Annotated in this window: 48 protein-coding genes, 3 tRNA genes, 1 rRNA gene, 2 pseudogenes and 1 riboswitch (1 of these 55 running past the window's edge); of the genes and pseudogenes, 35 read left to right on the forward strand and 19 right to left on the reverse strand. The window is 65.8% G+C overall.

Annotated elements, in window-relative coordinates:
* Window positions 1–81, forward strand: a 5S ribosomal RNA gene (gene rrf / locus E3O06_RS03855); the annotation flags it as partial.
* A 242-nt stretch (window positions 82–323) separates the two neighbouring features.
* Here rrf and E3O06_RS03860 read toward each other — a convergent pair.
* Genes E3O06_RS03860 through paaI form a run of 3 tightly spaced genes read right to left on the reverse strand, consistent with a single transcriptional unit; the run spans window position 324 to window position 2,730 of the window.
* A complete protein-coding gene (locus E3O06_RS03860; RefSeq protein ID WP_134501692.1) occupies window positions 324–923 on the reverse strand; it encodes a TetR/AcrR family transcriptional regulator in 600 nt (199 codons plus the stop codon).
* 41 nt (window positions 924–964) lie between these two features.
* Window positions 965–2,284 (reverse strand): phenylacetate--CoA ligase PaaK, encoded by a 1,320-nt coding sequence (gene paaK / locus E3O06_RS03865; RefSeq protein WP_134501693.1) that lies wholly within the window; start codon window positions 2,282–2,284, stop codon window positions 965–967.
* Between the two features lie 17 nt (window positions 2,285–2,301).
* Complete coding sequence (gene paaI, locus E3O06_RS03870) at window positions 2,302–2,730, reverse strand: hydroxyphenylacetyl-CoA thioesterase PaaI (RefSeq protein WP_134501694.1); 429 nt, start codon at window positions 2,728–2,730, stop codon at window positions 2,302–2,304.
* Between the two features lie 193 nt (window positions 2,731–2,923).
* Between paaI and paaA the strand changes: the two genes are divergently transcribed.
* Genes paaA through E3O06_RS03900 form a run of 6 tightly spaced genes read left to right on the forward strand, consistent with a single transcriptional unit; the run spans window position 2,924 to window position 7,613 of the window.
* Window positions 2,924–3,910 carry a 1,2-phenylacetyl-CoA epoxidase subunit PaaA gene (gene paaA, locus E3O06_RS03875; protein WP_134501695.1) on the forward strand — a complete coding sequence of 329 codons (987 nt, stop codon included), beginning with the start codon at window positions 2,924–2,926 and terminating at the stop codon, window positions 3,908–3,910.
* Window positions 3,907–4,212, forward strand: coding sequence for a 1,2-phenylacetyl-CoA epoxidase subunit PaaB (gene paaB / locus E3O06_RS03880; protein WP_092106867.1), 306 nt, complete (start codon window positions 3,907–3,909; stop codon window positions 4,210–4,212). The genes paaA and paaB overlap by 4 nt, the downstream gene beginning before the upstream one ends.
* Window positions 4,209–5,081 carry a 1,2-phenylacetyl-CoA epoxidase subunit PaaC gene (gene paaC / locus E3O06_RS03885; protein ID WP_134501696.1) on the forward strand — a complete coding sequence of 291 codons (873 nt, stop codon included), beginning with the start codon at window positions 4,209–4,211 and terminating at the stop codon, window positions 5,079–5,081. Before paaB ends, paaC begins: the two co-directional genes overlap by 4 nt.
* A 23-nt stretch (window positions 5,082–5,104) precedes the next feature.
* Complete coding sequence (paaD, locus tag E3O06_RS03890) at window positions 5,105–5,650, forward strand: 1,2-phenylacetyl-CoA epoxidase subunit PaaD (RefSeq protein ID WP_134501847.1); 546 nt, start codon at window positions 5,105–5,107, stop codon at window positions 5,648–5,650.
* Window positions 5,650–6,810, forward strand: a complete 1,161-nt coding sequence (gene paaE / locus E3O06_RS03895) for a 1,2-phenylacetyl-CoA epoxidase subunit PaaE (protein WP_134501697.1) — start codon at window positions 5,650–5,652, stop codon at window positions 6,808–6,810. Before paaD ends, paaE begins: the two co-directional genes overlap by 1 nt.
* Window positions 6,811–6,839: 29 nt before the next feature.
* Complete coding sequence (locus E3O06_RS03900; protein WP_134501698.1) at window positions 6,840–7,613, forward strand: enoyl-CoA hydratase/isomerase family protein; 774 nt, start codon at window positions 6,840–6,842, stop codon at window positions 7,611–7,613.
* Between the two features lie 18 nt (window positions 7,614–7,631).
* Here the strand turns inward: E3O06_RS03900 and E3O06_RS03905 are convergent, their stop codons facing one another.
* Window positions 7,632–8,582, reverse strand: a complete 951-nt coding sequence (locus E3O06_RS03905) for an EamA family transporter (RefSeq protein WP_134501699.1) — start codon at window positions 8,580–8,582, stop codon at window positions 7,632–7,634.
* Window positions 8,583–8,758: 176 nt separating this feature from the next.
* Here E3O06_RS03905 and E3O06_RS03910 point away from each other — a divergent pair, with 176 nt between their 5' ends.
* The 11 genes from E3O06_RS03910 to E3O06_RS03960 all read left to right on the forward strand — a co-directional run bounded on the left by E3O06_RS03910 (window position 8,759) and on the right by E3O06_RS03960 (window position 21,319).
* Window positions 8,759–9,385, forward strand: a complete 627-nt coding sequence (locus E3O06_RS03910; RefSeq protein ID WP_134501700.1) for a hypothetical protein — start codon at window positions 8,759–8,761, stop codon at window positions 9,383–9,385.
* A 101-nt stretch (window positions 9,386–9,486) separates the two neighbouring features.
* Window positions 9,487–10,212: a YcnI family copper-binding membrane protein gene (locus E3O06_RS03915; protein WP_134501701.1), complete on the forward strand. Its 726-nt coding sequence runs from the start codon at window positions 9,487–9,489 to the stop codon at window positions 10,210–10,212.
* Window positions 10,213–10,216: 4 nt separating this feature from the next.
* Complete coding sequence (locus E3O06_RS03920) at window positions 10,217–10,921, forward strand: copper resistance CopC family protein (protein ID WP_134501702.1); 705 nt, start codon at window positions 10,217–10,219, stop codon at window positions 10,919–10,921.
* Window positions 10,922–11,051: 130 nt separating this feature from the next.
* A complete protein-coding gene (gene recQ, locus E3O06_RS03925) occupies window positions 11,052–13,130 on the forward strand; it encodes a DNA helicase RecQ (protein ID WP_420898864.1) in 2,079 nt (692 codons plus the stop codon).
* Window positions 13,131–13,314: 184 nt separating this feature from the next.
* Window positions 13,315–15,435: an acyl-CoA dehydrogenase family protein gene (locus E3O06_RS03930; protein ID WP_134501703.1), complete on the forward strand. Its 2,121-nt coding sequence runs from the start codon at window positions 13,315–13,317 to the stop codon at window positions 15,433–15,435.
* Between the two features lie 148 nt (window positions 15,436–15,583).
* A complete protein-coding gene (locus E3O06_RS03935; RefSeq protein ID WP_134501704.1) occupies window positions 15,584–16,516 on the forward strand; it encodes an ABC transporter ATP-binding protein in 933 nt (310 codons plus the stop codon).
* Window positions 16,513–17,355: an ABC transporter permease gene (locus tag E3O06_RS03940; RefSeq protein WP_134501705.1), complete on the forward strand. Its 843-nt coding sequence runs from the start codon at window positions 16,513–16,515 to the stop codon at window positions 17,353–17,355. Before E3O06_RS03935 ends, E3O06_RS03940 begins: the two co-directional genes overlap by 4 nt.
* A gap of 16 nt (window positions 17,356–17,371) precedes the next feature.
* On the forward strand, window positions 17,372–18,613 hold the full coding sequence (locus E3O06_RS03945) for a sensor histidine kinase (RefSeq protein ID WP_134501706.1): 1,242 nt from the start codon (window positions 17,372–17,374) through the stop codon (window positions 18,611–18,613).
* Window positions 18,614–18,651: 38 nt separating this feature from the next.
* Entirely contained in the window at window positions 18,652–19,302 is a 651-nt protein-coding gene (locus E3O06_RS03950) for a response regulator (protein ID WP_134501849.1), read from the forward strand.
* Window positions 19,303–19,339: 37 nt separating this feature from the next.
* On the forward strand, window positions 19,340–20,323 hold the full coding sequence (gene pip / locus E3O06_RS03955) for a prolyl aminopeptidase (protein WP_134501707.1): 984 nt from the start codon (window positions 19,340–19,342) through the stop codon (window positions 20,321–20,323).
* A 42-nt stretch (window positions 20,324–20,365) separates the two neighbouring features.
* Window positions 20,366–21,319, forward strand: coding sequence for a glycosyltransferase family 2 protein (locus tag E3O06_RS03960; protein ID WP_134501708.1), 954 nt, complete (start codon window positions 20,366–20,368; stop codon window positions 21,317–21,319).
* Here E3O06_RS03960 and E3O06_RS03965 read toward each other — a convergent pair.
* Window positions 21,316–22,668, reverse strand: coding sequence for an oligosaccharide flippase family protein (locus E3O06_RS03965; RefSeq protein ID WP_166788092.1), 1,353 nt, complete (start codon window positions 22,666–22,668; stop codon window positions 21,316–21,318). The two genes, E3O06_RS03960 and E3O06_RS03965, sit on opposite strands and share 4 nt — an antisense overlap.
* A 16-nt stretch (window positions 22,669–22,684) precedes the next feature.
* Window positions 22,685–23,620: a hypothetical protein gene (locus E3O06_RS03970; protein ID WP_134501710.1), complete on the reverse strand. Its 936-nt coding sequence runs from the start codon at window positions 23,618–23,620 to the stop codon at window positions 22,685–22,687.
* A 206-nt stretch (window positions 23,621–23,826) separates the two neighbouring features.
* Between E3O06_RS03970 and E3O06_RS03975 the strand changes: the two genes are divergently transcribed.
* The 5 genes from E3O06_RS03975 (at window position 23,827) to E3O06_RS17430 (ending at window position 29,947) form a co-directional block, all read left to right on the forward strand.
* The gene (locus E3O06_RS03975; RefSeq protein WP_134501711.1) at window positions 23,827–25,188 is read left to right on the forward strand and encodes an O-antigen ligase family protein; all 1,362 of its coding nucleotides are present in this window, start codon (window positions 23,827–23,829) and stop codon (window positions 25,186–25,188) included.
* A complete protein-coding gene (locus E3O06_RS03980; protein ID WP_134501712.1) occupies window positions 25,185–26,270 on the forward strand; it encodes an acyltransferase family protein in 1,086 nt (361 codons plus the stop codon). The genes E3O06_RS03975 and E3O06_RS03980 overlap by 4 nt, the downstream gene beginning before the upstream one ends.
* Window positions 26,267–27,346 carry an acyltransferase family protein gene (locus E3O06_RS03985; protein ID WP_134501713.1) on the forward strand — a complete coding sequence of 360 codons (1,080 nt, stop codon included), beginning with the start codon at window positions 26,267–26,269 and terminating at the stop codon, window positions 27,344–27,346. The genes E3O06_RS03980 and E3O06_RS03985 overlap by 4 nt, the downstream gene beginning before the upstream one ends.
* A gap of 92 nt (window positions 27,347–27,438) precedes the next feature.
* Complete coding sequence (locus tag E3O06_RS03990; RefSeq protein WP_134501714.1) at window positions 27,439–28,500, forward strand: right-handed parallel beta-helix repeat-containing protein; 1,062 nt, start codon at window positions 27,439–27,441, stop codon at window positions 28,498–28,500.
* Between the two features lie 718 nt (window positions 28,501–29,218).
* The gene (locus E3O06_RS17430; protein WP_166788093.1) at window positions 29,219–29,947 is read left to right on the forward strand and encodes a right-handed parallel beta-helix repeat-containing protein; all 729 of its coding nucleotides are present in this window, start codon (window positions 29,219–29,221) and stop codon (window positions 29,945–29,947) included.
* A gap of 121 nt (window positions 29,948–30,068) precedes the next feature.
* Here the strand turns inward: E3O06_RS17430 and E3O06_RS04000 are convergent, their stop codons facing one another.
* Window positions 30,069–30,584 (reverse strand): FAD synthase family protein, encoded by a 516-nt coding sequence (locus tag E3O06_RS04000; RefSeq protein WP_134501716.1) that lies wholly within the window; start codon window positions 30,582–30,584, stop codon window positions 30,069–30,071.
* A gap of 274 nt (window positions 30,585–30,858) precedes the next feature.
* On the opposite strand from E3O06_RS04000, the gene E3O06_RS04005 reads away from it, so the two are divergent.
* Window positions 30,859–32,700 (forward strand): WD40 repeat domain-containing protein, encoded by a 1,842-nt coding sequence (locus E3O06_RS04005; RefSeq protein WP_134501717.1) that lies wholly within the window; start codon window positions 30,859–30,861, stop codon window positions 32,698–32,700.
* A gap of 96 nt (window positions 32,701–32,796) precedes the next feature.
* Here E3O06_RS04005 and E3O06_RS04010 read toward each other — a convergent pair whose 3' ends face one another.
* Window positions 32,797–33,870, reverse strand: a complete 1,074-nt coding sequence (locus tag E3O06_RS04010; protein WP_166788094.1) for a glycosyltransferase family 4 protein — start codon at window positions 33,868–33,870, stop codon at window positions 32,797–32,799.
* Window positions 33,871–34,093: 223 nt separating this feature from the next.
* Between E3O06_RS04010 and E3O06_RS04015 the strand changes: the two genes are divergently transcribed.
* From E3O06_RS04015 to E3O06_RS04030, 4 genes are all read left to right on the forward strand, one after another.
* Window positions 34,094–34,819, forward strand: coding sequence for a hypothetical protein (locus tag E3O06_RS04015; protein WP_134501719.1), 726 nt, complete (start codon window positions 34,094–34,096; stop codon window positions 34,817–34,819).
* Window positions 34,820–34,954: 135 nt separating this feature from the next.
* Window positions 34,955–38,542: a PKD domain-containing protein gene (locus E3O06_RS04020; protein ID WP_198415776.1), complete on the forward strand. Its 3,588-nt coding sequence runs from the start codon at window positions 34,955–34,957 to the stop codon at window positions 38,540–38,542.
* Between the two features lie 74 nt (window positions 38,543–38,616).
* The gene (locus E3O06_RS04025; protein WP_134501720.1) at window positions 38,617–39,585 is read left to right on the forward strand and encodes a glycosyltransferase family 2 protein; all 969 of its coding nucleotides are present in this window, start codon (window positions 38,617–38,619) and stop codon (window positions 39,583–39,585) included.
* Window positions 39,578–40,657 (forward strand): glycosyltransferase family 4 protein, encoded by a 1,080-nt coding sequence (locus E3O06_RS04030; protein ID WP_241979850.1) that lies wholly within the window; start codon window positions 39,578–39,580, stop codon window positions 40,655–40,657. The genes E3O06_RS04025 and E3O06_RS04030 overlap by 8 nt, the downstream gene beginning before the upstream one ends.
* Before the next feature lie 57 nt (window positions 40,658–40,714).
* On the opposite strand, the gene E3O06_RS04035 is transcribed toward E3O06_RS04030, so the two are convergent.
* The 5 genes from E3O06_RS04035 to E3O06_RS04055 form a co-directional block, all read right to left on the reverse strand.
* Window positions 40,715–41,713, reverse strand: a complete 999-nt coding sequence (locus tag E3O06_RS04035) for a glycosyltransferase (protein WP_134501721.1) — start codon at window positions 41,711–41,713, stop codon at window positions 40,715–40,717.
* Window positions 41,713–43,179: a tyrosine-protein kinase domain-containing protein gene (locus tag E3O06_RS04040; RefSeq protein WP_134501722.1), complete on the reverse strand. Its 1,467-nt coding sequence runs from the start codon at window positions 43,177–43,179 to the stop codon at window positions 41,713–41,715. The genes E3O06_RS04035 and E3O06_RS04040 overlap by 1 nt, the downstream gene beginning before the upstream one ends.
* 127 nt (window positions 43,180–43,306) lie before the next feature.
* Complete coding sequence (locus tag E3O06_RS04045) at window positions 43,307–44,080, reverse strand: CDP-alcohol phosphatidyltransferase family protein (protein WP_134501723.1); 774 nt, start codon at window positions 44,078–44,080, stop codon at window positions 43,307–43,309.
* Window positions 44,077–45,330: a DUF1972 domain-containing protein gene (locus E3O06_RS04050; RefSeq protein ID WP_241979851.1), complete on the reverse strand. Its 1,254-nt coding sequence runs from the start codon at window positions 45,328–45,330 to the stop codon at window positions 44,077–44,079. Before E3O06_RS04050 ends, E3O06_RS04045 begins: the two co-directional genes overlap by 4 nt.
* Window position 45,331: 1 nt before the next feature.
* The gene (locus E3O06_RS04055) at window positions 45,332–46,879 is read right to left on the reverse strand and encodes a sugar transferase (protein WP_134501725.1); all 1,548 of its coding nucleotides are present in this window, start codon (window positions 46,877–46,879) and stop codon (window positions 45,332–45,334) included.
* A 475-nt stretch (window positions 46,880–47,354) separates the two neighbouring features.
* Between E3O06_RS04055 and E3O06_RS04060 the strand changes: the two genes are divergently transcribed.
* On the forward strand, window positions 47,355–48,404 hold the full coding sequence (locus tag E3O06_RS04060; RefSeq protein WP_134501726.1) for a dipeptidase: 1,050 nt from the start codon (window positions 47,355–47,357) through the stop codon (window positions 48,402–48,404).
* Between the two features lie 92 nt (window positions 48,405–48,496).
* A riboswitch (guanidine-III (ykkC-III) riboswitch) is annotated at window positions 48,497–48,561 on the forward strand.
* An 839-nt stretch (window positions 48,562–49,400) separates the two neighbouring features.
* Here the strand turns inward: E3O06_RS04060 and E3O06_RS04065 are convergent.
* Both E3O06_RS04065 and E3O06_RS04070 read right to left on the reverse strand, forming a co-directional pair.
* Window positions 49,401–50,096, reverse strand: a complete 696-nt coding sequence (locus E3O06_RS04065; RefSeq protein ID WP_134501727.1) for a hypothetical protein — start codon at window positions 50,094–50,096, stop codon at window positions 49,401–49,403.
* Window positions 50,097–50,331: 235 nt separating this feature from the next.
* Window positions 50,332–50,460: pseudogene (locus tag E3O06_RS04070) on the reverse strand (helix-turn-helix domain-containing protein); the annotation flags it as partial.
* A gap of 179 nt (window positions 50,461–50,639) precedes the next feature.
* Between E3O06_RS04070 and E3O06_RS18505 the strand changes: the two are divergent.
* Window positions 50,640–50,852, forward strand: a pseudogene (locus tag E3O06_RS18505) (tyrosine-type recombinase/integrase); the annotation flags it as partial.
* 96 nt (window positions 50,853–50,948) lie between these two features.
* On the opposite strand, the gene E3O06_RS04080 reads toward E3O06_RS18505, so the two are convergent.
* The 3 genes from E3O06_RS04080 to E3O06_RS04090 form a co-directional block, all read right to left on the reverse strand.
* A tRNA-Phe gene (locus E3O06_RS04080) sits at window positions 50,949–51,021 on the reverse strand.
* A 69-nt stretch (window positions 51,022–51,090) separates the two neighbouring features.
* Window positions 51,091–51,164 (reverse strand) — tRNA-Asp (locus E3O06_RS04085).
* Between the two features lie 88 nt (window positions 51,165–51,252).
* Window positions 51,253–51,325: transfer RNA gene (locus E3O06_RS04090), tRNA-Glu, on the reverse strand.
* Window positions 51,326–51,591: 266 nt separating this feature from the next.
* Here E3O06_RS04090 and E3O06_RS04095 point away from each other — a divergent pair.
* Window positions 51,592–52,932: a M23 family metallopeptidase gene (locus tag E3O06_RS04095; RefSeq protein ID WP_241979852.1), complete on the forward strand. Its 1,341-nt coding sequence runs from the start codon at window positions 51,592–51,594 to the stop codon at window positions 52,930–52,932.
* On the forward strand, window positions 52,925–54,337 hold the full coding sequence (locus E3O06_RS04100) for a C40 family peptidase (RefSeq protein WP_241979853.1): 1,413 nt from the start codon (window positions 52,925–52,927) through the stop codon (window positions 54,335–54,337). The genes E3O06_RS04095 and E3O06_RS04100 overlap by 8 nt, the downstream gene beginning before the upstream one ends.
* A gap of 119 nt (window positions 54,338–54,456) precedes the next feature.
* Here E3O06_RS04100 and ppa read toward each other — a convergent pair whose 3' ends face one another.
* The gene (gene ppa / locus E3O06_RS04105; protein ID WP_134464679.1) at window positions 54,457–54,948 is read right to left on the reverse strand and encodes an inorganic diphosphatase; all 492 of its coding nucleotides are present in this window, start codon (window positions 54,946–54,948) and stop codon (window positions 54,457–54,459) included.
* A gap of 45 nt (window positions 54,949–54,993) precedes the next feature.
* Here ppa and tilS point away from each other — a divergent pair, with 45 nt between their 5' ends.
* From tilS to ftsH, 3 genes are all read left to right on the forward strand, one after another.
* Window positions 54,994–55,974 (forward strand): tRNA lysidine(34) synthetase TilS, encoded by a 981-nt coding sequence (gene tilS / locus E3O06_RS04110; protein WP_134501728.1) that lies wholly within the window; start codon window positions 54,994–54,996, stop codon window positions 55,972–55,974.
* Between the two features lie 22 nt (window positions 55,975–55,996).
* A complete protein-coding gene (gene hpt / locus E3O06_RS04115) occupies window positions 55,997–56,569 on the forward strand; it encodes a hypoxanthine phosphoribosyltransferase (protein WP_134501729.1) in 573 nt (190 codons plus the stop codon).
* Between the two features lie 84 nt (window positions 56,570–56,653).
* Window positions 56,654–57,671 carry the 5' portion of an ATP-dependent zinc metalloprotease FtsH gene (gene ftsH, locus E3O06_RS04120; protein WP_134501730.1) on the forward strand. It continues 992 nt past the right edge of the window, so the window shows 1,018 of its 2,010 coding nt (coding positions 1–1,018); its start codon is at window positions 56,654–56,656; its stop codon lies beyond the right edge, outside the window.

The raw sequence follows: 57,671 nt of genomic DNA on the forward strand, positions 1-57,671 counted from the left end.
ATTCCGAACCCGGAAGCTAAGACTCTCAGCGCCGATGGTACTGCAGGGGGGACCCTGTGGGAGAGTAGGACACCGCCGGACTTAACTTGAAACACCAGAAAGGCCACCCTCACGGGTGGCCTTTCTGCGTTAACGGCCACCCGCAAGGGTGGCCTTTTTTGCGTTAACCCCCACCGTCGTTGCTCCAAATTTCGACAAGCCCAGTCAGGCGGGAGCGCGCACTCCCGCTGGTCGAGGAGCGCGCATGCTTTTCGCGCGCGTCTCGAGACCGGTCACTTGGCCTCGAGACGCCGGCGGGCCGGCTCCTCGAACAACGAGGTCGGTCAGCGGCGGCGCAGGCCGTCCAGGGCTACGGCGAGCACGTCGTCGGCGAGCTGCGCGGCATCCTCTGGCCCCTCGGGGCGATACCACTCGGCGATGGAGTTGACCATGCCGAAGAGCAGGCGAGTCGCGACCCGGGGGTCGATGTCACTGCGCAACGAACCCTCATCACGTGCCTCGATAACCAGGGCGGAGACGGCGCGGTCGAAGGCGCGGCGGCGGGTCAGCGCCAGACGCTCGACGTCGGTGTTGCCGCGCACACGCAGGAGCAGGGTCACGTAGGGCAAGCGTGAGGTGAGAACCTGCACGGCCCCGCGGAGCACATAGGCCAGGCGGTCGATCGCGCTGCCCGTCACGGCACCGGACTCGAGCAACACGCCCTCCAGGCCGTTGAGGGCCTCGTCGAGGGCGAGCTGGAGAACTTCATCCTTGGATGTGAAGTGGTGGTAGATCGCCGCCTTCGAAAGCGCCAGACGTGCCGCAAGCACTCCCATGGATGTGGCGTCGTAGCCGAATTCATTGAACGCGGTCACGGCGATCTCGAGGATGGCCCGCTGGTCATAGCCGGGGCGTCCGCGTTTGGGAATGTGTACATCAGACATAGTTCTTGAGTCTCTCACGCGGGCGACCCGGCGACGACCGGTTAGCGCAGGTCGTAGACGCGTTTGTGCTTGCCGGTGCTGCGCTCGAGGGTGCCCGGTTCGACGATGAGCACATTGACGCTGGAGCCGATCCGGTCCTTGATCAGGTCGATGAGCAGTGCGCGAGCGACTGCTGAGGCCGCATCGTCGGAGTGCTCGTGTCGCTCGATGCGCACGGTGAGCTCGTCCATGCGCGACGGCCGGGTCAGTTCGAGCACGAAATGGGGGGAGAGGTGCTCGATGCCGAGCACGATCTCTTCGATCTGGGTCGGGAATAGGTTGACCCCACGCAAAATGATCATGTCGTCATTGCGACCGGTGATCTTCTCCATGCGGCGCATGCCGGGGCGTGCGGTGCCGGGAAGCAGGCGGGTCAGGTCGCGGGTGCGATAGCGGATGACCGGAAAGGCCTCCTTGGTGAGCGAGGTGAAGACGAGTTCACCGGTTTCGCCATCGGGCAGGGTGACGCCGGTGTCGCCGTTGATGATCTCGGGCAGAAAGTGGTCCTCCCAGAGATGTGGGCCGTCTTTCGACTCGATACACTCGTTGCCGACACCGGGGCCCATGACCTCGCTCAGGCCGTAGATGTCGAGGGCGTCGAAGTCGAGCCGGTCTTCAAGTTCGAGGCGCATCTGGTTGGTCCACGGCTCTGCTCCGAGCACTCCGGCTTTGAGACTCGAGCGGCGCGGGTCGATGCCGGCAGCGACCATGGCGTCGGTGATCGTCAGCAGGTAGCTCGGCGTTGACAGAATGACATCGGGCTCGAAGTCGGTGATCATCTGCACCTGCTTGTTGGTCTGGCCGCCCGACATGGGGATGGCGCAGGCGCCGAGCGCTTCGATTCCGGCGTGGGCACCGAGGCCCCCGGTGAACAGACCATAGCCGTAGGCGTTGTGAACTTTCATTCCGGGGCGCACGCCCGAAGCGCGCAGGCTTCGGGCCACCAGCCCGGACCACATGGCAAGGTCATTCTTGGTGTATCCGACCACGGTCGGAAGTCCGGTGGTGCCCGAGGACGTGTGGATGCGAGCGACCTGGTCCATCGGCACCGCGAACATGCCGAACGGGTAGGAGACCCGCAGGTCTTCCTTGGTGGTGAACGGCAGCAGCGCCACGTCTTCGAGGGTACGAATGTCGTCGGGGTGCACGCCGGCCGCATCGAATTTACGCGTATAGAGAGGGACGTTCTTGTAGGCGTGCCGCACGGTGTGCTGCAGGCGCCTGAGCTGCAGCGCTCGGATCTCGTCGCGGGACATCCGCTCGGCCGCGTCGAGCTCTTCGAGCGCTGGTGCGTGCAGACGGGTCTTGGTCAGCGTTGACATGAGGCCTTCCGGAAGGGTTAGAGATGGTTGCGGGCAGGGACGGGCAAATTGGTGGTGCGGCTGTGGCCCCGAAATTCGGCCACGGTGACATCGTCATCCACCGTGACGCGCACGTCGTAGATGCCGCTGCGGCCGCTCTTCACGCGCAACAGTGCGGTGGCGGTGAGGTTCTGACCGCTCGTGGTCGGCTTCAGAAAGGTGATGTCGGCGCCGGCGGCGAGGGTGACGTGGTGCGAATCATTGCAGGCAATCGCGAAAGCCGTATCGGCGAGGGCGAAGATGAACCCGCCGTGGGTCACATCGAAACCGTTGAGCATGTCGTCGCGCACGACCATGGAAACGACCGCGTGTCCCGGCTCGTTCCGGTGCACGATCATTCCGAGAGAAGCGGATGCCCGGTCGCGCTGCATCATGGCCTGGCTGCCGACGGGCAATGCTTCGGTCATTCAGATCTCCTCGTTGAGTTGCCGTGCGCGGTCGGGGTTGCCCGACCGATAATGTGACTATATACTAACTGAACGATCGGTCGGTAATAGATTTCGAATCCGTGCGCGAAATTGCCGACTTGCATCACCCTAGCGCCGCCCGCTTGTGCACGATAAAGATCCGACCACCACAGTCAACGCAGACCAGGAGCCGATGATGACAAGCACCATCACGCCCGATACGAGCGCAACCGCCGTTATCAGCGTCGAAGAGCAGCAGTTCAACGACTTGATCGAAGCGGACTCGCGCATTGAACCGCGCGACTGGATGCCCGAGGGATACCGTAAGTCGCTCGTGCGCCAGATTTCTCAGCACGCACACTCCGAGATCATCGGCATGCAGCCAGAGTCGAACTGGATCACGCGCGCCCCGAGTCTCAAGCGCAAGGCCATTCTCATCGCCAAGGTGCAGGACGAAGCCGGCCACGGCCTCTATCTCTATTCCGCCGCGCAAACCCTCGGCGCCACCCGCGACGACATGACGGATGCCCTCATCGCCGGCAAGGCCCGGTACTCCTCGATCTTCAACTACCCGACCCCGAGCTGGGCCGACATGGGCTCGATCGGCTGGCTCGTCGACGGCGCCGCCATCTGCAACCAGGTACCGCTCTGCCGCGCCTCCTACGGTCCCTACGGCCGCGCGATGGTGCGCATCTGCAAGGAAGAGTCCTTCCACCAGCGTCAGGGCTTCGAGATTCTGCTCGAGCTGATGGCCGGTACCGAGGAGCAGCGCCAGATGGCGCAGGACTCGGTCAACCGTTGGTACTGGCCCGCGCTCATGATGTTCGGCCCGCCCGACGACGACTCGCCCAACTCGGCGCAGTCCATGGCCTGGAAGATCAAGCGCCACTCCAACGACGAACTGCGCCAGCGCTTCGTGAACATGCTCGTTCCGCAAGCGGCCGTGCTCGGCGTCACCCTGCCCGACCCTGACCTGCACTTCAACGAGGAAACCCAGCAGTGGGATCTCGGCGAGATCGACTGGACCGAGTTTCACGAGGTGCTCGCCGGTCGCGGCCCGAACAACGCCCAGCGTCTGCAGCGTCGACGCGACGCCCACGAGGACGGCCGATGGGTGCGCGAAGCCGCCTCAGCCTATGCACGCAAACAGTCCGAACGATCTGAAATGGCAGCCTCATGACCACTCCCGGCGATTCCGCAGCTGAAATCTGGCCCCTCTGGGAGGTCTTCGTGCGCTCCAACCGCGGTCTCAGCCACGTGCACGTCGGCTCCCTGCACGCCCCCGACGAAACCCTCGCGGTGCGCAACGCCCGTGACCTGTATACCCGCCGCAGTGAGGGCGTCTCGGTCTGGGTCGTCCCCGCCGCCGCCATCACCACGAGTGACCCCGACGCCAAGGGCGCCTTCTTCGAATCGCCCGCCGGCAAGAACTACCGCCATGCGAGCTACTACTCCAAGAGCGAGGGCGTGAAGCACTTATGAGCAACTCCACTGTGAACAGTGACAGCGCCGAAGCGGATGCCCCCGCCGCTACCCCCGAAGACGCTCACGGCCACGTCGCGGTCGACGTCACCACCCTCGACGCCGAACTCATCGAGGGCCCGTCCTTCGCCACACCCGACGTGGCGGAGTATGCGCTGTGGCTCGGCGACGACTCGCTCATCCTCGCCCAGCAGCTCGGCGCCTGGATCTCCCGCGCACCCGAGCTCGAGGAAGACGTCGCCCTCGGCAACGTCGCCCTCGATCTGATCGGGCACGCCCGGTCCCTGCTGCACTACGCCGGCACCGCGTCGGACCGTACGGAGGACGACCTCGCCTACTGGCGCACCGAGCCCGATTTTCGCTCGCTGCACCTTGTCGAGCAGCCCAACGGTGACTTCGCCCACACGATCGCGCGCCAGTTCATCGTGGCCCACTACCTGTTCGAGCTGTATAGCCGGCTGCGGGCATCCGCTGATGCGACGCTCGCTGCGATCGCCGCCAAAGCGGTGAAGGAGGTCGACTACCACCGCGACCACTCCACCCAGTGGGTGCTGCGCCTCGCGCAGGGCACCGACGAATCGCGTCGTCGCATGATCACCGCATTCTCCGACCTGTGGCCGTACGTTGAAGAGGTCTTTCGCGACGATCCGCTCATCGACCGGCTCGAAGGAATCGCGGTTCGCCCGTCGAGTCTGCTCCCAGCCTTCGACGCTGCCATCGCACCGGTGCTCGCCGAGGCCGAACTCGAGGTCCCCTGCGGATTCGTCGCTTCCGGCGGCGGCCGCACCGGCAAGCACTCTGAGCATCTCGCTTTTCTCCTCGCCGAGATGCAGGTGCTCACCCGCGCGCACCCCGGAGCGTCCTGGTGACCATCGCGGACCGCACTTCTGAGATGCGTGAGGCCGTCGCCCGGCCGCGCCCCGCCGACGCCGCGTCGCTCGCCGCCTGGGCGATCGCGGCGCAGGTCGTCGACCCCGAGATCCCGGTCCTCACGATCGAAGACCTCGGTGTGCTGCGCTCGGTGAAAGTGACCGACGACGCCGTCGGTACCCATACAGTCGCCGTCACGCTCACCCCGACCTACAGCGGATGCCCCGCGATGGATGCCATGCGTGACGACGTTCTCGAGGCGCTCACGAGCGCCGGGTACGAGAACGTGTCGGTTCGGCTCGTGCTCAGCCCGGCCTGGACCACCGACTGGATGAGCGAGATCGGCAAGAACAAACTCCGCGAATACGGCATCGCCGCCCCCACCGGGCATTCGACCGTGCGGGGCTCCGGCCCGGCCGGTCCGATCCGCCTGGCCATGGCCGTGAAGTGCCCGCGCTGTTCCTCGCTCAACACCCGCGAGCTCGCGCACTTCGGTTCCACTTCCTGCAAGTCCCTCTACGAATGCCGAGACTGCCTCGAGCCGTTCGACTACTTCAAGGTGCTCTAATGGCTGCAACACGTCTCGAATCCACCGTCCAGGGTGGCACCACGCTGGCACCGGTCAAGCACCGGGCACGCTTCCACACCCTGACGGTGGCCGAAGTGCGCCAGCTCACCGCCGACAGCGTCGAGGTCACCTTCACCGTTCCTCCCAAACTGCAGGGCGCGTTCGACTACCTGCCCGGCCAGCACCTCGCCCTGCGCGCCACCATCGACGGCCAGGAGCTGCGCCGCAGCTACTCGATCTGCCGGCCGGCTGGCGCTAAAACCAGCACAGGCGGTTCAATCAGTGTCGCCATCAAGCGCGACCTCGGCGGCGCCTTCTCCACCTGGGCCAACAGCGAGCTGCACCCCGGCGACGAAATCGACGTGATGAGCCCGCAGGGCAGCTTCACCTCGGCGCTGAAGGACCTCGACCACAAGCACGTCGTTGGCGTTGCTGCCGGCTCGGGAATCACCCCGCTCATGGCCCTGGCACACACCGTGCTCGCTGCCTCCGAGACCTCAATGTTCACCCTCGTTTACACCAACCGCACGGCGCTCGACGTGATGTTCCTCGACGAACTCGCCGAGCTCAAGGACCGTTACCCGGCCCGTCTCGCGCTCTACCACGTGCTCTCCCGCGAGCAGCGCTCTTCCTCCTTGCTCTCCGGCCGCATCGACGAAGAGAAGTTTCGGCGCATGCTCGACACGATCCTGCGGCCGGCCACGGTCGATGAATGGTTCCTCTGCGGCCCGTTCGAACTCGTGCAGCTCTGCCGCGACACCCTCGAAAGCACCGGGGTGGAACGCTCCCACGTGCGCTTCGAGCTGTTCACCACCGGTGAGCCCTCGGCGGCGAGCGGCGATCGCGGCCGGCCCGTCATCATCGGCCAGGGCGACAAGACCTTCCAGATCGAATTCACGCTCGACGGCCAGAGCAACACGGTCACCACCCCGGTCAATGCGAACGAGAGCATCCTCAACGCCGCCCTGCGGGTTCGCCCCGACGTGCCGTTCGCGTGTGCCGGCGGCGTGTGCGGAACCTGCCGCGCCAAACTGGTCAGCGGTGACGTCACGATGACCGAGAACTACGCGCTCGAGCCCGAAGAACTCGCCCGCGGGTACGTGCTGACCTGTCAGTCCCACCCGACCACCGACACCGTCGTCGTCGACTATGACGTCTAACTCGTCAAGTACTCAAGAAAGCGGATGCCGTGATTGACCTCTCGATAGACAACGACGTCGCCCACGTGGTGCTGAACGCACCCGACAAGCTCAACGCCCTCGATGAGGCCGCAATCGTTGAACTCGACGCGGCCTACCAGACCGCCGAGCGGGCCGGTGTGCGCGCGTTGGTGCTGAGCGGCGAGGGCCGGGCGTTCTGCGCCGGCCGGGACATCTCCGCGGTCGATCCGCGCACCGACGACGTGCTCGGCTACCTCGGCGACCTCGTCACCCCGCTGCTGCAGCGGATGAGCCGGTTCCCGGCGCCGACCTTCGCCGCCGCCCACGGAGCCTGCCTCGGAGTGGGGCTCGGCCTGCTCATCGCCACCGACGTGGTTTACGTCGCCGACACCGCCAAGATCGGGTCGCCGTTTGCGAACCTCGGCGCCACCCTGGATTCGGGCGGGCATGCCCTGTTCGTGGAACGGCTGGGAGCGCACCGCACCCTCGACCTGATCTACAGCGGGCGGCTCATGTCTGGGGCTGAAGCCGTCGCCGGTGGCTTGTTCAGCCAGGTTTTTCCGGCCGCGGAACTGACCGACCTGACCGTGCAGGCGGCCGCGCGCGCGGCATCCGGAGCAACGCAGGCTTTTCTCGCGAGCAAGGCGCTCGTGCACTCGCTGCGCGACGAACGACTCGGCCTCTGGCAGAGCATGAGCGACGAGACCGCAGCCCAGGCAGCGCTCTGCGCCACCGGCGACTACCGCGAGGGCTTCGCCGCGTTCCAGGAGAAGCGCAAACCCACTTTCACTGGCCGCGCCTGACCGGACATGACGCCCTGTTCAGGCGATCGCGAGCATTCCGGCCGCGGCGAGGGCGAGCGCGAGCCCGAGCCACTGCACCGGTGCGATGCGTTCCTTGAGCACGACGGCGGCGAGCAGTATCGTGCCGGCCGGGTACATGGCCGTGAGCACGCTGACCACGCTCAGGTCGCCGAGACGCAGCCCGAGAAGCAGCAGAAAGTTGGCGCTCACGTCGATCACGCCGCAGGCGACAGCCAACTTCAGGCCGGTTCGGAGGGCCGAGCGGTCGGTGAAGGTGCGCGGCAGGTGTGACCTGCGCGCGGCATCCGCTGGAACCGAGGTGAAGCCGGACCCGATTAGCGCCGGCACGGCAGCCACGGCACGCCTTCGGTGCAGCGTGCGCAGGGCGATCAGCCCGACGACGGCGAACATGATGCTGCCGTTGACTGCACGGTTCATGACGAGCGGAACCAGCCCGCTGTCGGACGGAGTCTGGTCGATCAGAATCATGAAGGCGCCGATCATGGTGCCGGAGCCGATCGCCATGAAAATGCCCAGCAGACGCGGTCGAACGGCGCCGCGTTCCGGTACGAATCCGACCAGCACGACCGCGACCAGGGCCAGGCCGAGCGCCCAGTAGCCGATGGGCAGAAACCGCTCCCCGCCGAGCAGTCCGGCGGTCATCGGCACGATCGCTGAGACCACCGCGGTCAACGGCGAGAGGATGCTCATGGGTCCGATCGCGAGGCAGGCGTACAGCAACGAGATGGCCAGGGCCCCGGTGATCCCGGAGAGAGCGCCCCAGATCACGGCCGATGCCGACCAATCACCAGCGACGAAGGGCAGCCCGAGCAGCAAGACCACCAGCCCGGAGGTCGCCGCGACGGCCGTCACGAGCACGGCGCTGATGCGCTTGGCGGCGAGTCCGCCCAAAAAGTCTGCGGAGCCGAAAATCACGGCCCCGGTGAGTCCAAAGAACGCGGTCAGCATAGGCCATCAGCCTAGCGCTGCCCAGCGCACCCCTGCTGTCGCTCGCAGCGACCGGGTAATTACCGCAGCAGACTTTCCTTAGCCCATTCCGATCACACCACGACGACCGCTACGGTGCAGCGCCACTCTTTTGCAGGGTCGGTCAGTTACTCTGGGATGAGCCGGAGGGGGGCGTCATGCACACACGCTGGGCCCGCTTTGCCCGCGGCTGGATCGTTGCCGCGTTCTCGACCTTCGTCGCGGCACTGTCGCACACTCTCGGTGGCGCCTCGGCGCCCGGCCTGCTGGCAGTCGTCGTGTCGCTCGCCTTCGCCGGAATGGTCTGCGTGGCTCTCTCGGGCCGCACTCTGTCATTCTGGCGCGGTGCCACTTCGGTACTGATCAGCCAGTTCATCTTTCACGGTCTGTTCTCCGTGGGGGCACCGGGCGGCGCGCTCGGCGCCGAGGCCATTGCCGCGTCGGGGACCCACCAGCATGCGGCACTGCCCAGCCTGATCGACCCGATGGTTACGAGTTCGACCGCGCATGCAGCGCATAATGGCACGGTCATGTGGCTCGCCCACTTCGGCGCCGCGATCGTCACGATTCTCGCGCTGCGGTACGCGGAACGTGCGTTCTGGGGCCTCGTCGAGAACGTTCGCCTGGGCATCCGCACGCTGTTGATACCCGCCCAGCTCCTCGTGCCGGTCGCGGTTCCGCAGCGCATCGGGCACGAGGCGCCGGTGGTGACGCCGCGCGATCTCATTCTGGTGCTGTCCGCCCTGCGGCATCGTGGGCCGCCCGCTTTCGCGCTCGCCGCCTGACCCACAAACCAGACCGTTTTCCCGCCCGCACCGAACGAGTAGCAGAGGCTTCGCCCTGCACCGGTCGGTTGTGTCGGATACCCCACAGTTTAAGGACGATCATGAAGTTCACGACCCCCCTCATTGCCACCTCCGCCCTCGCTACGGGAGTGTTGCTTGCCCTCGCGGCGCCGCTCGCGGCCAGCGCTCACGTCTCCGTCACCCCCGACGCAACGGGGGCCGGGGCGTCCACCGTGCTCACGTTTTCGACCGCACACGGCTGCGAATGCTCGTCGACGACGACGATGACCATTGATATTCCCGAGAGCATCACGAGCGTCTCCCCGACCGTCAATCCGGGCTGGACCGTCGAGAAAGTCGCTGTCGACCTCGCCACGCCGATCGACGACGGCCACGGCAACGAGATCACGACCCGGGTCGGCCAGATCACCTATTCAGCCACGACCCCGCTTCCCGACGGGTTTCGCGACACGTTCGCGCTGAGCCTGCAGCTCCCCGCAGACGCCGAGGGCGAGACTCTCGAATTCCCCGTGCTGCAGACCTGCGAGATGGGCGAAACCAACTGGAACGAGACCACGGTCGACGGTGAAGACGAACCGGCGCTCCCCGCTCCGTTCGTCACGGTCACCGCCGCCACCGGCGATGCCCACGGACACAACGACGCCGGCGCCGAAACGGTCGCCACGCACGATGACGCAGCGGCCGTAACGGCCACATCCGCCTCCGCCGACGACGTGCTCGCCCGCGTTCTCGGTGCCGGCGGACTCGTCGTCGGCGCCGTCGGCATCGTGCTGGCCGTCACCGCCCGCCGCAAGCAGTCGGCCTAGCGGTATGCGCGGCAACACGACGTCTCGCGGCGCACTCGGCACTTCGGATGGCCTGATGGCCGGCCGGGTAGCTGGCCGTGCGAGCAAATCGGCCGCCCCGACGGCTCGCCGAGCGGCCAGGGCCGTTTTCGCGGTCATCGTCGTTGCCGCGGCCCTCGGCTGGAGCGCGGCCCCGGCATCCGCGCACAATTACGTCGTCGGCTCGTCGCCGTCCGCCGACGCGGTCGTGACCGAGCAGCCCGGCGTGTTCTCGGTCACCACCAACGACCAGCTGCTCGACCTGGGCGGAACCGGCTCGGGCAGCGCGATGGTCGTCACCGGGCCGGCCAGCGCGCCGTTGTTCTACGGTGACGGTTGCGCAACTGTCGCCGGCTTCACGGTCGAGACCGCAGCGCAGCTCGGCGCAGCCGGGGAGTACACGGTGATCTGGCAGACTGTCTCCACCGACGGCCACGCGATCTCCGACGAATTCCGTTTCGACTGGCAACCGGCCGCCGGCCAGACGCTCTCCGACGGTGCAACTGCTGCTCCGACCTGCAGCGCTGAAACGGATGTCGCGACCACGGATACCGCCCCCTCGCCCCCCGCAGACCCCTCGGTCGCCGGCAGCTCCCTCTCGACCGTCGCCTGGATCGGAGGAACCCTGGGCGCCGTGCTCCTCGCGGTCACCGTGACCCTGCTCCTTCTTCGCAGCAAGCCCCGCCCCTAACCTCGCCCCTTCCTCTCTCGAAAGCGGGAAAATCGTTGCCTCAGCACCCGCGAAGCAACAATTTTCGCGCTTTCGCGGAGCTGGCGAGGTACGGGGGAACGTGTCAGGGGGCCCGGGTAAAGTTGTGCAGGTGAGTTGGAACGCTGAGCTGCCCTGGAACCCCGACAACGTTGAACCACCCCGCGACCTTGACGGACCGAGCGACTTCGACGGTCCGAGCGATTTTGATGCCCCCGACGACCACGACGCACCGCCGCCGGAGTTCGACCGCGAGTTCGGTGATCGTCACGTGAGCGGCGGGCGGCAGCCGGCCTATTCGGGCGCAGCATCCGCTTCACGCCAACCGGCCGCTCGCGCCATCGCTCCGGTGCGCGCGGCAACCCGCAAGTTCACGACCGCGGCCGAAGCCCTGCACACCGTGTTCGGTTACGACTCCTTCCGCGGCGACCAGGCCGAGATCATCGCGCAGGTCGTCGACGGCAAGGATGCCGTGGTACTCATGCCCACCGGCGGCGGCAAGAGCCTGTGCTACCAGATTCCGGCGCTCGTGCGGCCCGGCACCGGCATCGTCGTCTCGCCGCTCATCGCCCTCATGCAAGACCAGGTCGATGCGCTGACCGCCGTCGGCGTCCGCGCCGAGTTCCTCAACTCCAGCCAGGATTCCGCCACCCGCAGCCAGGTTGAACGCGACTACCTAAACGGCGACCTCGACCTGCTCTACGTCGCCCCCGAGCGACTCTCCAACGAGGCCACCAAGCGGCTGCTCGAGCGCGGAACCATCGCCCTGTTCGCCATCGACGAAGCCCACTGCGTCTCGCAGTGGGGGCACGACTTTCGCCCGGACTACCTCGCGCTCAGCGAACTCGCCGATCGCTGGCCCGACGTGCCGCGCATCGCCCTCACCGCGACGGCCACGGATGCCACACACCAGGAGATCACGACCCGCCTGCAGATGGGTGACGCCAAGCATTTCGTGGCGAGCTTCGACCGGCCCAACATCCAGTACCGCATCGTCGGCAAGGCCGAGGTGCGTAAGCAGCTGCTGTCGTTCCTGAAGACCGAGCACCCCGGCGACGCCGGAATCGTCTACGCGCTGAGCCGCAAAACCGTCGACCAGACCGCCGAATTTCTGCGCGCGAACGGCGTGAACGCGCTGCCGTACCACGCGGGCCTCGATGCGGGGCTGCGCGCCCGCACCCAGAGTCGGTTCCTCCGCGAGGAAGGCGTCGTCATCGTCGCCACGATCGCCTTTGGCATGGGGATTGACAAGCCCGACGTGCGCTTCGTCGCCCACATCGACCTGCCCAAATCGGTCGAGGGCTACTACCAGGAGACCGGCCGTGCCGGCCGCGACGGCGCCCCGGCCACGGCTTGGCTGGCCTACGGCCTGCAAGACGTGGTGCAGCAGCGGCGCATGATCGACGAGTCACCCGGCGACCTCGGCCACCGGCGCAAGCTCTCCGCCCACCTCGACGCCATGCTCGCCCTGTGCGAGACGGTGCACTGTCGCCGGGTCAACCTGCTGCGCTACTTCGGCCAGACCAGCGAACCCTGCGGCAACTGCGACACCTGCCTCGAACCGCCCGAAGCCTGGGACGGCACCATCCCCGCCCAGAAACTGCTCTCCACCATCGTGCGCCTGCACCGCGAACGTAACCAGAAATTCGGTGCCGGCCACCTCATCGACATCCTCCGGGGCAAGGAGACCCCCAGGGCCACCCAGTACCGGCACACCGAGCTCAGCACCTGGGGTCTTGGCGCCGACCTCAGCGACCAGTCCTGGCGCGGCGTCGTGCGCCAGATGCTGGCCCAGGGCCTGCTCGCCACCTCCGGCGAATACGGCACCCTCGTGCTGACGGATGCCGCGGCGGAAGTTCTCGGCGGCCGCCGCGACGTGCAGTTGCGGCGTGAACCCGACCGCCCAGCACGGTCGGGTGCCGCCCGCCGCCCGAGCGCGGCGAAGGTCGCGGCCGCCGACCTCAGCACCGCGCAAGAGACCCTGTTCGAGGCGCTGCGCGTCTGGCGGTCCGCCGAGTCGAAAAAACAGGGAGTGCCCGCCTACATCGTTTTCGGCGACGCAACCCTCATCGCCGTCGCCGCGGCGGGCCCGACAACCCTCGCCGCCCTCGACGGCATCACCGGCATCGGCGCCAAGAAGCTCGAGGCCTACGGAGAAGCCCTGCTCGAGGTCGTCGCCGCCTCAGCCTGATTGCACCAGCGCGCTGTTTGTGGGGGAGCGCAGGTCTGCAGTGCTCTGAGTTGTGTGTAACATACAAAACAGATGCCGTGGGCGGCATATATCGTTGTCGCCCCCGTACCGCGCGTTTCGCGACCGCGACCACGCGGTCCTAACGTTGCGATCACCACTTTCGCGCGAACAGTTAGGACCAACCATGGTTGACACGGCCCAGCGCTCCAGCCCCCGATCGACGACGATCGACCCCAGCCTCGATGTCAGCGTCGACACCGGCCCCATCAAGGCCATCGGCGACGAGTCCGCCCCCGCGGTCAACGTTGAAGCGCTCGGACGCCAGTTGCTCGGCACCTGGGCCGACGTGCGCCTCGCCGCCCGTGAAGTCACCGCCCGCCCCGAGATGCAACGCATCGAGGGTCTCTCGATGGCCGACCACCGCCTGCGCGTGCTCGAGCAGCTCAAGGTCCTCGCCGCCAACGGCCACGTGCTGCGCGCATTCCCCAAACACCTCGGCGGGCACGACGACCACGGCGGAAACATCGCCGGCTTCGAAGAGCTCGTCATCGCCGACCCGAGCCTGCAGATCAAGGGCGGCGTACAGTGGGGCTTGTTCGGCGCCGCCGTGCTGCACCTCGGCACCAAGAGCCACCACGACAAGTACCTGCCCGGCATCATGGACCTCTCCGTTCCCGGAGCGTTCGCCATGACCGAGATCGGCCACGGCTCCGACGTCGCCAGCATCGGCACCACCGCCACCTTCGACGCCGAAACCGGCGAGTTCGTCATTAACACCCCCTTCCGCGCCGCCTGGAAGGACTACCTCGGCAACGCCGCGAAAGACGGCATCGCCGCAGTGCTGTTCGCGCAGCTCATCACCCAGGGCGTGAACCACGGCGTGCACGCCTTCTACCTGCCCATTCGGGGTACCGACGGCGACTTCCTGCCCGGTATCGGCGGCGAAGACGACGGCCTCAAGGGCGGCCTCAACGGCATCGACAACGGCCGGTTGCACTTCACGAACGTGCGCATTCCGCGCGAGAACCTGCTCAACCGGTACGGCGACGTCGCCGAAGACGGCACCTACACGAGCCCGATTTCCAGCCCCGGCCGCCGCTTCTTCACGATGCTCGGCACCCTGGTGCAGGGCCGCGTGTCCCTCGACGGGGCCGCCACCGCGGCATCCGCTCTCGCCCTGACCATCGCCATCACCTACGGCAGCCAGCGCCGCCAGTTCACCGCCGGCAGCGACACCGACGAAGAGGTCATCCTCGACTACCAGCGGCACCAGCGCCGCCTGTTCCCGCGCCTCGCCACGACCTACGCGCAGACCTTCGCGCACGATGAGTTCCTGGTGAAGTTCGATGAGGTATTCAGCGGCAAGGCCGACACCGACGACGACCGGCAAGACCTCGAAACCCTCGCCGCAGCGCTCAAGCCGCTCTCCACCTGGCACGCGCTCGACACCCTGCAGGAAGCCCGCGAAGCCTGCGGCGGCGCCGGATTCCTCGCCGAGAACCGCCTCGTTGGCCTGCGCGCGGACCTCGACATCTTCGCGACCTTCGAGGGCGACAACAACGTACTCCTCCAGCTCGTCGCCAAGCGCCTGCTCACCGATTACAGCCGCAAGTTCGCCACAGCGGATGCCGGCGCCCTCGCCCGCTACGTCGTGCAGCACGCGGCGGGTCGCGCGTACCACGGCACCGGACTGCGCACCCTCGGGCAGACGGTCTTCGACCGCGGCTCCACAGCCCGTTCGGTCGGCGCCCTCCGCGATGCCGACGTGCAGCGTGAGCTGCTCACCGATCGGGTCGAGAGCATGATCGCGGAGGTCGCCGGCAAGTTGCGTGGCGCCACCAAGCTGCCCAGAAAGCAGGCCGCCGACCTGTTCAACGCGCACCAGAACGAACTCATCGAAGCGGCCCGCGCCCATGGCGAATTGCTGCAGTGGGAGTCGTTCACGCGGGCACTCGATGCCACAACGGATGCCGGTACCAAACAGGTCCTCACCTGGCTGCGCGACCTGTTCGGCCTCGGACTGGTCGAGAAGAACCTGGCCTGGTACCTCATCCACGGTCGGCTTTCCGCCCAGCGCGCCCAGGCCGTCACGGCCTACATCGACCGGCTGATCGCGCGCATCCGTCCGCACGCCCTCGATCTCGTCGATGCGTTCGGCTACTCGCAAGCCCATCTGCGGGCCACGATCGCGAGCGGCATCGAACGCGAGCGCCAGACCGAAGCCCGCAACTACTACGCCGGCCAGCGTGCGTCCGGCGCCGCGCCCGCCGCCGAGAAGCCGGCGGCGAAGCCGGTCAGGAAGTAGCTCGCAGACGTCGTACTCAGGTACGACACCGGTGGCGCACAACCATCCCCATGGTTGATGCGCCACAAGGCAGATATTCCGTACCGTTTGATATGGGGGCTTCACAGCACGACACGGGGGCCTCACCCACTAGCGGAATGAGGCAGTCGTGATCCAGGCACAGTCCCTGACCAAGCACTACGGAAGCAAGACCGCGGTCGACGCGGTCGACTTCACGGTACAGCCAGGCAAGGTCACCGGTTTTCTCGGGCCGAACGGCGCGGGCAAGTCCACCACGATGCGCATGATCGTCGGCCTGGATCGCCCCAGCGCGGGTTCGGTCCGTGTCAACGGCAAGCCGTACCACGAGCACAAGGCGCCGCTGCGTGAGGTCGGCGTGCTGCTCGACGCCAAGGCCGTGCACACCGGCCGCAGCGCCTACAACCATCTGCGCGCCATGGCTGCAACCCACAGCATCCCCACCAGCCGGGTGCACGAGGTCATCAACCTCACCGGCCTCGAGTCCGTCGCTCGCAAGCGCGTCGGCGGATTCTCCCTCGGCATGGGCCAGCGCCTCGGCATCGCTGCGGCGCTGCTCGGCGACCCGGCCACCCTCATCCTCGACGAGCCGGTCAACGGTCTCGATCCAGAGGGCGTGCAGTGGGTGCGCAAGCTCACCAGGCAGCTCGCGGCCGAGGGCCGCACCGTGCTGCTCTCCTCGCACTTGATGAGCGAGATGGCACTCACCGCCGACCACATCATCGTGCTCGGACGCGGCCGAGTGATAGCGGATGCCTCGGTCGCCGACATCATCGCCTCGGCGGCGCAGAACACGGTTCGCGTACGCACCCCGCACACCGCGGCCCTGGCCAGCCTGCTCGCGCAGGCCGATGTCACCATCACCAACCTGGAGCAGGACGTGCTCGAGATCAGCGGCCTGACCGTGAACGAGATCGGTGACCGCGCCGCAGCCGCGCAGATCTCGCTGCACGAGCTCACGGCGGTGAGCGCCTCACTCGAGGACGCCTACATGAAACTGACCCAGAACGAAGTGGAGTATCGCACCGGCGATACCCACACCGAAGCGGGGGTCGCTCGATGAGCACCCAGACCCACCAGACGCAGCCGGCCACAGCCCGCGCATCCTTCGTACCGACCGGTTCAGGGCTCAGCTTCACCGGCCTGCTCCACTCCGAATCGATCAAGCTGTGGAGCCTGCGCTCGACCTACTGGACCTTCTCCCTCGTCGTCGTCGCCTCGCTCGGCATCGCGGTGCTCATGGCGTTCGCCATGTCCTCCGGGTTCGATTCCGCCGGTGGCGCCATGGGCATCGACCATGCGCAGTTATACGTCATGGTCGCCACGTCGGGGTTGAGCCTTGGCCAGCTGATCGTCGCCGTCCTCGGCGTGCTCTCGATCAGCGGGGAGTACTCGAGCGGCATGATCAAATCGACGCTCACCGCGGTGCCCAACCGTCTGCCCGCACTCTGGGCCAAGGTCTGCGTGCTGTTCGGGTTCACCTTCGTGGTGGGCCTGTTCAGCGTTGTCGGCGCGTTCCTCGTCGCCACGCCCATCCTGGGAGCCAACGACGTGACCGCGAACCTGTTCGGCGATGGAGTGATCCTGCCGCTGCTCGGCAACGCGCTGTTCCTCGCGCTCATCGCGGTGTTCGCCATCGGTATCGGAACGATTGTGCGCAGCAGCGCCGGCGGAATCGCCACGGTGCTCGGAATCATCCTCCTGCTGCCGACGGTAGTGGCCCTGTTCTCGCTGCTCGTCGAGTGGGTTGCCGACATCGTGCCGTTCATGTTCACCGTGGCCGGCTCAGAGATGATCACCCCGAACACCATGGAATCCTGGCAGGCCTTCCTGGTCGTACTCGTCTGGGTCGTTGTGAGCCTCGGTACGGCTGCGCTGCTGCTCAAGCGCCGCGACGCCTGACCCGTACCATCGAAGAATGAGTCGTAACAGTTCTCCCCCCGGGCGCGCACTGTCGCCGGGGGGAGAACTGCGTCTGCCGACTCCGCCCGGCATCGTACGGCGGTTCTGGACCAGGCATCCGCACCTGGCCGACGCGCTGATCGCGGCGATCTACGCCGTGCCGACGGCGCTCACCCTCGTCAGCAACCTGATGGATTCCGTACCAGCACCGCTCGCCGACGTTCTTCTGAACGCCGCCATAGCGTTGCTCCTGGCCGTGGCACTGTTCCTTCGCCGACGGCTGCCGCGGCTCGTTTTGGCCGTGACCTGGATCGGCCTGCTCACCTTTGCCGACTACGGCGAGGTGCACCTGATCGCCCAGCTGCTCGCGCTTTACGCGGTCGCAGTGTACTCCGACGTTCGCAGCGCCTGGATCGGGTTCGGTACCTCGACGCTCCTTGCGGGTCTGGCCGCGTGGCTGACTGACGACCCCGCCGAGGTGCCCTGGATCCCGGTGGCCATTCAGGTGGTGATCATGATGCTCGCCGCCACCCTGGTCGGCATCAATATGGGCAACAGCAAGCGTTACGTGGCCTCGTTGCTCGACCTGGCGGCGCAACTCACCCGGGAACGGGACCAGCAGGCGCAACTCTCGCGCATTTCCGAGCGGACGCGGATCGCCGGTGAAATGCACGACGTCGTCGCGCACAGTCTGTCCGTCATGGTGGCCCTCGCCGATGGCGCCCGTGCCATCGCCCCCAAAGACGTGGAGCGATCCCGTGCGGCGATGCTCGACGTCGCTGTCACCGGGCGTCGCTCGATGACCGAGATGCGGCGCCTGCTCGGGGTGCTCGATGTCGGCTCCGAGCCGGCCCCGCGCGCGCCGCAGCCGGGCATCGATCAACTCGCCGACCTGGTCGAATCCTTTCGCTCGACCGGGCTTCCGGTCGTGTTGGAACGAAGCGGGCGTGAACCGGCCAACCCGAGCGTGCAGCTGACTATCTTTCGGTTGGTGCAGGAGTCGCTTACCAACGTGTTGCGCTACGCCGATACGCCGACCCGGGTCGTGGTGCGCCTGAACTCGGCCATCGGAATGGCCGAGGTCACGGTCAGCGACAATGGCCGGCAGCGCAGCGAGCCGGGCGCTCGGAGTTTCGGTCGTGGCCTGATCGGCATGCAGGAACGGGTGGCCATTTATGGTGGCACCTTCGAAGCCGGCGCAGGACTCCACGACGGCTGGCGGGTGCACGCCTCGATGACCTATGAGGATGAGACGTGACGCTAGCCGAGACCCCGCAACCCGATCCGATCCGCATCATGCTCGCCGACGACCAGGCGCTGCTGCGCGTGGGATTTCGCATGGTGCTCGAAGCCGAAGACGACTTCCGCGTCGTGGCCGAAGCGACCGACGGCGCGCAGGCGATCGCGCTCGCCGCGAGCGTGCGCCCACAGGTCATCCTGATGGACGTGCGCATGCCGGGGCTCGATGGCATCGAGGCCACCCGGCAAATCATGGCGGCCCAGCCGAACACCCGCATCATCATCCTGACTACCTTCGACCTGGACGAGTACGCGTTCGGCGGGTTGCGTGCCGGGGCGAGCGGCTTCCTGCTCAAGAACGCCGAACCGGGGGAGCTGATCACCGCGATCCGTACCGTGGTCTCGGGGGAGGCATCCGTTTCACCACGCGTCACTCGACGCCTACTCGACTTGTTCGGAACCAAATTGCCCGGGGCCGCCGCGCACGACGAGGGCGCCGACACGGCCCTCGCGGCGCTCACCGACCGTGAGACCGAGGTCTTCCTCGCGATCGCCGAGGGGCTCTCCAACACCGAATTGGCCGAACGGTTCTTTCTGTCCGAATCGACGGTCAAAACTCACATCGGTCGTATCCTGCACAAGCTCGGCCTGCGCGACCGGGTGCAGGCGGTCATCCTGGCCTATGAGCAAGGACTGGTCGGCCGCTGATCCCGGGCCTCCCACCCGAGGGGCATAGGCTCGAAGAATGCGTACCTTCTACCCCGAGCTCGAACCCTACGAAACCGGCATGCTCGATGTCGGCGACAACCAGACCATCTACTGGGAAGCCTCCGGCAATCCAGACGGTAAGCCGGCGGTGTACCTGCACGGCGGCCCGGGCGGCGCATCCGGCCCCGACCAGCGTCGCGTGTTCGACCCGGCGAAGTACCGCATCATCCTGTTCGACCAGCGCGGTTGCGGTCTGAGTACACCGCACGCGAGCGAGCCAGACGTCGACCTGAGCGTCAACACCACCTGGACCCTCGTGGCCGACCTGGAAAAGCTGCGTGAGCACCTGGGCATCGACCGCTGGCTGGTCTGCGGCGGATCCTGGGGCAGCACCCTCGCCCTTGCCTATGCCGAGACCCACCCCGAGAAGGTCACCGAACTCGTCGTGCGCGGCATCTTCACGCTGCGCCCGGTCGAACTCGACTGGTTCTATGAGGGCGGCGCCGCCGCCATCTATCCCGACCTGTGGGAGTCGTTCCTGGCCCCCGTTCCCGAAAATGAACGCGGGCACCTGATCGAGGCCTACGGCCGTTTGCTGCACGATCCCGACCAGTTCGTGCGGGAACGCGCCGGCGTGGCCTGGGCGACCTGGGAATCGTCGACGATCACGCTGCTGCAGGAGCCCGACAAGATCGCGCACTTCTCGGATCCGGCATTCGCGGTGGCCTTCGCCCGCATCGAGAACCACTTCTTCGCCAACAAGGGCTGGTTCACGCCGAACCAGCTCATCGACGACGCCGCCCGCCTCGCCGACATTCCCGGCGTCATCGTGCAGGGCCGCTACGACATGTGCACCCCGGCCTTCACGGCCTGGGACCTGCACAAGAGCTGGCCGGAAGCCGAATTCCACCTGATTCCCGACGCCGGCCACGCTTTCGACCAGCCCGGCATCCTCGATGCCATCATCGAGGCGACCGACCGCTTCGCGGGGCAAAGCTCTGAGAACAGCGCAGTGCGCTGAGAAGTTGTCAGGTATTCCTGACAGATCTGCAATACTGACCGCATGACCGACACGATCTTCGCCTCCCTCGCCGTCGTGGTGGTGAACTTCGGGTCGGCTGCACTGCTCGAAGAGAACCTGCAACCGCTGTCCCGATCGGCGCCGGGCCTCTCGGTCGTCGTCGTAGACAACTTTACCGATGCGGCCGAGCAGGTCAGGGTGAGTGCGCTGTCCGACCGGGAGGGCTGGCAGCACGTGCTGTCGCCGACCAACCTCGGTTTTGGCGGTGGCATGAACCTCGGCGTCGCGCGCGCGCAGCAGAGCGGCCGCAGGCACTTTCTGCTGTTGAATCCGGATGCCGCCATCAATGCCGACCAGGTCGCCCGCCTGCTCGAGGTGGTCAGCAGGCATCCGCTCACCCTGGTCTCGCCGCGCATCCTGCGGCCGGACGGCACGGTGTGGTTCGACGGCAGCGACCTGTACCTCGACGACGGCCGGGTGCGTGCGACTCGCAGGCGAGCGGACCACCCGGGCGTGCGCACCACTCCGTGGCTGAGCGGGGCCTGCCTGCTGGTCAGTGACGAGCTCTGGCGCCGGGCCGGCGGGTTCAGCGATGACTATTTTCTGTACTGGGAAGACGTCGAGCTATCGCACCGGGTGCTGCAGGCCGGGGGAACCGTGGCGGTCTGCGCCGACGCGCAGGCGACCCACGCGCAGGGCGGCACCCAGGGCGCCGGCCAGCACTCCGCCGGCCAGGCCAAGTCGTACTCGTACTATTACTACAACGTCCGCAACCGCCTGGTCTACGCGGCCCGCAACCTCGACGCCATCGACCGTCGGCGCTGGCGTCGCCGCAGCGTGCAGGCGGCCTGGGAGGTCATCGCCCGCGGCGGCCGCCGTCAGCTGCTGACCTCGCTGCGGCCGCTGATCGCTGCGGCTCGGGGGCTGCGTGACGGCCTCGCCTACCGGCCGGTTCCCGAGGCCAGGCCCACCGCGGAACCGACCCGCACGATCTAGCGCTTGCGTCGCCGGGTGAACCGTTTGGCGTACTCGCGCAGGGTCACGAAGTCCAGCCGCCGCACGCCGTAGAACTTCAGCGGGTTGATGCCGAACTTGCGGTAGAGGAACAGCAGATTCAGGTTGCTCGAGATCAGGTTGCCGGCCAGCGTCGCCAGTGCCGCGCCCATCGCCCCGAGCAGTGGTGCCAACACGATCAACATGGCAATGTTCACGAGGCAGGCGATCAGCAATGACATGCTGCGCAGGCCCGGACGGCCGCGCGCGCTCAGACCGGAACCGCCGATCGACCCGGGGGTGCCGAGCACCACCGCGGCGAGCAGAACGGCGGCCACCGGCAGCGCTGGCCGAAAATCCTCCCCGAACAGGAACGGCAGCCACCACAGCATGGTGATGCCCAGGAACAGGGCGGCCAGGCCGCTCAGCAGTGTGCTGATGCGGGCGGACGACGCGAGGCGCGCGTCGACAGAATCGGCGGCATCCGTCACGAAGGTCACGTCACGCACGGCCTGGTTGATGATCAGTGGAAGCTCGCTCACGCTCACCGCTACCACGTACAGCCCGAGCTGATAGGTGCCGGCGAAGGGCGTCATGAGCACCTGGTCGAGCCGCGACAGCAGGATTCCCGACAGCGAACCCACCCAGATTCGCAGGCCGTAGCTCAGGAGCCCTGCCGTGCGCGCCTCCCGCGGAACGTCGAAGGCGCGCGGGTCGAGGGTGCGCATGCGCCCGATATACACGAACAGCCCGGTCACCGGCATCGCCGCCACGGCGATCGTCGCCACGAGCGGCGTCAGGGTCCCGGTGAGCCAGAACGGAATCAGCACGGCGAGCCGCAACGACGAGGTGACGATCCGTTCCAGCGCCACCAGCCGCCAGCTTTGGGTAGCGGATGCCACCCCACGGAACACGCCGACCAGCAGGTTGGGCACGATGGCGAGGCAGGCCACCAGGATGAGCTGCTGCACCGTGGGGTCGCCACCACTGAGCCAGGCCGCTGACAGGGCGACAGCGCCCATGGCGAGCAGCCCGGCGACAACAATGATGAGCATGCCCCGGTTCGAGGCGTTGCGGGCCAGAGCGGGGTTGCGGGCGATCGCCCAGGTGACGGCTTCCGGAACACCGAAAGTCGCGACGGTGACCACGAGGGCGAGTGGTGCGGTGGCGGCGGCCACCGCACCACGACCGTCGACCCCGAGGGCCTGGGCCAGGATTGGCCCGGAAAACAGCGCGACCAGCGGGGGGAAAGCGTTTCCGATCAGCGCAATCGTCATATTGCGCGATACGGAATTCGGAGCGGGCGCCCGGGTGGCGACCGGGGCGATGATCGGCTTGACGGGCCGTGGCATCGGCCCGCGGGGCCGCCTAAGCGCCATTGCCGCTCACGACCTGGCCCAGCGGTACCCCCGGCAGCGCGCCGGAATCGTGGGGGGCGTCGCGCAGCATCCGCTTTCGTTCCCGCTCGCCCACGCACGCTGCGAACTGCTCGTCGTTGCCGCCCTCGGTCACGTTCTGCCGATAGAGGGTGCCGCGTTGCGAACCAGGAATGGCCGGATATTCCGCCTGCCGCTCACCGACCTGGCGCGCGCGAATGCCGTGCCGCACGGCGACCGCGTAGACCCATAGATCGTCGGCCCGCGGAGCGACGCGCAGAAAAGCATCTCCCTCGGCGCGCAGGGCGTCAAGCAGCCCGAGTGGGTAGTAGATGCCGGAGACGCCGGTGCAGAGAGTTCGAAAACTCGCAGCGGTGCCGCGAGCGGCGACCCACCGGGCATAGGGCGCCACCCGATCGCCGTCGAAGGTGATCGTGTGGGCGCGCTGGCCGGTCACGTCGAGCGGATGCCGCGAGGCCGCCTCGAGCAGTTCGGCCAGCCACCTGCGTGGGTACAGCACGTCGTCGTCGGCGGCCACCAGGGGGAGCGTCGGCCCGGTCAGGGCATACGGATACTGCTTCTTGTGCGGCCCGAAGTCGGGGCAGGAACAAATCTCCAGACCCCGCCGCTGTAAGCGACGGAGCGTGGCCGGCGGGTGCGCCAGCGTGGCCGTGTCATCGAGCCACAGGATGAGGCGTCGGGGGCGGATTCGTCCGGCCGCGATGGTCTCGAGGGCGTAGAACACCAGGTCGATCCGATGGCCGAACGAGGTCAGGTTCACCACGACGGCGCCCGACCCGACTACCGGTCGGCGGCTGAGCCGGTTGCTCAGCCGCAGGGCGGCGAGCCGCAGTCGGATCGCTGCGCGCTGCGCGAGGGCGGCCGGGTCCCGGCGCAAGTCGGCGACGAGTCGATCGAATCTATACATGACCACAGGCTGCTTCCGGTCGCACGATGAATATCTCTCACGAAATCGCCACTATACAGGCCGCACCGCCCATGGTCGCGCCCCCCTCTCGGGGGGATGAAAATGCCTCAGTTTGGGGAGCGTTGCCCTTGTCGCTTCTGCTCGGGGCCGTCTATTGTTGTGCACGATGCGGCTGCGCAACAGGAGTCGATGCCCGAATCGTTCCTGTGCGGCCCGGTTGGTGGTGGCAATTGTCCTTCGAGGTGCGCTCCAACAACACCGCAGTGCACCCCGCTCCGGTGCCGCCCCCGCGTACCCGCGCCGGACGTTTCGTGGCACAGGCGCCGCCCATCGTCAACAAATTCATCGCCGTGGTCGTTCTGGTCATCGTGGCCATGCGCCTCGATATCGACCAGGGCGTGACGGTGGGCGCGGTGGCCTGTGTCGCGCTGTTTCCGGTGTGGTTCCCGGTGCTGCGCCAGTATTGGGGGGCCCGACTTTTCCTGCTCGCCGGAGTGATCGCGATCGGTTCCGGCATCTGGCTCACGGCGCTGTCGGCTCCCACGCACGACACGAGCCTCGGTCAGGCGTTCGGCCTGATCGCCGGTCTGGTCGGGCTGCTCTCCGGCGTCGGCTTCGTACTCTGGGCGCGCACGGTTCTGCCTGACTCCCAGATCGCGATCTGGTTCGGCGCTGGAATCCTGCTCGGTGTTTCGCCGACCAGCGAGCTGTACGCGGAGAACCCGTGGCGGTTCGGCTACTCCGTGGCCCTGACCATTCTGCTGCTCGGAATCACCCTGCAGCTGCGGCGCCGCTGGCTGGAACTAGCCGTCGCGCTGCTGCTGACCGTCGTCGCCACCGTGACGGATGCCCGCTCCACCTTCGCGTTCATGCTCCTGACGGTGCTGCTGGTCGCCTGGCAAATGCGCCCCACCCGGCCCACGCGTGGCAAATCCGCACTGCGTGCGTTGCTGGGACTTGGCGCCCTCGCCCTGATCGTCTTCAATGTGATCCAGGCTCTCATCCTCGACGGAGCCCTCGGGGAGGCGACCCAGCAGCGCACGCTCGCCCAACTCGAGGAGACCGGTTCCCTCATCCTCGGCGGACGTCCCGAACTCACCGCGACGATCGCCCTGATGCAGCATCAGCCGTGGGGGTTCGGCGTGGGCATCGCACCCAATCCCGAGGACATCCTCGCGGCCAAGACCGGGATGGCGTCGATCAATTACGACCCGAACAATGGATACGTTGAAAATTACATGTTCGGCGGGCACGTCGAGCTGCACTCCATCATCGGCGATTTCTGGGCGGGTTTCGGCCTTCCCGGGCTGCTGCTCGCCCTGATCATCCTCGTCCTCATTGTGCGCAGCATCGGCGTTCACGTCGCGGCCAATACCGCGAGCGCCGTGCTGCTCTACCTCGGGGTCAAGGCCGTGTGGTTCCTGTTCTTCGGACCGTTCTTCAGCTCCTCGGTGCTGCTCGTGCTCGTTCTCGGACTGCTCATCACCCGCAGGGTGCCGACCGAAACGGATGCCGCGCTCCTGCGCCCCACGCTCCCCGGCGCTACACCGGTTCGGTTCCGACAATGAGTGCCACCAGGCCTGCGATCGAACGAATCGGCTGGGTAGACACTGGGCGGGGAATCGCCATCCTGCTCGTCGCGCTGTTCCACTCGGCGAATTGGCTGCTCGGTGCCGGGTTCGACATACCCTACTGGCGAGAAATCAACGACGCCCTGTCGTCGATGCGTATGCCCTTGTTCTTCGTGCTGTCCGGACTGTTCGCTCCCAAGTGGCTGCTCAAGCCGTGGCGCGACCTGTGGACGGTCAAGGTGCGCCTGTACCTCTGGGTCTTCCTGCTCTGGGAGGTCGTCGGCTCGATCGTTTTCCTGCTCGGCCAGACCATGAAGGGCGAAGGTTTCGGCCTGCGTCAGGCCGTTCTGGGCCTCGTGGTGTCCCCGGTGCTGCCGCGGTTTGAACTCTGGTTCATCTGGGCGTTGTCGATCTTCTTCGTGGCGGCCAAACTCAGCCGGCGGGTAGATCCTCGGCTGCAACTCGCCATCTCCGGCGCCGTGTCGGTCGTGGCCCTCAGCGGACTCGAGACGGCCAACGTGGGCTGGTCCGGCTCGCTCAAGTACTACTTCTTTTTCCTCGCCGGCATCTACCTGCGAACCTGGATCATTCGCGTGGGCGAGGTCGACAACCGGCTGCTCATCGGTGCCGCCATGCTGGTGTGGATGGCCGTCACCGCCACCGTCACGCTGCTCGGCCTGCGCGACGTCTTCGGCCTGTATTTTCTGAACTGCCTGGTCGGTGTCGTCGGTGGCATCGCTTTCAGCCGTACCCTGCGCGGCGCGCACTGGTTCGGCGCGGTCTGGTTCGGCGCGGTCGGGCGCATCACCCTGCCAATTTACCTGGCGCACACGCCCATCGTCATCCTGATTTCCTTCGTCCTCTCCCTGCCGATCTTCTTTGCGGCGGTCGCCGTCATCGCGCCTGTTCTACCGCCTATCCTCGCGCTCACGGCCGTGCTGCTGGCCCTGGCACTCCACCGATTCGCCTCTCGCAGCGTTCTGCGTTATGCCTATGAGCCGCCGCCGTTCGTCACCGAGTTCGACCAGCGCCGCGGCCGCTCGGTTCGCCCCGTCCGGCCGGGTGAGGAACCGACATGACACGGACACCGGTGCCGACACCGGTGCCGACACCGGTGCCGACCCGTGAGGTCTGGATCGACGTCGCAAAGGGAATCGCGATCACCCTGGTCGTGCTCTATCACGCCATCATGTACCTCGACGAGGTCGGGTTAGCGGGCGCGCTCGCCCCGCTCAACCCGCTGTTCGACACGTTTCGCATGCCCCTGTTCTTCTTCATGTCGGGGATTCTGGCCGCGTCGGCCATCCGCTTGCCGTACTGGCGGTTGTTTCGCAAGCGGATGTCGCTGCTCCTGTATCTCTACATCGCCTGGGTCACCCTGCAGACGCTGTTTCTGCTCGCTCTGCCGCCGATCAGCCCGTCGGGAACGCCCAACGCCACCTGGGCCAGCCTCGTTACCCTGTTCGTGCGGCCCAGCTCCAACCTGTGGTTCATTTACGCCTTGCCGGTGTTTTTCACCCTGGCCTGGCTGCTGCGTCGGTGGCCGCCGCTGCTGCAGATCGCGCTCACCGCGGTCGTCGCGGTAATGTTCGGGGCCCAGCTGCTCCACACCGGCTCGCCCTGGGACAAAATGGGGAAGTACCTCGTGTTCTTCATCGCCGCGATCTATCTGGGGCCGATGGTACGTCGCCTCGTTCCCTTCGTGCGGTGGTGGCACGTTGCCCTGTTCTGCCTCGGCTACGCCGGCCTGGTCGTTGTCACCACGAAGTTGACACTCACCAGGGTTCCGTTCGTGCTGCTGGTGCTGAGCATATTCGCCGTCGTCGTCGGCATCACCGTTGCCGTGTTGCTCGCCCGTTTGCCGGCCTTCGATTTCGTGCGCTCGCTCGGCTCACGCACCCTGCCGATTTACCTCGTGCATACCCTTCCGATGACGGCACTCGCGGCCATTCTGGTCGCCTTCGACGTGCGGATTCCGCCCGCTATTGCGACCGTCCTGCCGCCACTGCTCTGCGCCGGTGCCATCATGCTCGCTCTGGCGCTGCACCGGCAGTTTCACGCGGTTCCGGGTGTCTTCACCGTGCCGGTCAAATCCTGGGCCAGCACCGCCCAGCGCGACGTGATCTCCCCGACACACACAGTTAATTTGACGTAAATTCATTTTTGGGTAACACTCAAATAACTATCGGTGACTCCCTGCGGTTGCCTCATTCGCATACCCGAACGTGCACCACCCGAAAAGATTTCATGACCGACCATATCTCACGTTCCCATCGCCGACCCCTCACCCTGACCCCGCCGCAGTCCCGTGGCGCTTCTCAACACGGTCCTGCCCTGCACCGTCTCGATCCGCCTCGTCCCGACCTCACCCGCCCAGATCTGCCCGGTGCCGTCCGTCTGGAGCGCAAGCGGGCCCGAACCACCGCGACCACACGAACCCCCACATTTGTGGCCGCCGCTACCCTTGCCCTCCTCATCCCGTTGGCCGGCCTGGCCGCTCCGGCCCAGGCCGCAACTGCCGGCATCGTTCGCAGTGCGACCGCGAGCGCCGGCACGACCGGAGTCCCCTCCGGTACGACCCTGAAGGTGCACAACGGCGACCTCAACATCACCAAGGCCGGTACCGTCATCAGCGGCCTGGACATTCGCGGCCTGGTCAAGATCAACGCGATCAACGTGACCATCAAAAACTCGATCATTCGCGGACGAAGCGTCAGCGCTCCCGCTGCGCTGGTCAACAACCTCGGTGGCCGCTCCGGTCTGAAGATCATCGACTCGGAGTTGTACCCGTCCAAGCCGTCCCCCGATATCAATGGCATCTACGGCTACAACTTCACGCTGACCCGCGTTGATATCCACGGCGTCATTGACGGTGTCCACGTGACCGGCAGCAACGTCACCATCGCGAATTCGTGGCTCCACGGCAACCTGCACTACACGAGCGACCCGAACCAGGGTGGAAAACCCAGCCATGATGATTCCATCCAGATCCAAAAGGGCAGCAACATCAAGGTGTACGGCAGCACGCTGAGCGGGTCCCATAACGCCGGGGTCCAGATCACCCAGGACACCGGTGATGTTTCGAACTTCTCCTTCACGAACAACTTCGCCGACGGCGGAGCGTGCACCATCAACGTGGCCCAGAAATCGTATGGTCCCATCTACGGCACCGTCATCACGGACAACAAGTTCGGCCGGAACACCCGGATTGCCAACTGCGCCGTTATCTCCCCCACCACGACCAAGATCAGCACGGCCCGCAACTACTACACACCTGACAGCAAGACGGTGTCAGTTCGCACCGGCTAGACCTCCCTGCCCCCGTGATTCGCGCGGTGCGCCTTGGACGGCGTGCCTCTGCGGCGCGACCCTCGGTGCCCCCGAATCGGGCTGGCACTTCGCGCTTCAGCGCGCGCTTCAAGGTATTCATAACCTTCCGTTTGACCCGCTCCTGGCGATACGGAATGCTGTACCCACGACCGGCGGCTCCCTTCAGCTGCCCCGCCCAACACGTCCCGAAACGTGTGCAGGACACGAAATTACGTACATGAAACTCAACCCGATTCAGACCGAAGGCTTATCCGCCCCCCAAAAAGCTCGGTCCCCGTTCCGTCGTGCGCGCACGACGGCAATCGCCGCTGTGGCGCTGGGACTTACCGGCGCATTCATTGGAATCGCTCCCGCCCAGGCCGCACAAGAGGCAGGGGAGAACTCCACGATCACGCCGTGGGGTGCAGAGCCCGCCGAGCCCCCCGTAGATGAAAGCACCCCGGGAACGGGCCTGACCCCGGCCCAATTGCGCTGGCTCCTGGCGCGGCTATTTCCGCCGGTGGCTCCCACACCGGAACCGATTGTGGCCCCCGCGCCTCGACCAGCGCCGGTACCGGCGCCTGCTCCCGTCCCGGCCCCGGCTCCCGCTCCGCTCCCCGCCCCGGTGCCGGTCCCAGCCCCCGTCCCCGTCCCCACGCCGCCCTCGACGGGAGGCACGCCGAACGCCGGCAATACTGGAGTGCCGGCCGGCACAACGTTGACGGTTCACAACGGTGACCTGACGATCACCCAAGCCGGAACCGTGATTGACGGCCTCGACATTCGTGGCATGGTCAAGATCCAAGCGCCCAATGTCACCATCAAGAACTCGATCGTGCGTGGGCGAGACCTCAGCGGTCCGATGGCCCTCATTGGCAATCTCGGCGGCTATGAAAATTTGCGCATCATTGACACCGAGCTGTTTCCCTCGAAACCGTCAGCCGACGTCCAAGGAATCTACGGCTATAACTTTGAGGCAACCCGCCTCAATATTCACGGTGTCATTGACGGTATTCACCTGACCGGCGGAAACGTCGCGATCACGGACTCGTGGGTGCATGACAATCTGCACTACGACCGAGACCCGAATCAGGGCGGAACGCCGAGCCACGATGATTCCATCCAGATTCAGGAAGGGGCAAACATTCGCATCGACGGCAATCGACTGACCGATGCGTGGAATGCCTCTGTGCAGGTCACCCAGGACCGTGGTGACGTGTCTAATCTCACCATCACGAACAACATCGCTGACGGTGGGGGATGCTCGATCAACCTTGCCGAGAAAGCGTACGGTCCCCTGCAAGGCGTGGTCATCAGCGACAACACCTTTGGCCGCAACACTCGGGTCGACGATTGCGCGGTGATAGCCCAGTCGTCGACGAAGGTGCAGATGGCGCGTAACTACTACACGCCCGACGACACCCTCGTGGTGGTGCACCCCGGGTAACCGGCCCGATCAGCACCAGTCCTGTTCAGTAAGTCAGCTCCATCACAAGGGCACAGGGGCGGATTCTCGTGCAGTGCACGAGAATCCGCCCCTCTCGTGGTGAAAGGACGAGCGGCAGGCTCTACGAGGTGCCCTCGATCGCCTGGGACTGCCAGCGGGAGGCGGCATCCGGTCGTGTCAGCGCGTTAAGCGCTCGGCGGAGCATCGTGCTCGAAGTGTTGACCGTGTACGGAAAATAGACGACGTCCACACCGACAGCGGCGAACTCACACTCGAGACGGGTGCCTCTCGGTGTGCCGCGCCAGTCGTCGCCCTTGAAGAACACGTCGAACCGCAGTTGGCGCCAGGTCTCCATTTTGTCTTCAACGACTTCGGCGACGGCCTCGTCGACGAAGGAGATGTGCCGCACGATCTCAAGGCGCTCGAACAGCGGGACCACGGGCGTGATGCCCTTCGTCAACTCGAGCATCTCATCGGAGACGACACCGGCAATCAAGTAATCGCACTGGCTCTTGGCGTGCTTGAGAATATTGAGGTGCCCCACGTGAAAGAGGTCAAACCCGCCGGCGGCGTACCCGATGCGGAGGGGGCTAACCCCGTCGGTGCCGGAATGGGAGACAGGCTGTTCTGTGGCCATCGGGTGCTCGGATTTCTCTCAGGCTGCCCCGCGAGCGCGGCAGAATTCGGGGAGGAGAGGGTAGGGGAGGTAATGAGGAATCCTAACGTCTATCCGGCGCCGTGACTAGGAGTGCAGGGAAGCGTGTTCGACTGCGGCCGAATCCATCGCGTCAACTTCGCCGCCACGGGTTGGGGGAAAATAGAATCTGAGTATAATTCCACAACTGCGGGGCTGTTCGAGGCCAGCGATCAAGAGATGAGGCCGTTATATGTTGTGGCGATTCCGTTCTCCCGTGACAGCCGTTGTTGCTGCGGCAGTACTTGCCGGTGCGATATTTACCGGGACGGGAGCGGCCCAGGCCGACACGTCGCCCCCCAGTTCTTCCACTCCCACGACCGTTGCAGCGGATGCCCTGCCCACAGCTCAAATCAACGGGGTGGTGTGGTCGCAAGTAATCGTTGGAAACACCGTCTACGTCGGGGGCGAATTCACGAGGGCTCGTCCGGCTGGGGCATCCGCCGGTACCAGCGAAGTGTCACGCAACAACCTCATGGCCTACAACCTGTCGACCGGGGTGATGACGTCGTTCAACCCCAGCCTGAACGGTGTCGTGCGGGCGATCACCGCGTCTCCCGACGGATCGCGGATCTACGTCGGTGGCGGTTTCAGCACCGTGGGCGGCGTCGCGCGCACTCGGCTCGCTGCGTTCAGCACGGTGACCGGGGCGCTTCTGCCCGACTGGAAGCCGACGGCGAACGGCACGGTGCGGGCCCTGGGGGCCTACGGAAGCACGGTGTACGCCGGCGGAAGCTTTACTTCGGTTAGCGGGCAGAGTCGCCAGAGGGCGGCCTCGTTCCACAGCTCCACCGGTGCGGTGGAAACCTGGAAGGGCACCATTCCCAACGGCGCCGTCAATGCGCTGACGATCTCACCGAACGGTGACCGCGTCGTCATCGGCGGTTCGTTCACTTCCTACAACGGTGGCACCACCCCCGGCTACGGGATGGCCGCCACGAACTCGAGCACCGGTGCCGCCATGACCTGGAACATCGGCAAGCTGATCAAGAACGCCGGTACAAACGGTGCAATCCTGTCGCTCACGTCTGATGTCGACGGCGTGTACGGTACCGGCTACGACTTCGGCTCCGGTGCCATGTTCGAGGGGACCTTCCGGGCGAGTTGGAGCAGCGGCAACACCGTCTGGATCGAAGACTGCCACGGCGACACCTATTCGGCAGTACCGGTCGGCAACGTCGTCTACACCACCGCCCACGCCCACTTCTGCGGCAATATCGGAGGGTTCCCGGAGACGAACCCGCGCAGTTATCACCGCACATTGACCTTCAGCAAGGCCGCCACCTGCACGATCGGTCGAAACGTGACCGGCGGCAGCTACTTCAACTTTGAAGGTCGGCCCTGCCCCACGCTGTTGGCGTTCTATCCAGACATCAACACGGGCACCTACACCGGTCAGGGTCAGGGGCCGTGGAACGTCGCAGCCAACTCCCAGTACGTGCTCTACGGGGGCGAGTTCACCATCGTGAACAACAAGCGGCAGCAGGGACTCACCCGCTTCGCCGTGTCGTCCATCGCGCCCGATAAGGAGGGTCCCAAGGCCACGGGCACCAGTTTTCAGCCCACGCTCAGTACCCCGAGCGCCAATTCCGTGAAGGTCACCTGGAAGTCCAATTACGACCGCGATAACGAGCAGCTCACCTACCAGGTATTGCGCAATGGTGTCGTCGTGCGCATGCAAACCGGGCTGTCGACTGACTGGAAGCGGCCAACCATCAGCTGGACCGACACCGGACGATCGGGAGGCACGACGTACACCTATCAGGTGCGGGCAACTGATCCGTTCGGTAATACGGTGACCGGTTCGTCGGCGAGCATTAGAGCGACCGGCGCGGCGAACAAGGAGGCTGCAGACGAGACCATTACGCCGAATGCCCCGGCAGAGGCCCCCGACGCACCGTTGACGCCGGATATTGTCCCGGTGCCGGAGACGGTGCCAGCCCCGGAGGTCGTGCCAGGCCCGGAGGTGGTGCCGGTGCCGGAGGTGAATCCGGATCCGGGCCTCAAGCCCTTGCCGGATGACGTGCCGGCGCCGATCCCTGAGGTGCCAGCCGCCTAGGTGGGGCGGCGCTCGCGCCGATCGGCCGTGCACTGCACAAATCTGAGGGAACCGCCCGTCAGCCGGGCGGTTCCCTCAGACTTGCTGACGCCTGTGCTAGCTGCGCGCGATGACCTGGGCGATGAGGGTGCGGCGGCGATCCTGGGAGAACAGCGGGTTTACCTGGGCTGGCTCTGGCAGGGGGGCGCGTGCCTTGAGCGCCACGGCCAGACGGACCAGGGCTGCCGTGATGTCGTGGTCGGGGTGATCGGTGCGGGGCACTCCGAGGCCTCCGACGACCGGAAGGACTTCTCCCGCGCCGCCGTCCGCGAAGCCGACCGACCGGACGCCGACCCGCCAGGCTTCGATCGGCACCAGGCCGAACGGTTCCGGTGTTGACGGAAAACACGCCACGGCATCAATCTCCTTGGCGATCGCCGCCACCGAGGCCGCTTCACCGCGGTACTCGATGCGGGGGTCGCTGCGCACCAGCGCCTGCACGGCCTGCAAGGCCTCGTCCTGACCGGGGTAGGGTGCGCCGAAGAGGAGAAGCCGCCACCCGGCTCCGGACAGCGCCGACGATTGGAAGGCCGTGGCGACCTCCAGGTGCCCCTTGTGTCCGTTGACCCGCCCGACGACGGCCAGCGTGAGCGGATCATGCACGGACCGGTCAGGCACCGCCTCGACAGCCCGGAACACCGGCGACGTCACCGTCAGTCGATCCCGGCCAACGCCCTGGTCGTGCAACCAGGCGGCTGTGGCTTCACTGCACGCGCACACCGGAAAGGCGCCGGAGGCCAGCAATGTTCGAACGAGAAGACCGCCGACACGGCCGAGCAAGAGCTCGTGCACGGAGACGTAGAACCGCCGGCGTCGCAGCCGCAGCACGGGAATATACGCGCTCAGGGCCAGCGTCCACAGCACCACGACGTCGGCACGGGCCACGTCGTGGCGCAGGGTGAGCGGGTGCAGCAGATCGGTCAACTTGCTGCGCCGCAACACCACCAAGGACGGATCAATGACGACCGACACCGCGGCACCGAATGGGGCCAGGTCGGTGGCCAACGGGCCGGCGTGAGGAACCACGACCAGCACCTCGTGCCCGAGGCTCACCAGACACTCCACTTCCTGACAGAGCACCTTGGAGGCGCCGTAGGCATCATTACTGCCGTGCAGAATGGCAATCTTCATGTCTCGGGCCTCGTTGGTCTCATGGTCGTTGAATGCCGGGCGGTTTCGGTTTTCCACACACTGTACAGGGTGAGCGGATGCCCCCATACGGGGTTCACCTGCCCCCTAGGAATGAGGGTGAACTCCGTGTATTAATGGCTGCACCACTTTTAGAGCTGCGCCATTTTTCCTGAACCACGAACCTGCCCCGATCGCGACCAGCCGAGCAACCTGGAGTTCCAACATGTCAGTGCGCCACCCCGCCCCGGACAACACCGGCCCAGCCTCGGGCCCGGGGTCGACCACTCGGCGGCGCGTCTGGTGGATCATCGCATCCGCTGCACTCGCCGTGCTCGTTGTCGTTCTCGTCGTTGCCGGGGTCGCGTCCTCCAACGGGACCGCCCCGGACGCGGCGGGAATCAGTGCGAGTTCCACGCCGAGCCCGCGGGCAACCGCGACGATGCCCTCGACGCCGAGCGCGGTGCCCTCGCCTCCTCCGACCGCCATTACGCCCCCGACTGAGGCTGCTCCGGCGCCGACCGAAGCCGCGGGGGAACTGGTTCCGCCCGCCGCGCAGGCTCCAGTGCCGCTCACCGAACCCGCCGCGGCCGTGCCCGGCGTGGTTTTCGGCGTCGGTGCGGTCGAAGCGGTCCACGGGGTTGCACGCGGACCAGGCGAGGTGGGTGGACCATCCCTGCGCTTCACCGTGACGGTGCGCAACGAAACGTCCGACACCGTTTCTCTGGCGTCGACGGTCGTCAACCTGTTTTTTGGCCCCGACCAGAGCCCCGCCACCGAGCTGACGTCTTCGGGCGGTGCGCCGTTCCCCGCATCGGTAGCGCCGGGCGCTACCCAGCAGGGAGTCTTCGTTTTCGCCGTGCCGTCTGACCAGCGCGACCAGGTGCGCATCGCCGTGGATTACTCGGTCGGTGTGCCGATCGTGCTGTTCGAGGGCGCTGCACCGCGCTGACCCGGGCCAGCCGAAAGCGGCCAGGACGTTGTGCCCCGGATAGGGGGCATCCATCAGTGAAAGATTCTCACTATACTCCGATGAATGCGGTGGCTACCCGACGCCCCTGCGCCTCGTTTCGAGTAAGGAATCTTCGTGCGACTTCTCCCTGCGTCTCGCCTGCACGTCACCCCACCCACGGTCCCGTTGTTTGAGCCGACCCGATCGCGTGCTGATCGGCCGCTGCGTGCAGGCTGGCTCAGCCTGCTGACCATCGTGGCCGTACTCGCCGGGGTTCTGACGGCACCGTTCGCCGCGCAGGCTGACACGGCTCCAGTGGATGCCGGCACTCCCGTGACCTTCGCGGCTGACGCGCTGCCCACGGCCCAGATCAATGGCGTCGTCTGGTCCCAGGTCATCGTGGGCAACACCGTCTACGCCGGCGGCGAGTTCACCAGGGCCAGGCCGGCCGGCTCGGCCGCGGGAGTCAACGAGGTTGTGCGCAACAACCTGCTCGCTTACAACCTGACAACCGGTGTGCTGGTCGCGAGCTTCAATCCTGACCTCAACGGTGCCGTTCGGTCGCTCGTGGCTTCCGCTGACGGTACCCGGCTGTATGCCGGAGGCTTCTTCACCACCGTCGGCGGGGTGGCCCGATACCGCCTGGCCGCGTTCGACACCGCTAATGGGTCGCTTGTTTCCTCCTGGGCGCCAACCGTGAACGCCTCGGTGAAAGCACTGGCCATCTTCGCTGACACCGTCTACGTGGGCGGTGTGTTCACCTCGGCGAGCGGGGCTGCCCGCAATCAAATGGCCGCGTTCGCCGCCTCCAACGGTGCCATTCGCGACTGGACCGGCACCCCGGCCGGCGGGTCGGTCAACGCATTGGCGGTCTCGCCGGACGGTGGGAAGGTCCTCATCGGTGGCTCGTTCACCTCCTATAACGGTAGCGACGCTCCCGGCTATGGAATGGCGGCGACGGACTCGGTCACCGGTGCGTCGCTGCCCTGGGCCGTGAACACTGTGGTTCGAAATGGTGGCATCAACGGGGGCATCACCAGCTTGAGCTCCTCGGCCGACGGTGCATTCGGCACCGGCTACGACTATGGCAGCGGGGCGAACTTCGAGGGCACTTTCCGAGCCAACTGGAGCGATGGTTCGCTCATCTGGCTGGAAGACTGCCACGGAGACACCTACTCCGTCGTTCCGATCGCCGGCGCCGTCTACACGACGGGTCACCCGCACTACTGCGGCAATCTTGGCAACCTCGGCGGCCCGGTCGAGACCAGCCCACGTTCCTACCACCGCACCCTGACGTTCTCGATGGCGGCCACGAGCACGCTCACCCCGAATGCGGTCGGCGGCTACGCCAGCTTCACGGGAAAGCCGAGCCCGAGTCTGTTGACGTTCTATCCGGAGATCAATTCCGGAAAGTTCACCGGCCAGGGCCAGGGGCCGTGGAACGTCGCGGCCAACAGCCAGTATCTGCTCTACGGCGGCGAGTTCACCAACGTCAACAACAAGGGCCAGCAAGGCCTGGTGCGCTTCGCGAACAAGGCGATCGCCCCCAATAAAGAAGGCCCGCGCGTGGCGAACGCGGCCTTCGCCGCATCCGCTTTCGTGCCCACCGTCGACTCGTTGTCGGCCGGCACCGCCCGCATCGGCTGGAAGGCAGCCTTCGACCGGGACAACGAACAGCTCACTTACGAGGTGCTGCGCGATGGTGTCTCCGTGGGCACGGTGAAGGGCCTCTCGACCGACTTTTTTCGACCGGCCATGGGTTTCACCGACAGCGGACTGACGCCGGGCCAGACCTATGCCTACCGCGTACGGGTGCAGGACTCCTTCGGCAATGTCAAAACCGGCAATCCCACCAGCGTGACCGTCTCCGGTTCCGGCGAGTACAACGCCTATGCCAGGACCGTACAGAGCGACTCACCCTCGTCGTACTGGCCGCTCGGCGAAGCCACCGGCACGACAGCCTATGACTGGGCTGCCGCATCCAACGAAACCACCGGAACCGGAGTCACGCGAGACGTCGCCGGCGCGCTCGCCGGTGATTCGGGAACGGCCTCGCGATTCAGCGGCACTTCCGCCGGAACCGCCGCCTCATCAGCCTTTGAAACCCCGCGGGGCGCCTTCACCGTCGAAGCCTGGGTGAAGACCACCACGACCCGTGGCGGAAAGATCATCGGACTGGGAAGCGCGGCGAGCGGTGCCTCCACGGCCTACGACCGCCAGATCTACATGGACAACGCCGGCCGCCTCTGGTTCGGTGTGAAGCCCGGAATTCTCCGCACCGTGAACACGACCGCGTCGTACAACAACGGCCAGTGGCACCATATCGTGGCGTCGGTCGGCGCTGCAGGCATGTCGCTGTATGTCGATGGTGCGCTCGTGGCCCAGCGCACCGACACGACGTCGGCGGCACCGATCCAGGGCTACTGGCGCATCGGGGGCGATAATCTCAGCGGGTGGACCAGCCGACCGGCGAGTGATTACATTGCCGCCGACATCGACGAGGTAGCCGTCTACAACACGGCACTCAGCCCCAGCGCCATCGCCCGGCACAATTCGGTCGGCCGATCCGGGCCCCCGGCCAACGTGGCGCCGACGGCCTCGTTCAGCAGTGCGATCGCCAATCGTGACCTGAGCGTTGACGCCAGCGGATCCACCGATTCCGACGGCACCATCACGAGTTATGCCTGGAACTTCGGCGATGACAGCACCGCGACCGGGGCCACCGCAACACACTCCTACGCGGCAGCCGGCAGCTACCCGGTCACCCTCACGGTCACCGACAACTCGGGAGCCAGTACGGTCACAACCCGAACGGTCCAGGCTTCCGACCCGGCAGCCAACGTCGCGCCGACGGCAGCGTTCAGCTACCAGACCCCACCGCTCGCACTAACGACGGATGCCACCGCCTCCGCCGACAGCGACGGCACCGTCACCGGGTACAGCTGGGACTTCGGCGACGGGAGCACCGGCACCGGCGTGACCGCCACCCACAACTACGCGACCGCCGGCAGCTACGACGTGACCCTCACGGTGACCGACAACTCCGCCGCGACCGGGCAGATCATGCAAACGGTCGTGGTTCCGGACGTGGATCCGAACACCCCGCTCGCTACCGACGCGTTCACCCGCACGGTGGCGACCGGGCTGGGCACCGCCGACACCGGGGGAGCCTGGACCACCACCGGGACGGCATCGAACTATTCAGTGAGCGGCGGTGTCGGCCGACTCAAGGCCTCGGCCGGCGCCACCGTCAACGCCTATCTCTCCGGCGTCTCCCTGATCGACACCGACATGCTCGCCACCACGACCCTTCAACAGGATGCGACCGGATCAGGTGCGTACACCTCGCTGATCGGTCGCCGGGTCGGCACCGACGACTACCGGGTACGCATGAAGAATTTGTCGACCGGTGTGGTGCAGCTGCAGCTCATGCGCGGTGCCACGAGCCTGAAAGCGCAGAATATCGCCGGCCTGACCTATACAACCGGCAGCGCGATGCAACTCCGCCTGCAGGTCACCGGGTCGGCACCGACCACCATTCGCGCCAAGATCTGGGCCCTCGGCACTCCGGAACCGGCGGCGTGGCAGACGACGGCGACGGACTCCACCGCCGCCCTGCAGACAGCCGGTGCCGTCGGCCTGGCGTTCTATCTGGGGTCGACCGCCACTGTGACACCCGTCACCGCCACCTTTGACGATCTGATCGTGAAGCGAGCCAATTGATCCTGGCCTCAGCCACGAGCCGATCCCTTCCTTCCCGCACCTGCACCGTCCGCACCGCTACAGAGGGGCTGGTCATGTCCAACCGAGCCACAAGTGACCCGCGCGTTGTGATTGCCGTGCTGACCTTTCGTCGCCCGGCCGACCTCGAGGAGCTCCTGCCCGAGCTGCTCGACCAGGCTGGCATGGTGCACGCGCCGGTCGAGATCGTCGTCGTCGATAATGATCCCGACGCCGGAGCGCGTGCCCTGGTGACCGAAACCAGCTGGTCGGAGGCGGGGCAACCGGCGTCCAGCCGACAGACCCCCGTGCGCTACGTGCACGAACCGACCCCGGGCATCGCTTCGGCGCGAAACCGTGCCCTGCAAGAAGGCCAGGGCGCCGACCTGCTCATCTTCATCGACGACGACGAACGGCCCAGCAATCACTGGCTGGTGCAACTGCTCGACACCTACTCCACGTACCGACCCGCGGCCGTCGTCGGGCCGGTGCTCTCGCAATACGACATCGAACCCGAGCAGTGGATTCGGGCCGGCGGCTTCTTCGAGCGCCGCCGGTTCACCACCGGGACGCCCGTGTCCCTCGCCGCCACGAACAATCTGCTGCTCGACCTCGCCCAGGTTCGCCGCCTAGAACTCAGCTTTGACGAACGATTCGGGCTCTCCGGCGGGTCGGACTCGCTGTTCACCCGGCAGCTGCACCAGCGCGGCGGGCAGATGATCTGGTGCGATGAAGCCATCGTCATCGATATTGTGCCGGCGGACCGCCTCACCAGAGAATGGGTGCTGCAACGGGCGTTTCGCATGGGTAACACCTGGAGCCGGATCAACCTCGACGAGACCGAGAACGGCAAACGCGTTCTGGTGCGCATGAACCTGCAGGCGCGCGGCGCCGCACGGGTCTGCGGCGGGATCATGCGCTACCTCGCCGGATCGCTCGTCGGGCAGGTGCCGTTGCGTGCCCGCGGCCTGCGCACCGCAGCCCGCGGCGCTGGGATGCTGGCCGGTTCGGTGGGCTCGGTGTACCACGAGTACAAGCGTGGATAGCAGGCGCATTCCCACCGATCGGGCGCGGCTCTACCGCACGCTGCGCAGCGCCCACCTCGAACGAGCGCATGAGCTGCCGCCGGCGGCCATTCTGTTCCGTATTAAGAGGTATGACTTTCACGAAGAGCTCACCAGGGGGCTCGTCGTCGTGCAGGCTCACCCGGTGCGCGCTGCGTGGTTGTTGGCCCGTTCCCCGGTCACGACCCTCGAAATAGGCGAACCACTCATGCTCTCCAGCGTGTGGGCCAGCGCGCTGGCGATCGGCGCACTTCGATTGCGGACGCTGCTCGGTGGTCGCCGATCGACCATAGTGAGCTACGCCCTGGAGAACGCCGACCCGTTCGAACGCCCACTCCGTGCACGCCCGCGACTACGCCGCGGCATCAACGGTGTGGCGGCCCGTTTCGTCTGGCAGCAGACCGACCGTGTCGTCTTCGGAACGGATGCTGCCCGTGTCACCTACCGTAAGGCCCTGCCCGAACCCGCCCGGGATTTCGTCTCAGCCGTTATCCCGGCGCTGCCGGCACCGTGCCCCTGCACCGCTCCTGAAGGCTTGGATGCGCACCGGGTGGTCTTTCTTGGGGCGTTCGTGCCGCGCAAGGGGCTGCCGAACATTTTGGCGGCCTGGCCGCTGGTGACCGCAGTGCTGCCCCAGGCCCGGCTCACCCTCATCGGCAAGGGTGCGCTGGAGAACCAAGCGCGGCAGGCCGCAGCCCTGGACCCGACCATCGACCTGGTTGTCGACCCGCCGCGCAGTGAAATTCACCGGCAGCTACGACGCGCCCGTGTGCTGGCCCTGCCCAGCCAGCCGACCCCCACGTGGCGCGAACAGGTCGGATTGCCGATCGTCGAGGGCCTCGCGCACGGCTGCGCGATTGTGACCACGACCGAAACCGGACTTGCGACCTGGCTCGAGGAGCACGGTCACGACCTGGTTCTTCCTGGCTGCACTGAGCAGCAGCTAGCGGATGCCGTGGTACACGCTCTGCAGGCCCCCCGCCCTCCGGCCGACGATCTGCCGCCCATCGACGGGCGGCTCGCCGCCGACGCCTGGCTGTTCGCTGGCGCCTGAGCTCGGTAGGTCCCAACGACGACCGCCCAACGCTGACGAGTGCCGCACCGTGCGCGGTCAGCGCGATCGAACGGCCTGCACGGCTCGGCCATACGCTTCGACGTGGTCGGAGGCGCCGACAGCCCACCGGCGGTCAGTGAGATCGGGGGTGAGCCTGCTGCGCGGCCGCCGGGTCTGCGCGAGTGCGTCGGCCAAAATCTGGGCCGAAAGTGGCCCGTCATAGGTGAGTACCCAATCGCGACCGACCTCGTCGGCTAGGGCCGTCGTTACCGCGTTCGCCGGCACCAATACCGGACGGTCAAGCGAGAGGGCCAGGAGGGCTGCGCCCGAATTGTGCATCTCGGAATACGGCAACACAACCAGTTCGGCATCGCTGATGGCGTCGGCCAGCTCGGCATCGCTCGCGTGGCGCAGTACGAATTCGATGCGGCGGTCACCGGCCGCCGCACGTTGCAGCCGTTGAGCAAGCTCGCTCGATTGGGGAGCCCCCACGATGCGCAGCGACGATGCGGTACCGTCGTTGAACTCGCGGTAAGAATCGACGAGGCCGTCGACCCCCTTATAGGCACGGATGAGCCCGAAGTACAGCAGTCGGCCCGGCACTAGCGCCCCGGACGTGTGATTCGAGTACCAGTCCCGGTAATCGCCGTGCGGGATGGTGCGCTCGAGCGCGCCCGGTGGCACCGGGGTGAACGGGTTGAGCCGAATCCACAGTGTGGTGCGTTGATCGAACGCTTGCAGCAACCGTTGATCACGCCGCGGCGCGGCTTCGTGGCTGCGCACGTTGTGCAGCGTACGCACCACCGCGGTGCGCCGCCGCCGCAGCCGCGCCAGGAGCAGGCGGAACAGCATCCGTCTGGCGAGCGCCCGCCCTGGTGTGCGCCCCTGCAACAGAATCTCGGGCCAGTGCACGTGGAACACGTCGTACCGGCTGGTGAGCGCTCGGCGCCAGGTGAAGCCGAACACCTCGACGTTCGGGGTGAGCGACCGGCTCAACTGCAGCAGGTAAGGATTCGTCGTGGCACGACCCTCCGGAAACGACTGGAGGACCCGCACTACGACGACCGCGTCGATTCCGGCGAGCGGGAACTGCGGCGACCGGTCTCATCAAAGGTGGTGCGCGGCGCCCGGGTTGCCGTGACCCGGTTGGTCGTTCCCGGTGTGAGCGGGGCGGCACCGGTCACCGGAGCGAGCGGTCCGTAATACACCTCGGCTCGGCGTTCCCGCACCTGGTTGAGCACGATGCCCAGGATGCGGGCGTTGACCGCTTCGAGCGACTCCAGGGTGGTGGTCAGTTGTTGACGGGTGGTCGACTTGTAGCGGGCGACGACGATAGCACCGTCGGTGAGGTGCGACAGTCCGAGGGCATCGGTAGCCGGCAACAGCGGCGGGGAATCAACGACGATGAAGTCGTAGTCCTGCAGCAGGCGCTGCATGAGGGTCTTCATCGCGTCCGAACCGAGCAGCTGCCCGGGGTTGGGCGGCACGGCACCGGACGGCAGCACGTCGAGCCCGTCCGACCAGCGCACAATAGCATCGTCGGGATCGACGTCTCCGAGCAGCACGGTGGTGAGACCCACGTCGCCTTCGAGGTCGCACAGCTCGGCGATCGATGGGCGCCGCAGGTCGGCATCGATCAGGAGTACTCGGGAGGACCGTTCCGCCATGGCGAGGGCGAGGTTGATCGCGGTCGTCGATTTACCGTCGCGGGTGACCGCCGACGTGACCACGGCGCTGCGCGGAGGGCTGTCAACGTCGATGAATTCCAGGTTGGCCCGCACTCGGCGATACGACTCGGCCATCGCGCTGTGCGGCATGACCCGCATGACCAGGCCGGCCGGATCGGTGCGCTTCTTACGACCGACCTTGCCGAGCAGGGGATCAGAGGACACGCGATCGAGATCCTTCTCCGTGCTCACCCGAGTGTCGAACACCTCGCGGGCGAGAGCGTAGAGCACGCCGAGAGCGAGCCCCAGCAACAACCCGGTGAGAACGATGAGCTGCGTGTTGGGTGCAAACGGGCTGCCGGGGAGCTGCGCGGGAGACACCGTCTTGACGGTGATTGACGGCAGGTTGTCCGGCCCCTTGGGCGCCAGGTTTTCCACCGCCGTCGCGAGCGAATCGGAGACGGCGTCAGCGAGGTCGACGGCCTGCGCCGCCGATCGACTGGTGACGGTGATGTTGATGAACACCGTGTTGAGGGGGGTGACCGCGGACACGCGGGACGCGAGGGCCTGGGTGGAGATGTCCAATCCGAGCTGGTTGATCACCGGGCCCAGCACCGTCGGCGTCGTGGCGAGTTGGGCATAAGACTCCACCAGGTTCTGCGTGAACGTCGATGTTTGCAGAAGCTCACTGGTGGTTTCACCCCGGTCGCTCGTGACGAAGACGCTGTTCGTGGCCTGGTATTGAGCGGGGAGGCTGGCCGCGTAGCCCCACGCTACAGCGCCGCCGAGGAGGCCCACGATGATGATGAGCAGCCACCGTCTTGTGATGGTCCTCAGGTAGTCGATTGGTTCCACAGCATTCTCCGTCCGGTTGCGCCTACACTACAATCAAGCTGACCAAAACTCACCTCGGAACCCAAGAGGGAGTATCCCCAGAAGGGGTCACACGGCAGGCTCAGGATAGCGACGAGCGGATGCCCGATCAGGGTCGGGCGACTTCGACACGACCCAGCGCGGTCATGTCCCGAAACCATTTGCCCAGTGCCAGCGCGAGATAGGCCGCATTGGCGACGAAGAGCAGGCCGTACAGGCCGAGAAAGGCCAGTGGAGCGCCGAGCAGTACGAAGGCCAGGCAGAGGACCCCGTAGTCGGTGGGCACGCCGAGAAGGGACCGCAATACGGTGCGGGGAGCGGTGGAGAGCGGAGCGGCCTCCGCGTGTTTGGCCTTGAGCAGGTCGTTGAGAATCATGGCAAAGAAGGACACGGCGGCCACGGCAGTGAACCCGATCGGCACGAGCAACCAGGCCGAACTCGTGAGCGGAAAATGCGTGAACATGGTGATGAGCACCGCGAGGTGCAGGGTCGAGATCTTGATCGAGTCAACGACATGGTCGAGCCATTCACCCGAGGGTGAGCCGCCGCCGCGCAGTCGAGCGACCTGGCCGTCGGCCGAGTCGAAGGCATATCCAGTGGCGAGGAGCAGCCACACGACGATCCCGAGCCACCAGCTCGGCTCTCCGATAGCGAGCAGGCCGATGGCGCAGAAGGTGAAGCCGGCGCTGATCGCGGTGACGTTGTTGGGGGTGAGGCCCAAACGATAGGCACCCGCCGCGAGGTAACGACCGACCCGGCGATTGACGTAGACCGAATAGGGCGGAGCCCCGCGGGCCGCCGTCTTCTGTGCTGACGACAACCGGCGCACGGTGTCGAAGTATGTTTCGGTCGAACGGATTGCCTGGGCCGAAGTGCTGGTCATAGTGTGATCCCCCTGGACGGTGCCGTGGACGGTTGCTGATTCATGCTGTCGGGAAGGCTCCAGGTCGACTCTCCAGCGCGCCCGCTGCTTTGGCGGTGGGTGCTGTAGCCGACGGCCACGCGCCGGGCGAGTTGTTCGTAGCTGGCCGTGACGTTGTCCCAGTTGTAAAGTTCCTCGGCGCGTCGTTGCAGCGCCGCGGCAACCTCGGCGACGCGCTCGGGACTCTGTTCGGCGTCTTCAAGCAGGGCGCTCAGGGATTCCGGCCGGGAGAAGTAGGCGCCGTCGGCACCGAGGACCTCACGATTGAAGACGACATCCCACGCGATGACCTTGGTTCCGGCACCCATCGCCCGCAGCAGCGACGGGTTCGTACCGCCGACCGAATGACCATGCAGGTAGGTGCTGGCATGCGTGTAGAGCTGGTCGAGCTGGTCCTGGTCCCAGACGCTGCCGAGCATGCGAATGCGGGAATCGGATGCGGCAAGGTCGCTGATGCGGGTGATGTGGTCGGCCGCGTACGGCGCGGAGCCGACGACGACGAGCGGCAGCCGGGCACCGCTCGCCCGATAACCCTCCACGATGACGTCGACGTGGTTCTCTGGTTCGAAGCGGGCGACGACCAGATGATATCCGCCGGGTCGGAGTCCGAGTGCGGAGAGCCGATTGGTCGGGGTGTCCTGCAGGATTCGGGTGCCGTAGGAGATCAGCTCGGTCGGAATGGAAAATTCGTCCCGGTAGTAGTCGACGATGCCCTGCGCGTCGGCGATGAGGGCATCCGCTTCACGCACGGAGACTTCTTCGGCCCAGCGGTAGTAGCGCCGTCCGGCGCCGCCCCATTTGTCGCGCTTCCACTCGAGGCCGTCGACATGCACGACGCTGGGAATTCCGCGCAGGCGTAGCCACGGCACGAAGGGCGCGTTGGCAGCGTTGAACACGAACGCGACATCGGCCGGACGGTGCAGGGTTGCGTGCAACACCGACAGCCCGGTGTGGCTCAGCGTCTCCAGGATCTTATGGCGAAGTGCGGGCAGTTCGACGAGCTTCATGCCGAGGTATTCTTTCGGCACCGGCTGTGCCGTGCGGCGACAATAGACGGTGACGTCGTGCCCACGGTCGACGAGGCGGCGCCCGATCTCCTCGACGGCGGTTTCAAAGCCGCCGTAGGCTGCGGGCACTCCGCGGGTACCGATCATTGCGATGCTCAGACGTCGGTGGCTGGTTGGCGCAGTGTGTTCGGTCCCCGCGGTCATGTCAATATGCCCCTACTGGTTGAATGACGGTCTTGAAGGTGCGCCAGATGATCATCAGGTCGCCGGTGAGGGACCAGTTCTCGACGTAGTACAGGTCGAGTCGTACGCTGTCTTCCCAGCTGAGGTTCGACCGTCCGTTGACCTGCCACATGCCGGTCAGGCCGGGCTTGATGTACAGGCGGCGGTGAACATGGGTTTCGTAGACCTGGACTTCTTCGGGCAGTGGCGGGCGTGGTCCGACCAGGCTCATCTCGCCGACGAAGATGTTCCACAGCTGGGGCAGCTCGTCGAGCGAGTACTTGCGGAGCACACGGCCGATCTTGGTGATCCGAGGGTCGTTGTGAATCTTGAACAGCACCCCGGAGGCTTCGTTCTGATCGAGCAGGCCGGCCAGATCGTCTTCTGCGGTCTGCACCATGGAGCGGAATTTGATCATTCGAAAGGTTTGTCCGTTGCGGCCGCAGCGTTCCTGCCGGAACAATACGGGGCCGGGGCTGTCCAGCTTGATGAGGACGGCAATCACCGCGAGCACGGGCAGCAGGAACAACATTGCCCAGGCCGTCGTGACGATGTCCAGAGTGCGTTTGAGGGCATGGCGCCCCCCCTCAAACCGGGGAATTTCGACGTGGATCAGCGGGAGGCCGTCAACCGGGCGAAAGTGGATGCGGGGACCAGCGACATCCGTCAGCCGACTCGAGAGAACCAGCTCTGCTGACGTTCCTTCGAGGTCCCAGCCGAGGTTGCGGATGTAGGAACTGCCGCCGCTGGGCTGACCGGCCACGATGACCGTGTCGACGCCCATGGCGGCTGCCGCCGCGGCGACATGTTCGAAATCGGACACGATCGGCACCGTGCGCTCGCCGGCCGAGATTTCGTCACCGATGCCGTCTTCCAGGGCGGCGCCGACTATGTAATAGGCAGCGCCGGATTTGTTGTCGATCTGGCTGACGACATATTCGACATCGTCGCGGTTCCCCACGACGATCACGCGAGAAAGGTAATGGCCGAACTTGCGCTGGTGCAGTAGCCATTTGCGCCACAGCCACCGTTCCAGAACCAGCGCGACAATGCCAAGGGGGAGTGCCAGAACGAAGTACAGCCGGGCGATGTCGATGTTGAAGATCAGAAAGATGATGGCGAGCATGCCGAAGGTCACAGCGCTGGCGTTGATGACCTGCTTGTATTCACTCGCCCCGACGCCGATGACGCGGGAATCCCTGGTGTGGAAGAGTTCGAGGGTCACGAGCCAGGTCGCCACGATGAGCAGCGACACGAGCCAGTAGTTGGCGCTGAACGATCCCGGTACGGCCGGTATGCCGTCAACGCCAAACCGAAACACCAGGGCTACGCCGACAGCGAGAACGATGACGGCGACATCTGTCAGTCGCAGCTTGGTGCGGTATCGCCGCGCCCAGATCAGCCCGGAGGAGGGGGTGTCAACGGCGATATCGGTGTGCGCCGGCACTGACTGGTCGACGAGCCGCAGTTTCGGGGTGCGGCCAAGCGGCAGGGACCGGGCATAGGACGCGGGCGAATCTGATTCACTCATGCGTCGTTCCTCCTGCGGTCGAGCGTGAAAGCGGTGCCAGGGGCGGCCGGTTCAGTGAGGCGGACCGCGGGCTTGCGGGGGTGGTTCGGCGAGTTGGAGTAAATGTCACTTTTTCATTCCCTGCAGTCGGGTTTACAGGAACAGGTGGTCGTAGTGACAAGGTGACGGTGCTGGCACTTGTCGTTTGATGGAGCGCGGCGTAGGAACATGATTCTTTCTCAGCAACTTACTGGCAGAGACTACCCCGATTCAAGTCGGCGGCGCTGTAACCTCAATAGGGGTCAAAATCCCCTGTATTGGGGAGGCTGCAGCCACGTGTGCCTCGGCGGAGCGGGCATGCCCGTCTTCAGCCGCGGCTTTGCGGGCTGGAATTTGCTAAACGGCGCCGCAAGCCCAGGTGGCTTGGGCGCACAAAATGCCCGATGGTGGGGGTCGTAGGCTGGTCTGAGTGCACCGATTGCCGGGAAGAGTTCACATGACCGTAAGAATTCCGAAATTTGCTGTTATTGACGGCCACAATGATCTCGCCTGGGCCTGCCGCGAGCATCGCAACTACTCGGTTGCCGGGCTGGCCGCCGAACACGATTCGGAGCGCGGCCAGCTGCAAACGGATATCCCCCGGTTGCGCCGTGGAGGGGTGCAGGGCCAGTTCTGGTCGGTGTGGGTGCACACCGACCTTGAGGGCACTGATTCGGTGCAGGCCACGCTCGAGCAGATCGACTTCATCCACCGCCTGATTGCGGCCTACCCCGAGGATTTCGAACGGGCCGCGACCGCCGACGACGTCGAACGCGCCCAGCACAGCGGAAAGATCGCGTCACTCCTGGGAGTCGAGGGCGGCAATCAGATGAACAACTCCCTCGCGGTGCTCCGCGAGTATGCGCGGCTCGGCGTGCGATACCTGACACTGACCTGGAACTCGACGACCGAGTGGGCCGACGCGGCCGTCGATGACGCGTCCCACAACGGCCTCAACGACCGGGGCCGGGCCGTCATCGCCGAGATGAACCGCATCGGAATGATGGTCGATCTCTCGCACGTGTCGGCTGCCACGATGCAGGACGCCCTCGACGCCTCGACGCTTCCGCTGCTGTTCAGTCATTCCTCGTGCTTTGCCCTCAATCCGCACCCGCGAAATGTGCCGGATGCGATTCTCAGGCGGCTCTCCGCCAACGACGGTGTGCAGATGATCACCTTCGTTCCCGCGTTCATCTCGGCCGACTATCGACTCTGGGAAGACAACGGTTCGGTCGGTGACAAGCCGGTCGTGACGGTCGCGCACGTGGCCGACCACGTTGAGCACGCCCGCAGCGTGGCCGGCATCGATCACATCGGACTCGGCGGCGACTTCGACGGCTGCCCCGACATGCCCGTCGGCCTCGCCGACGTGTCGGAATACCCGAACCTGTTCGCTGAGCTTCAGAGCCGGGGCTGGAGCGACACCGACCTCGCCAAACTCGGCCATCAGAACGTGCTTCGCGTGCTCCGGGCCAATGACCCGGCGTACCGCGCGTTCATCGCGTAGCCGCGCCGCGCTAAACGGATGCTGCGGCATCCGCTTCGATGCTGGCTGCGGTTCTGCACAGGGGTTGCCCAGTGGGCGCGCCCAGGGTCGAGGGCAGGTCGCGATATGTGGCCCCGGACGACGGATCAGTACCCGGAACGCGACAAGACTGGCCGAGGAGTATCAGTCATGTCGTGGCTGAAGGTCGCGCTGCTGCTCGGCCTGATCGGCTGCATCGTCGGGCTCAAGCTCGTCGGCGGTGCGCACTGATTCATCAGGACGATGTCGGGCCCTCAAACCGCGCGGCCGGGTCGCCCAGATCGGTGATCGTTTGACCTCATCTCGGACCCGAGCGACTTCGAAAGAATTGGAGCTCCCAATTTTGGACTCAACCTCCCAGCATCGGCTGCACGTCGTGCAAACGCGGGGTGGTTAGAGGACGTTCGTGCTCAGATTGGCTCTGCACTCAGCTCCGATTGAGGCCTGGACGTGGTCAAGCATGATCCCCGGGCTCTACGCTGAGGGAGCTTCTGGTCGCTGATCTGCCATCCGAGCAAGGACGATAAGGGCCGCGACAGCGAAGCCACTTCCTGGCATCTCCATCGTGGCGATCCCCTCATTCACGTGAAGTGCAAGTGCCGTCAACAGCTGAACACTCTTCGGCGGCGGCCTGCGATGGCTTGGCGCTAGTGCTGCTGTTCGTTGCTCGTCGGGTTCCTTTGGCCCGGTGTGGAGGCTGCTGGCAAAGTTGAAGGCTTATCCGAGGGTTCATGTAGCGGCGCCGGGGAAGTAAGCGTCGTCGTGACCGGCGCGGTATGGCGCGAAGGCCAGCACGCGCGATTCCGACCTTGGTTCTCTCACCGCGGCGAACCAACCGGCTTTCACCGCTGCCCTCTTGAGCGCGCCTGAGCAGGCCCCGTGATCTTGACATTCTTTCGAAGGGTGAGGTCCAGGACCGTACGGCACTGTGCGCGCCCGCACGGCGCCTGGACCTCAGCCTTGACCGGACGCTCGCAGCTAGTGCAGGACTCCGCAGGCAGCCGGATCGGTTGCCTCGGCGGGGAGGGCGGGGTCCAGCTCGCTTACACCCTCGGGATCGCTGACGTTGTACGTGCCGTTGCCGTCGTAGTCGATTCCGTGGATCACGACAACACCTTCACCATCACGGATGGCCTCAGCGATCTGCGCGGCGGTGCCGAGCCCTTCGGCTCCCGGATATCCGGTTCCAGCCACGTCGGTAAAGCTGACGTTGGTCCGGAGGTAGTTATAGGAGCCGTTTTTCGAGACGGGGAACCGGGAAACATCCAGAAAACTGGCCGGCGTGGTGTCTCCACTGGTGTTCAGGGACACCACAACGGGTCCGTAGGCCGGAACACCCTCGACTGTATTCAGTCGTCCGTCGCCGTCGGTGTCCAACGCCAGTGTGGGGCACTCATTCATGGCCTGTTCGCCGTAGTGGATGTGCTGTGCGTGGGGAGCATCGGGCGTCAAACCCTTGGCGCGGATCCCGATCGCCCGGATTGTTTCGCCGCGAACGACGGCGAACGCCTTCCCCGACGCACCCGAGTCGTTAAGCTCCGTGAGGTGAGCGGTCAGCACCACGTTGCCGCGCACCGATTTCGGGACATGCGCTGACGCCGGCGCAGCGCCCATCGAGACAGCGATTAGCGCAGCTGCACTCGCGCCGAGCACCAGTTTAATGTTGTTCTTCACGTTTCACTCCTTTGTGACCTCGCCCATCGGGACGATCCCGCGGGTCAGATGAGACAATGTCAGTTCGTAGCCCTAGGCCAATTGGATTGGCACTATTTGCACGCACGCACGCCTGCGGCGAAGGGTATCCGCAAATCGAGATTTCTGACAGTGGTGGTCGCCGACTTTGTCCGCTGCATGCGCATGTCCTCAGCGGTTCATACCAGCACGGGGTCTTGCCCCACCCTGCTCCGTGTTATCTCAGGGCGCGCGACTGGCGGTAGAAGGTCGCTCGAGGCATTCCAAGATCGCGGGCAACCGTTGTCGCTGTCTCTCCACCGTCGATAAGTCGACGGGCATTGCGGATTTGGCTGTCGGTGATGAGTCGCGACCTCCCACCAAGGTCCGTGCCGTCGTTGCGGGGTCGACGACCTACTGAAGTTGCGGTGTGACGTTCGGAGGGAAGATGACCTTGTCTTCACGGCGCCGGTCGGGGGAGTTCTTCGCAACGGAAACTTTAGGAATCGAACGTTTAACCCCGCCCTGGCGAGAGTCCAATAGGATGATCCAGATTTTCCCAAGGTGACGCCGCATGACCTGCGACACACAGCCGCGAGCCTCGCGGTCTCCGTCGGGGCCAACGTGAAAGCGGTGCGGCGCATGCTCGGCCACTCTTCAGCCGCGATGACGTTGGACGTCTAGGCAGACCTCTTCGATCACGACTTGGATGCCGTTGCAACAGCTCTCAACCAGAGCAAAATGATTTCAATTGTGTCCAAAATGTGGCCACGCGACGGAAACGGAGGCGAAACGGAGCCCGAAAATGGGCAAAAAAAAGGCCACTCCCCAGTATTTCCTAGGGAGTGGCGGCGGTGGCCCCGACCGGCGTCGATCCGGTGACCTTTCGATTTTCAGTCGAACGCTCTACCAACTGAGCTACAGGGCCCCAAAGCAGCGTCAAAAACGCTTCTTCTAAGGAAAAAAGCCCTTCCTTTCGAAAGGGCTATTACCTTTGCGACCCTGACCGGACTTGAACCGGCGACCTCCGCCGTGACAGGGCGGCGCGCTAACCAACTGCGCTACAGGGCCTCGATGTAAAAATGTGAATCTGTGTGCGAGGCACTTGGTAAGACTATTCTATTTCTTTTGATATTTTTTCATACACGTGCAGTTTGCGTAGCCCCAACGGGATTCGAACCCGTGTTAACGCCGTGAAAGGGCGCCGTCCTAGGCCGCTAAACGATGGGGCCGTGAGCCATAAAGTTCATGGCTGCCGAAGAGTAAGCATACGGTCTTGTGGGGCTAAGGCCAAATCGGCGCGCGCAGCATCCGCTCGAACGGTGGATATTTTGCCGACCCAGTTGGCACCGCGCCCGTAAATGGGCGGGCCAGCGGCCATTTCGCGGGTTAGATTCGCCGGTAAGGCTGGGCGAATCGTGCCCACCTTGTTACTCTGAAGAGTCTGCCTCGGCGCACGTGGCGACTGCTATAAGCCTGTTGGGAAGCAATGATTCGTATGAGAACCGTGACCGGCCGCGGAATTGACCTGCCCGCCCGTCGTTTGCGTGTGACCAATCGGTGGCCCCGGCACACCCTGGCACTGACCAGCATCATGGCGGCGATGACTCTGCTGGTCACGCTCGTGAGCCCCGCGGCCCCGGCCAGCGCCGTTGACTACCCGTCCTGGCAGGACCTGCAGAATGCCAAGGCGAACACTGCCTCGGCGGCCGCGCAGGTGACCGCAATTGAGAACCTTATCGCCGGCCTGCAGGTGCAGGTGCAAGAGACGCAGGCTGCAGCCGAAAAGAGTGCCAATGAACTCGAGGTGGCTCAGCAGGAATTCGACGACGCCACCCGACGCGCCGAAGATATCCAGACCCAGGCCGACGCGAGCAAGGCCACAGCGGATGCCGCGACCAAGCAAGCCGGCCAGCTCGCCGCCCAGCTCTACCGCACCGGTGGCACCGATCTCAGCGTGAACCTGTTCTTGGAGGGCCAGGGAGACGGTGCCGACGCCGACCTGCTGTTGGCCAAACTCGGCAACATGAGCAAGCTCGTTGAGCGCAGCTCCGACGTCTACGAATCGGCGCAGTCGGCCACGAACAACGCCCAGTCGCTCGGAGACCAGGCCAAAGTCGCGCAGACCGAACGCGAAACCCTGCGGGTTGCCGCCGAAGCAGCGCTCGCCGCAGCCCAGGCCGCCGCCGAGGCAGCAGCGAACGCCCTCGCCGAGTCCGAAGCCAAGGGCATCGAGCTCGAGCAGCAGCTGCAGTTCATGCGCGATGCCCAAGCCACTACGACAGCCGGGTATGAAGCCGGAGTTGCCGAACGCGCCCGGCTTGAAGCCATCCGGGTTGCGGCTGAAGCGGCGGCAAAGGCCGCCGCTGCCGCAGCGGCGCGTGCCAACAGCGGAGGCTCCGGGGGTTCCGTGAGCATGACCGGCTGGGCCGTTCCGGCCAGCGGTCGCATCACCGGCGGCTTCGGCCCTCGGTCGGTCATCTGTAACGGTGGCGAGTGCAGCGGCAGCTTCCACTACGCCACCGACCTCGGCACCGGCTGCGGTTCCCCCATCTACGCCGCCCACGCCGGCGTCGTCACCTGGGCTGGCGTTCTCGGCACGTACGGCAACTTCGTGAAGATCAGCCACGGCGACAACGTCTCAACCGGCTACGCCCACATTCAAAACGGCGGCTATAACGTTCGTTCCGGCCAGTCAGTGTCCGCCGGGCAGATCATCGCCTATTCCGGTGATACCGGCGCCGCCAACGGCTGCCACCTGCACTTCGAAGTGTGGATTGGTGGGAACCGCATCAATCCTGTTCCATTCATGGCCGACCGGGGAGCATCACTTGGCTAAGAGAACCACAACGGTACCGAGCACCACAAACGTACCGGGCACCACCCACACCGCACGCGCCCGGGTTCGCACGACATCGAAACGGATGCTCTCCGCCGTGGCGATCGGCGCGGTGTCGGCGGTTACAGCATCCGTTGCCGCCGCCGGCGGGGCCGCCTTCGCTGCTCCCGACTATCCGAGCTGGAACGATGTCGAAAAGGCCAAGCAGAACGAGTCGACCAAGCAGGCCGAGATCGCGACCCTCGGCGAACTGCTCGACGGGCTGGCCACCCAGGCTGCGAAGGCCGTGACGAAGGCGCAGATTGCAGCCGAGGCTTACCGTGTGACGCAGGACGCCCTGGATGCCGCCACCGCACGGGAAACCAGTCTCAACGACCAGGCTGAAACGGCGGAGGCCACCGCGGCGACGTCCAAGATGCGCGCCGGCCTGATCGCAGCGCACCTCGCCAAATCCGGCGCCAGCGGGCTGTCGCTCAACCTGTTTCTGAACGGCAACAGCGCCGATGACCTGCTCAGCCAGCTCGGCACCGCCAGCAAGCTCAGCGAGCAGTCGGAGCAGATCTACACCGAGGCCGTGCAGGACAAGAACGCGGCCGAGTCCCTGGGAGAGCAGGCCGCGTCGGCGACTGAGGAACGCGAACGCCTCACCGAAGAATCCAGGACCACCTTCGACGCCGCAACGGCGAGCTCGACGGCAGCCGAGGCGGCCTACGAGACCCAGCAACGCAAATCGAGCGAGCTGTTCGAACAGCTCGCCCTGCTCAAAGACACCACGGCCGAGGCCGAACGAAGCTTTCACGCCGGTGAGGACGCGGCCGCCGCAGCTGCCGCGTTCGCCCAGGCGCAGGCATCCGCCGCTGCAGTAGCGGATGCCGCGGCAGCGCAGGCCGCGCAGGCAGCGCAGGCCGGGCGGGATGCGGCCGCCGCACCAGCAAGTTCCGGTTCGGGCTCGGGCTCAGGGTCGGTCACGCCCGTCTCCCCAGCTGCGCCGGCAGCGCCGTCCGCACCGGTTGCCGCTCCCAACGCGAGCATCGTCGACACGGCGATCGCTTTTGCCCGCAACCAGCTGGGTGACCGCTACGTCTTCGGCGGCTCCGGCCCCGACGCGTGGGACTGCTCCGGTCTGACCAAGGCCGCTTATGCAGCGGCCGGCGTCTACATCGGCACCCACTCGGCCACGAACCAGTACAACACCATGGCCCAGCAGGGCAAGCTTGTCTCCTTCGCCCAGGTGCAGGTCGGCGACCTGGTGTTCTGGGGCAGCCCCGGAAACTACTACCACGTGGCGATCTACGCGGGCAATGGCCAGGTTCTCGAAGCCCCCAACCCCTCCGCCCGCGTGCGGGTGCACAGTATCTGGTCGTCCTGGGCCGTCGCGCCGTACGTCGGCCGTCCGGCCGCCTAACGCTGATGGCTTAACGAACACGGGACTCCTGCCGCCTATGCGGTGGTGAGGGGCCGGAATCGATCATCCGGGGCCGGTTTTCGGTCGATTTGCGACCCCTCACGGTGCGAGCTTGAGGGTTAGTGGCCCTCTTCGGCGAGCTTCGCGATGCCGTCGACGACGATCTGGTTGGCTTCGGCAGCATCGCCCCAGCCCTCCGTTTTGACCCACTTGCCCGGCTCGAGGTCCTTGTAGTGCTCGAAGAAGTGCTCGATTTCCTTGCGGGTGTACTCGGGAATATCGAGGACATCCTGGATGTGGTCCCAGCGCGGGTCGCCGGCCGGAACGGCGATGACCTTGGCGTCCGAGCCGCCGTCATCGGTCATGTTGAACACGCCGACGGGACGCACGGAGACGCCGACGCCCGGAAAGAGCGGGTAGTCGAGCAGTACGAGAACGTCGACGGGGTCGCCGTCGAGGCCGAGCGTGTTCTCGAAGTAGCCGTAGTCGGTGGGATACATGAAGCTCGTGTAGAGCACCCGGTCGAGATAGACCCGACCGGTTTCGTGGTCCACCTCGTACTTGTTGCGGCTCCCGCGAGGGATTTCGATGACTGCGTCGTATTCGGCCATGGCTGTGTTTCTCCCTTGATCTAAGTCTGCGGATAACGTTACTGGATGGAATCCACCCGCCGCCCGCGCCTCACCCCGGCCATCGCCGATATTCGCCGGGCCGTGCGCACGCTGCTGCCGGCCGAGGGGCTTGTGCTCGTGGCCCTGAGCGGTGGCGCTGATTCGCTCGCGCTCGCTGCGGCGACCGCCTTCGAGGCCGGGCGGGCGGGCATCCGTGCCGGCGCGGTCATCGTCGACCACAACCTGCAGGCCGGTTCAGCGGATGTCGCGGGGCGGGCCGCCGAGACCGCCAGCGGCCTCGGCCTCGACCCGGTGCTCGTGCTGGGTGTGACCGTTGGTGACGACGGATCCGGCCCGGAGGCTGCGGCGCGCACGAGCCGGTATGCGGCGTTCGACGAGGCCCTCGAACGCACCGGGGCGAGCGGGGTGCTGCTCGGCCACACCCTCGACGATCAGGCCGAGACCGTGCTGCTCGGCCTCGCCCGTGGCTCCGGACCGACCAGCCTGCGGGGCATGGCGGCGCGAACGGGGCCGATCCTGCGACCGTTGCTGGGCATCCGTCGCGCGGAAACCCGGCAATTCTGCGCCGATGCAGGCCTCGAACCGTGGACCGACCCACAGAATTTCGACCCGCGCTACGCCCGGGTGCGGGTGCGGGAAACGGTATTGCCGGTGCTCGAGAGAGAGCTCGGACCCGGCGTCGGGCTGGCACTCGCCCGCACCGCCGAAGCACTGCGGGAGGATTCCGACGCGCTCGACGAACTGGCGCGTACCGTGCTGCGCGCCTACTGGGCCGATGGACGGATCGCGGCGGCCGTGCTCGCAGCACACCCGTCTGCAATACGGCAGCGGGTGATTCGCTTCGCTGCCGAAGAGCGCCACGGCGTGTGGCTGGATCGGGGACAGACCCTCGCCGTGGCGGCGCTCGTGACGGATTGGCATGGACAGGGGGCGCTCAGCCTGCCAGGTATTAGAGTTGTACGACACGATGGCATATTGATCTTTTCCGTGCCTGGACCCACTTGACACAAAGGAATGTTTTTTCCACATGGAACCTCGCGACATTGACGGCGACCTCACCGAGATCCTGATCAGCGAGGAACAGATTCAAGCGCGCCTGGCTGAAATGTCACGCCGGATCGAGGTCGACTACGCGGGCACCGATCTGCTTCTGGTCGGCGTGCTGAAAGGCGCGGTCATGGTCATGGCCGATCTGGCTCGCGAACTGCACCACCCGGTCACCATGGACTGGATGGCCGTCAGTTCCTACGGCTCCGGCACCCAGTCGAGCGGCGTCGTGCGCATCCTGAAGGACCTCGACACCGACCTGTCCGGCCGCAACGTGCTCATCGTCGAGGACATCATCGACTCCGGCCTGACCCTGTCGTGGCTGCTGGCGAACCTCAAAACGCGCGGTCCGGCATCCATTGAAATCTGCGCCCTGCTGCGCAAGCCGGACGCCGCGCGAGTGGACATCGACGTGAAATATGTGGGTTTCAACATTCCGAACAAGTTCGTGGTCGGCTACGGCCTCGACTACGACGAGAAGTACCGCAATCTGCGCTCGGTGGGAATTCTCGCCCCGCACGTCTACTCCACGGCAGCTGCAGCTGCGCTCTAGGCACAGCCCGCGACCCGCGCCTGAGTTCTCCTTTGGGCGAACACACGGCTTTCCCTTGTAATCGAGCGCTAGCCTGAGGTCACCATGAACGTCAAGAAGCTACTCCGCGGCCCGATTCTCTATATTGTGCTCGCCGTCATCGCCGTCTGGGTGGGGTCCAGCCTCATTACCATGAGCGGATTTCGCGAGGTCAGCACGCAGGAAGGCCTCGCCTACCTGAAATCGGGCAATGTCGCCGAGGCCACCATCGTCGACGGCGAGCAGCGCGTCGACCTCACGCTGACCAAAGCCAGCGGCGACCTCGGAACCCAGGTGCAGTTCTACTATGTCGCCCCGCGCGGCGAAGAGATCATCACCGCGGTGACCGCCGCCAACCCGAAGGACGGCTTCACCGACGAGGTGCCGCAGCCCAACTGGGTGCTGGGCGTGCTCAGCTTTCTGCTGCCCGTACTGCTGATCGGTGCCTTCTTCTGGCTCATGATCTCGATGCAGGGTGGTGGCAGCAAGGTCATGAAGTTCGGCAAGTCCAAGGCCAAGCTCGTCTCCAAGGAAAGCCCGCAGGTCACCTTCGCCGACGTCGCCGGTGCCGACGAGGCCATCGAAGAGCTCGAAGAAATCAAAGACTTCCTCAAGGAGCCGGCCAAATTCCAGGCGGTCGGCGCCCGCATTCCCAAGGGCGTGCTGCTGTACGGACCTCCCGGAACCGGTAAGACCCTCCTTGCCCGCGCGGTGGCTGGCGAGGCCAACGTGCCGTTCTACGCCATCAGCGGCTCCGACTTCGTCGAGATGTTCGTCGGTGTCGGTGCCAGCCGAGTGCGTGATCTGTTCAGCCAGGCCAAGGAGAACGCGCCGGCCATCATCTTCATCGACGAGATCGACGCCGTCGGCCGTCACCGTGGTGCCGGCATGGGCGGTGGCCACGACGAACGTGAGCAGACCCTCAACCAGCTGCTGGTCGAGATGGACGGCTTCGATGTGAAGGCCAACGTCATCCTCATCGCCGCCACCAACCGTCCGGACATCCTCGACCCCGCGCTGCTGCGCCCGGGCCGGTTCGACCGGCAGATCGGCGTCGATGCCCCCGACATGCTCGGTCGTAAAC

It is taken from the genome of Cryobacterium glaciale (assembly GCF_004402535.1).
Lineage (GTDB): Bacteria > Actinomycetota > Actinomycetes > Actinomycetales > Microbacteriaceae > Cryobacterium > Cryobacterium glaciale.

Bases quoted from the DNA above. Each gene is read 5' to 3' on its own strand.
- E3O06_RS03860 (WP_134501692.1), bottom strand. From the start codon at position 923: ATGTCTGATGTACACATTCCCAAACGCGGACGCCCCGGCTATGACCAG.
- paaK (WP_134501693.1), bottom strand. From the start codon at position 2,284: ATGTCAACGCTGACCAAGACCCGTCTGCACGCACCAGCGCTCGAAGAG.
- paaI (WP_134501694.1), bottom strand. From the start codon at position 2,730: ATGACCGAAGCATTGCCCGTCGGCAGCCAGGCCATGATGCAGCGCGAC.
- paaA (WP_134501695.1), top strand. From the start codon at position 2,924: ATGATGACAAGCACCATCACGCCCGATACGAGCGCAACCGCCGTTATC.
- paaB (WP_092106867.1), top strand. From the start codon at position 3,907: ATGACCACTCCCGGCGATTCCGCAGCTGAAATCTGGCCCCTCTGGGAG.
- paaC (WP_134501696.1), top strand. From the start codon at position 4,209: ATGAGCAACTCCACTGTGAACAGTGACAGCGCCGAAGCGGATGCCCCC.
- paaD (WP_134501847.1), top strand. From the start codon at position 5,105: ATGCGTGAGGCCGTCGCCCGGCCGCGCCCCGCCGACGCCGCGTCGCTC.
- paaE (WP_134501697.1), top strand. From the start codon at position 5,650: ATGGCTGCAACACGTCTCGAATCCACCGTCCAGGGTGGCACCACGCTG.
- E3O06_RS03905 (WP_134501699.1), bottom strand. From the start codon at position 8,582: ATGCTGACCGCGTTCTTTGGACTCACCGGGGCCGTGATTTTCGGCTCC.
- E3O06_RS03910 (WP_134501700.1), top strand. From the start codon at position 8,759: ATGCACACACGCTGGGCCCGCTTTGCCCGCGGCTGGATCGTTGCCGCG.
- E3O06_RS03915 (WP_134501701.1), top strand. From the start codon at position 9,487: ATGAAGTTCACGACCCCCCTCATTGCCACCTCCGCCCTCGCTACGGGA.
- E3O06_RS03920 (WP_134501702.1), top strand. From the start codon at position 10,217: ATGCGCGGCAACACGACGTCTCGCGGCGCACTCGGCACTTCGGATGGC.
- E3O06_RS03930 (WP_134501703.1), top strand. From the start codon at position 13,315: ATGGTTGACACGGCCCAGCGCTCCAGCCCCCGATCGACGACGATCGAC.
- E3O06_RS03940 (WP_134501705.1), top strand. From the start codon at position 16,513: ATGAGCACCCAGACCCACCAGACGCAGCCGGCCACAGCCCGCGCATCC.
- E3O06_RS03945 (WP_134501706.1), top strand. From the start codon at position 17,372: ATGAGTCGTAACAGTTCTCCCCCCGGGCGCGCACTGTCGCCGGGGGGA.
- E3O06_RS03950 (WP_134501849.1), top strand. From the start codon at position 18,652: ATGCTCGCCGACGACCAGGCGCTGCTGCGCGTGGGATTTCGCATGGTG.
- pip (WP_134501707.1), top strand. From the start codon at position 19,340: ATGCGTACCTTCTACCCCGAGCTCGAACCCTACGAAACCGGCATGCTC.
- E3O06_RS03960 (WP_134501708.1), top strand. From the start codon at position 20,366: ATGACCGACACGATCTTCGCCTCCCTCGCCGTCGTGGTGGTGAACTTC.
- E3O06_RS03965 (WP_166788092.1), bottom strand. From the start codon at position 22,668: ATGCCACGGCCCGTCAAGCCGATCATCGCCCCGGTCGCCACCCGGGCG.
- E3O06_RS03970 (WP_134501710.1), bottom strand. From the start codon at position 23,620: ATGTATAGATTCGATCGACTCGTCGCCGACTTGCGCCGGGACCCGGCC.
- E3O06_RS03980 (WP_134501712.1), top strand. From the start codon at position 25,185: ATGAGTGCCACCAGGCCTGCGATCGAACGAATCGGCTGGGTAGACACT.
- E3O06_RS03985 (WP_134501713.1), top strand. From the start codon at position 26,267: ATGACACGGACACCGGTGCCGACACCGGTGCCGACACCGGTGCCGACC.
- E3O06_RS03990 (WP_134501714.1), top strand. From the start codon at position 27,439: ATGACCGACCATATCTCACGTTCCCATCGCCGACCCCTCACCCTGACC.
- E3O06_RS04000 (WP_134501716.1), bottom strand. From the start codon at position 30,584: ATGGCCACAGAACAGCCTGTCTCCCATTCCGGCACCGACGGGGTTAGC.
- E3O06_RS04010 (WP_166788094.1), bottom strand. From the start codon at position 33,870: ATGAAGATTGCCATTCTGCACGGCAGTAATGATGCCTACGGCGCCTCC.
- E3O06_RS04015 (WP_134501719.1), top strand. From the start codon at position 34,094: ATGTCAGTGCGCCACCCCGCCCCGGACAACACCGGCCCAGCCTCGGGC.
- E3O06_RS04025 (WP_134501720.1), top strand. From the start codon at position 38,617: ATGTCCAACCGAGCCACAAGTGACCCGCGCGTTGTGATTGCCGTGCTG.
- E3O06_RS04045 (WP_134501723.1), bottom strand. From the start codon at position 44,080: ATGACCAGCACTTCGGCCCAGGCAATCCGTTCGACCGAAACATACTTC.
- E3O06_RS04050 (WP_241979851.1), bottom strand. From the start codon at position 45,330: ATGACCGCGGGGACCGAACACACTGCGCCAACCAGCCACCGACGTCTG.
- E3O06_RS04055 (WP_134501725.1), bottom strand. From the start codon at position 46,879: ATGAGTGAATCAGATTCGCCCGCGTCCTATGCCCGGTCCCTGCCGCTT.
- E3O06_RS04060 (WP_134501726.1), top strand. From the start codon at position 47,355: ATGACCGTAAGAATTCCGAAATTTGCTGTTATTGACGGCCACAATGAT.
- E3O06_RS04095 (WP_241979852.1), top strand. From the start codon at position 51,592: ATGAGAACCGTGACCGGCCGCGGAATTGACCTGCCCGCCCGTCGTTTG.
- ppa (WP_134464679.1), bottom strand. From the start codon at position 54,948: ATGGCCGAATACGACGCAGTCATCGAAATCCCTCGCGGGAGCCGCAAC.
- tilS (WP_134501728.1), top strand. From the start codon at position 54,994: ATGGAATCCACCCGCCGCCCGCGCCTCACCCCGGCCATCGCCGATATT.
- hpt (WP_134501729.1), top strand. From the start codon at position 55,997: ATGGAACCTCGCGACATTGACGGCGACCTCACCGAGATCCTGATCAGC.